54 protein-coding genes and 2 pseudogenes (1 of these 56 running past the window's edge) are annotated in these 57,671 nt (G+C 26.5%); 5 read left to right on the forward strand and 51 right to left on the reverse strand.

Annotated features, from left to right (window positions below; all coding sequences use genetic code 11):
• The 22 genes and pseudogenes from EJJ37_RS02295 to EJJ37_RS02400 form a co-directional block, all read right to left on the reverse strand.
• Window positions 1-178, reverse strand: a pseudogene (locus tag EJJ37_RS02295) (phosphoglucosamine mutase); the annotation flags it as partial.
• Between the two features lie 33 nt (window positions 179-211).
• The gene (locus EJJ37_RS02300; RefSeq protein WP_133013985.1) at window positions 212-1,138 is read right to left on the reverse strand and encodes an LCP family protein; all 927 of its coding nucleotides are present in this window, start codon (window positions 1,136-1,138) and stop codon (window positions 212-214) included.
• Window positions 1,139-1,228: 90 nt separating this feature from the next.
• The gene (locus EJJ37_RS02305) at window positions 1,229-2,590 is read right to left on the reverse strand and encodes a GHKL domain-containing protein (RefSeq protein ID WP_133013986.1); all 1,362 of its coding nucleotides are present in this window, start codon (window positions 2,588-2,590) and stop codon (window positions 1,229-1,231) included.
• A 197-nt stretch (window positions 2,591-2,787) separates the two neighbouring features.
• A complete protein-coding gene (locus EJJ37_RS02310) occupies window positions 2,788-3,516 on the reverse strand; it encodes a LytR/AlgR family response regulator transcription factor (protein WP_133013987.1) in 729 nt (242 codons plus the stop codon).
• Window positions 3,517-3,911: 395 nt separating this feature from the next.
• The gene (locus EJJ37_RS02315) at window positions 3,912-4,640 is read right to left on the reverse strand and encodes an EAL domain-containing protein (RefSeq protein WP_133013988.1); all 729 of its coding nucleotides are present in this window, start codon (window positions 4,638-4,640) and stop codon (window positions 3,912-3,914) included.
• A 21-nt stretch (window positions 4,641-4,661) separates the two neighbouring features.
• Window positions 4,662-5,891, reverse strand: a complete 1,230-nt coding sequence (locus EJJ37_RS02320; RefSeq protein ID WP_133013989.1) for a hypothetical protein — start codon at window positions 5,889-5,891, stop codon at window positions 4,662-4,664.
• Window positions 5,879-7,096 (reverse strand): hypothetical protein, encoded by a 1,218-nt coding sequence (locus EJJ37_RS02325; RefSeq protein ID WP_133013990.1) that lies wholly within the window; start codon window positions 7,094-7,096, stop codon window positions 5,879-5,881. The genes EJJ37_RS02320 and EJJ37_RS02325 overlap by 13 nt, the downstream gene beginning before the upstream one ends.
• 7 nt (window positions 7,097-7,103) lie before the next feature.
• Window positions 7,104-8,537 carry a lipopolysaccharide biosynthesis protein gene (locus tag EJJ37_RS02330; protein ID WP_133013991.1) on the reverse strand — a complete coding sequence of 478 codons (1,434 nt, stop codon included), beginning with the start codon at window positions 8,535-8,537 and terminating at the stop codon, window positions 7,104-7,106.
• Between the two features lie 6 nt (window positions 8,538-8,543).
• The gene (locus EJJ37_RS02335) at window positions 8,544-9,704 is read right to left on the reverse strand and encodes an O-antigen ligase family protein (protein WP_133013992.1); all 1,161 of its coding nucleotides are present in this window, start codon (window positions 9,702-9,704) and stop codon (window positions 8,544-8,546) included.
• Window positions 9,704-10,804 (reverse strand): glycosyltransferase family 4 protein, encoded by a 1,101-nt coding sequence (locus EJJ37_RS02340; RefSeq protein WP_133013993.1) that lies wholly within the window; start codon window positions 10,802-10,804, stop codon window positions 9,704-9,706. The genes EJJ37_RS02335 and EJJ37_RS02340 overlap by 1 nt, the downstream gene beginning before the upstream one ends.
• The gene (locus tag EJJ37_RS02345) at window positions 10,786-11,229 is read right to left on the reverse strand and encodes an acyltransferase (RefSeq protein WP_133013994.1); all 444 of its coding nucleotides are present in this window, start codon (window positions 11,227-11,229) and stop codon (window positions 10,786-10,788) included. Before EJJ37_RS02345 ends, EJJ37_RS02340 begins: the two co-directional genes overlap by 19 nt.
• Window positions 11,230-11,300: 71 nt before the next feature.
• Entirely contained in the window at window positions 11,301-12,017 is a 717-nt protein-coding gene (locus EJJ37_RS02350; RefSeq protein WP_133013995.1) for a CpsD/CapB family tyrosine-protein kinase, read from the reverse strand.
• Window positions 12,018-12,725, reverse strand: coding sequence for a YveK family protein (locus EJJ37_RS02355; RefSeq protein ID WP_133013996.1), 708 nt, complete (start codon window positions 12,723-12,725; stop codon window positions 12,018-12,020).
• A gap of 6 nt (window positions 12,726-12,731) precedes the next feature.
• Entirely contained in the window at window positions 12,732-13,259 is a 528-nt protein-coding gene (locus tag EJJ37_RS02360) for a hypothetical protein (RefSeq protein WP_133013997.1), read from the reverse strand.
• Between the two features lie 17 nt (window positions 13,260-13,276).
• Window positions 13,277-14,374 (reverse strand): glycosyltransferase, encoded by a 1,098-nt coding sequence (locus EJJ37_RS02365; protein ID WP_133013998.1) that lies wholly within the window; start codon window positions 14,372-14,374, stop codon window positions 13,277-13,279.
• 17 nt (window positions 14,375-14,391) lie between these two features.
• Window positions 14,392-15,816, reverse strand: a complete 1,425-nt coding sequence (locus EJJ37_RS02370; protein WP_133013999.1) for a polysaccharide biosynthesis protein — start codon at window positions 15,814-15,816, stop codon at window positions 14,392-14,394.
• Window positions 15,817-15,840: 24 nt separating this feature from the next.
• Window positions 15,841-16,815: an SDR family oxidoreductase gene (locus tag EJJ37_RS02375; RefSeq protein WP_133014000.1), complete on the reverse strand. Its 975-nt coding sequence runs from the start codon at window positions 16,813-16,815 to the stop codon at window positions 15,841-15,843.
• Between the two features lie 2 nt (window positions 16,816-16,817).
• Window positions 16,818-18,143, reverse strand: a complete 1,326-nt coding sequence (locus EJJ37_RS02380; RefSeq protein WP_133014001.1) for a nucleotide sugar dehydrogenase — start codon at window positions 18,141-18,143, stop codon at window positions 16,818-16,820.
• A complete protein-coding gene (locus EJJ37_RS02385; protein ID WP_204596851.1) occupies window positions 18,144-19,307 on the reverse strand; it encodes a glycosyltransferase family 4 protein in 1,164 nt (387 codons plus the stop codon).
• A 2-nt stretch (window positions 19,308-19,309) separates the two neighbouring features.
• Window positions 19,310-20,452 (reverse strand): DegT/DnrJ/EryC1/StrS family aminotransferase, encoded by a 1,143-nt coding sequence (locus EJJ37_RS02390; protein ID WP_133014002.1) that lies wholly within the window; start codon window positions 20,450-20,452, stop codon window positions 19,310-19,312.
• Between the two features lie 70 nt (window positions 20,453-20,522).
• Window positions 20,523-21,155, reverse strand: a complete 633-nt coding sequence (locus tag EJJ37_RS02395) for an acetyltransferase (protein ID WP_133014003.1) — start codon at window positions 21,153-21,155, stop codon at window positions 20,523-20,525.
• Window positions 21,156-21,359: 204 nt separating this feature from the next.
• Window positions 21,360-21,974, reverse strand: a complete 615-nt coding sequence (locus tag EJJ37_RS02400; RefSeq protein WP_166484642.1) for a sugar transferase — start codon at window positions 21,972-21,974, stop codon at window positions 21,360-21,362.
• Window positions 21,975-22,372: 398 nt separating this feature from the next.
• On the opposite strand from EJJ37_RS02400, the gene EJJ37_RS21175 reads away from it, so the two are divergent.
• A complete protein-coding gene (locus EJJ37_RS21175; protein ID WP_420808511.1) occupies window positions 22,373-22,591 on the forward strand; it encodes an HTH domain-containing protein in 219 nt (72 codons plus the stop codon).
• Between the two features lie 388 nt (window positions 22,592-22,979).
• A pseudogene (locus EJJ37_RS21275) lies at window positions 22,980-23,512 on the forward strand (IS3 family transposase); the annotation flags it as partial.
• A 180-nt stretch (window positions 23,513-23,692) separates the two neighbouring features.
• Here the strand turns inward: EJJ37_RS21275 and EJJ37_RS02410 are convergent.
• From EJJ37_RS02410 to EJJ37_RS21285, 10 genes are all read right to left on the reverse strand, one after another.
• Complete coding sequence (locus EJJ37_RS02410) at window positions 23,693-25,846, reverse strand: leucine-rich repeat domain-containing protein (RefSeq protein WP_133014004.1); 2,154 nt, start codon at window positions 25,844-25,846, stop codon at window positions 23,693-23,695.
• Between the two features lie 251 nt (window positions 25,847-26,097).
• Window positions 26,098-27,435: a sensor histidine kinase gene (locus EJJ37_RS02415; protein ID WP_133014005.1), complete on the reverse strand. Its 1,338-nt coding sequence runs from the start codon at window positions 27,433-27,435 to the stop codon at window positions 26,098-26,100.
• 288 nt (window positions 27,436-27,723) lie between these two features.
• A complete protein-coding gene (locus EJJ37_RS02420; protein ID WP_133014006.1) occupies window positions 27,724-32,664 on the reverse strand; it encodes an NPCBM/NEW2 domain-containing protein in 4,941 nt (1,646 codons plus the stop codon).
• A gap of 1,635 nt (window positions 32,665-34,299) precedes the next feature.
• The gene (locus tag EJJ37_RS20965) at window positions 34,300-34,434 is read right to left on the reverse strand and encodes a hypothetical protein (protein ID WP_275547903.1); all 135 of its coding nucleotides are present in this window, start codon (window positions 34,432-34,434) and stop codon (window positions 34,300-34,302) included.
• A 120-nt stretch (window positions 34,435-34,554) separates the two neighbouring features.
• Complete coding sequence (locus EJJ37_RS02425; protein WP_133014007.1) at window positions 34,555-34,767, reverse strand: hypothetical protein; 213 nt, start codon at window positions 34,765-34,767, stop codon at window positions 34,555-34,557.
• Window positions 34,768-36,675: 1,908 nt separating this feature from the next.
• A complete protein-coding gene (locus EJJ37_RS21190) occupies window positions 36,676-36,828 on the reverse strand; it encodes a peptidoglycan-binding domain-containing protein (RefSeq protein WP_420808515.1) in 153 nt (50 codons plus the stop codon).
• A gap of 206 nt (window positions 36,829-37,034) precedes the next feature.
• Window positions 37,035-37,268, reverse strand: a complete 234-nt coding sequence (locus EJJ37_RS21195) for an N-acetylmuramoyl-L-alanine amidase (RefSeq protein WP_420808516.1) — start codon at window positions 37,266-37,268, stop codon at window positions 37,035-37,037.
• On the reverse strand, window positions 37,255-37,407 hold the full coding sequence (locus tag EJJ37_RS20760) for a hypothetical protein (protein ID WP_243124827.1): 153 nt from the start codon (window positions 37,405-37,407) through the stop codon (window positions 37,255-37,257). The genes EJJ37_RS21195 and EJJ37_RS20760 overlap by 14 nt, the downstream gene beginning before the upstream one ends.
• 517 nt (window positions 37,408-37,924) lie before the next feature.
• Window positions 37,925-38,161 carry a transposase gene (locus EJJ37_RS21280; protein WP_133014009.1) on the reverse strand — a complete coding sequence of 79 codons (237 nt, stop codon included), beginning with the start codon at window positions 38,159-38,161 and terminating at the stop codon, window positions 37,925-37,927.
• Window positions 38,162-38,209: 48 nt separating this feature from the next.
• The gene (locus EJJ37_RS21285; RefSeq protein ID WP_133014121.1) at window positions 38,210-38,365 is read right to left on the reverse strand and encodes a transposase zinc-binding domain-containing protein; all 156 of its coding nucleotides are present in this window, start codon (window positions 38,363-38,365) and stop codon (window positions 38,210-38,212) included.
• Between the two features lie 363 nt (window positions 38,366-38,728).
• On the opposite strand from EJJ37_RS21285, the gene EJJ37_RS21110 reads away from it, so the two are divergent.
• Both EJJ37_RS21110 and EJJ37_RS02455 read left to right on the forward strand, forming a co-directional pair.
• Window positions 38,729-38,848: a tyrosine-type recombinase/integrase gene (locus EJJ37_RS21110; RefSeq protein WP_338032243.1), complete on the forward strand. Its 120-nt coding sequence runs from the start codon at window positions 38,729-38,731 to the stop codon at window positions 38,846-38,848.
• A gap of 55 nt (window positions 38,849-38,903) precedes the next feature.
• On the forward strand, window positions 38,904-39,449 hold the full coding sequence (locus EJJ37_RS02455) for a site-specific integrase (protein WP_338032239.1): 546 nt from the start codon (window positions 38,904-38,906) through the stop codon (window positions 39,447-39,449).
• Between the two features lie 67 nt (window positions 39,450-39,516).
• Here the strand turns inward: EJJ37_RS02455 and rlmD are convergent, their stop codons facing one another.
• The 4 genes from rlmD to EJJ37_RS02475 all read right to left on the reverse strand — a co-directional run bounded on the left by rlmD (window position 39,517) and on the right by EJJ37_RS02475 (window position 42,936).
• Entirely contained in the window at window positions 39,517-40,869 is a 1,353-nt protein-coding gene (gene rlmD, locus EJJ37_RS02460) for a 23S rRNA (uracil(1939)-C(5))-methyltransferase RlmD (protein WP_133014010.1), read from the reverse strand.
• 132 nt (window positions 40,870-41,001) lie between these two features.
• The gene (locus tag EJJ37_RS02465) at window positions 41,002-41,397 is read right to left on the reverse strand and encodes a hypothetical protein (RefSeq protein ID WP_133014011.1); all 396 of its coding nucleotides are present in this window, start codon (window positions 41,395-41,397) and stop codon (window positions 41,002-41,004) included.
• A 45-nt stretch (window positions 41,398-41,442) separates the two neighbouring features.
• Entirely contained in the window at window positions 41,443-42,111 is a 669-nt protein-coding gene (locus tag EJJ37_RS02470) for a hypothetical protein (protein ID WP_133014012.1), read from the reverse strand.
• A 126-nt stretch (window positions 42,112-42,237) separates the two neighbouring features.
• Window positions 42,238-42,936 (reverse strand): helix-hairpin-helix domain-containing protein, encoded by a 699-nt coding sequence (locus EJJ37_RS02475; protein WP_133014013.1) that lies wholly within the window; start codon window positions 42,934-42,936, stop codon window positions 42,238-42,240.
• Between the two features lie 137 nt (window positions 42,937-43,073).
• On the opposite strand from EJJ37_RS02475, the gene EJJ37_RS02480 reads away from it, so the two are divergent.
• Window positions 43,074-44,384, forward strand: a complete 1,311-nt coding sequence (locus EJJ37_RS02480; protein WP_133014014.1) for a D-alanyl-D-alanine carboxypeptidase family protein — start codon at window positions 43,074-43,076, stop codon at window positions 44,382-44,384.
• A 60-nt stretch (window positions 44,385-44,444) separates the two neighbouring features.
• On the opposite strand, the gene EJJ37_RS02485 is transcribed toward EJJ37_RS02480, so the two are convergent.
• The 15 genes from EJJ37_RS02485 to rodA form a co-directional block, all read right to left on the reverse strand.
• On the reverse strand, window positions 44,445-45,344 hold the full coding sequence (locus tag EJJ37_RS02485) for an RluA family pseudouridine synthase (protein WP_133014015.1): 900 nt from the start codon (window positions 45,342-45,344) through the stop codon (window positions 44,445-44,447).
• A 161-nt stretch (window positions 45,345-45,505) separates the two neighbouring features.
• Window positions 45,506-46,861, reverse strand: a complete 1,356-nt coding sequence (locus EJJ37_RS02490; protein ID WP_133014016.1) for an LCP family protein — start codon at window positions 46,859-46,861, stop codon at window positions 45,506-45,508.
• A 53-nt stretch (window positions 46,862-46,914) separates the two neighbouring features.
• Entirely contained in the window at window positions 46,915-47,490 is a 576-nt protein-coding gene (gene yqeK, locus EJJ37_RS02495) for a bis(5'-nucleosyl)-tetraphosphatase (symmetrical) YqeK (protein ID WP_133014017.1), read from the reverse strand.
• A gap of 1 nt (window position 47,491) precedes the next feature.
• Window positions 47,492-48,100 carry a nicotinate-nucleotide adenylyltransferase gene (gene nadD / locus EJJ37_RS02500; RefSeq protein ID WP_133014018.1) on the reverse strand — a complete coding sequence of 203 codons (609 nt, stop codon included), beginning with the start codon at window positions 48,098-48,100 and terminating at the stop codon, window positions 47,492-47,494.
• Window positions 48,101-48,102: 2 nt separating this feature from the next.
• Window positions 48,103-48,408, reverse strand: coding sequence for a ribosome assembly RNA-binding protein YhbY (yhbY, locus tag EJJ37_RS02505; RefSeq protein WP_133014019.1), 306 nt, complete (start codon window positions 48,406-48,408; stop codon window positions 48,103-48,105).
• A 14-nt stretch (window positions 48,409-48,422) separates the two neighbouring features.
• Window positions 48,423-49,709: a GTPase ObgE gene (gene obgE, locus EJJ37_RS02510; protein ID WP_133014020.1), complete on the reverse strand. Its 1,287-nt coding sequence runs from the start codon at window positions 49,707-49,709 to the stop codon at window positions 48,423-48,425.
• Between the two features lie 157 nt (window positions 49,710-49,866).
• The gene (gene rpmA / locus EJJ37_RS02515) at window positions 49,867-50,166 is read right to left on the reverse strand and encodes a 50S ribosomal protein L27 (RefSeq protein WP_133014122.1); all 300 of its coding nucleotides are present in this window, start codon (window positions 50,164-50,166) and stop codon (window positions 49,867-49,869) included.
• Between the two features lie 5 nt (window positions 50,167-50,171).
• Window positions 50,172-50,546, reverse strand: coding sequence for a ribosomal-processing cysteine protease Prp (locus EJJ37_RS02520; RefSeq protein WP_133014021.1), 375 nt, complete (start codon window positions 50,544-50,546; stop codon window positions 50,172-50,174).
• A gap of 9 nt (window positions 50,547-50,555) precedes the next feature.
• Window positions 50,556-50,867, reverse strand: coding sequence for a 50S ribosomal protein L21 (gene rplU / locus EJJ37_RS02525; RefSeq protein WP_133014022.1), 312 nt, complete (start codon window positions 50,865-50,867; stop codon window positions 50,556-50,558).
• A gap of 131 nt (window positions 50,868-50,998) precedes the next feature.
• Complete coding sequence (locus tag EJJ37_RS02530; protein WP_133014023.1) at window positions 50,999-52,441, reverse strand: ribonuclease E/G; 1,443 nt, start codon at window positions 52,439-52,441, stop codon at window positions 50,999-51,001.
• Window positions 52,442-52,453: 12 nt separating this feature from the next.
• The gene (locus EJJ37_RS02535; RefSeq protein ID WP_133014123.1) at window positions 52,454-53,155 is read right to left on the reverse strand and encodes a TIGR03936 family radical SAM-associated protein; all 702 of its coding nucleotides are present in this window, start codon (window positions 53,153-53,155) and stop codon (window positions 52,454-52,456) included.
• Window positions 53,139-54,998: a TIGR03960 family B12-binding radical SAM protein gene (locus tag EJJ37_RS02540; protein WP_133014024.1), complete on the reverse strand. Its 1,860-nt coding sequence runs from the start codon at window positions 54,996-54,998 to the stop codon at window positions 53,139-53,141. Before EJJ37_RS02540 ends, EJJ37_RS02535 begins: the two co-directional genes overlap by 17 nt.
• A 177-nt stretch (window positions 54,999-55,175) precedes the next feature.
• The gene (locus EJJ37_RS02545) at window positions 55,176-56,039 is read right to left on the reverse strand and encodes a site-2 protease family protein (RefSeq protein ID WP_133014025.1); all 864 of its coding nucleotides are present in this window, start codon (window positions 56,037-56,039) and stop codon (window positions 55,176-55,178) included.
• A gap of 63 nt (window positions 56,040-56,102) precedes the next feature.
• Window positions 56,103-56,495, reverse strand: coding sequence for a hypothetical protein (locus EJJ37_RS02550; protein WP_133014026.1), 393 nt, complete (start codon window positions 56,493-56,495; stop codon window positions 56,103-56,105).
• A 96-nt stretch (window positions 56,496-56,591) separates the two neighbouring features.
• Window positions 56,592-57,671, reverse strand: the 3' portion of a protein-coding gene (gene rodA / locus EJJ37_RS02555) for a rod shape-determining protein RodA (protein WP_133014027.1). 57 nt of this gene lie beyond the right edge of the window; only the last 1,080 of its 1,137 coding nucleotides appear in the window; its start codon lies beyond the right edge, outside the window; the stop codon is at window positions 56,592-56,594.

A 57,671-nucleotide genomic window follows, 5' to 3' on the forward strand; every position in this document is an offset into this window, starting at 1 on the left:
AAGCTGCTTCTAACATATCTCCTGATATTCTTGTATCTTTAGCAACTAATATTTTAGGTTTATGTGTTCCTTCTGTTAATACAAAAGCACCAGCTCTACCTAAAGCATAAGCTAAATCTGCAGTTAATTCTGTATTAGCGATTCCTCTAACGCCATCTGTTCCGAACATTCTTGTCATACTATTAAATCTCCTTGTTACTTTTAATTATTATTAACTTTCTATATCTTCAAATATATACTCATATAACTGTTTTACAGTTTTCTCCTTATCAAATGTTAAATAGTATATACCTTCTATCATTTTACCCTCGCAATATTCATCTCTAGGAAATCTTCCTTGTTCTAACTCTTTTACTCCTATTTTAAGCACTTCTGACCCTAAATCTATAATATCTGAATATTTTAAACTAGTTTTTAACATTGGTAAAATCTCATTAACTATATTTGTATAATTACTTATATCCATAGTTAATATTTTTTCAAATACTTTATTCAATATAGTCCTTTGTCTATTTGTCCTTACATAATCTCCACCACTTGCATATCTAATTCTCGAGTATGCAAGCGCTTGCTTTCCATTTAAATTATACTCTCCTTCATACGAAATCCCTGGTATATGACTTACCTCTTCATTAGTTATATCAATGGTAACTCCTCCTAATATATCAATTATTCTAGGTAATGTTGTAAAATTAACTGATACAAAATCTGAAATATTTAAATCAAAATTTTCATTTAAAGTTTTAATAGCTAATTGGGGACCTCCAAAAGCATAAGCATGGTTAATTTTATCGTTTCCTCTTCCAGATATATTTACATAAGAATCTCTCATAATTGACGTCAACTTTAACTTCTTATGAATAGTATCTATAGTTGCAATCATAATTGAATCCGATCTACCTGCCTCACCATCTTCAGCATCTACCCCAAACAAAGCAATATTTATAATTTTATCACTATAATTTGATAATTTATCTTCAATTTCTTCTTTTATTCCAATATCATTTTTATCTATTTCAACACTTTCTATCTTATTAAATAAGTGATTTCCATAAAAATAAACTCCTCCAACCAAAGCCAAACAAATACTAATAATCAAACCTAAAATCTTAAGTGTTCTCTTCCCTTTTCCTTTCATAATTATTACATCCTCTCTCATCTTATAAATTTCTATCTAAATATTCACCTTTTATTAAAATTATATACCTTTTATTAAAATTATATATTTTTATAACATTTCATACTCTGATTTTATCTGTAAAGGTATTTTTATTAGAAATTTAAATTCTCTTAAATCTCTATCAAGTTTTATAATAGATAACCCGTTTGCACTATTAACTATATGCTTTATACTTTCAACACCTATACCATGAAGCTTTTTATTTTTTTTAGTAGTAATTAGCCTATCGTTTTTTATATTTATTAAACCATTAAATGAGTTAACCTGATATATAATAAGTTTATTTTCTTTAACATAACTTTTAAACTTTATCCATTTTTTTTCTGACCTATTTTGTTTAACACAGGCTTCAAATGCATTGCTTGATAAATTGTTAAATATATTTAATAATTCTAATTCTGATATATTAAAGTCATTCGGTATATAACAATCCGCTTCAAAATTAATTTCATTAAATTTACACTCTTCATTTAATCGATTAAGTATAATATTTATAAGTGTATGATTTGAGAACAACTTATTATCTTTTATAACATAATGTGATATATCGTTAAATTCAAATATTATTTTTTTTGCTCTATCTATATCTTTTATTTCAATAGCATCTTGAATATTTATTAATATATTTTTAAAGTCATGGTTATATATTCTTAATAAATTTAAATATTCATCAATCTTATTATTTATCTGATTATTATATTCTACATTTAATAATTTAGTTTTATATAATACTTCTTCTTCTTTCCAATTTATTATTCTAAATACGATATAAATACTAAAATATAAACAAATATATATAACTATCTTATTAATCAAAACAATGAATATTACATTATTTATACGACTAATGTAATAGTATACATAGTTAAAATATAGTAAAATATTAGCTAAACTAAATACTATTACCACATTAGCACCTATCTTTTTTCGATTTATCAATATTTTTTTAAAATTATTTTTATAAGAACTTTGATTTGCTAATTTTATCAATATAATTGATGACATAACTTTTGATGATGATAATAAAAATAGAATTGCATCATAATTTTTAATAATATGATAGATATTTTTTCTGTATAATAATGTAATACCTAATGATATAATGTCAATATATATCATACTATATAAAACTTGATATATAAGCAGTATATATATAGTACCAAATGTCTCATCAAAAACTATTTTATAAATAATAATATATGCTAAAATAATTACTATATATATGTAAAAAAAACTAATACGATTCTTCATCATACAAATAAAAATAACAGGTATTATTATAGAAAAAAATAAATTTACTTTTTTTCTATTAAATCTAAAGTTTACTACACCTTCATAGTTTTTTATTATAGTAGCATTATATAAATAAATAGAAAAAAATACCATTATTTCTAAAATAGCTGTCTTCATAATAAAACCACCTCTAAATACTTTAAAAGCAATAATTTTGATAAAACAACTTTAATTAAATTAATAAGTATCATGTTCACTAATCACAAAAAAATAATTCTATAGTTTATTAATAAATATTCAGCTATTACTAAAGTTCAAAATATCATTTTCTTCAACTAATTTCAAATTAATTAATACTCAACTTAACTTAAAATTTATTTTATTATATTATCAAACTCATTTTCTATAAGCTCGCTTCTAAAATTCTCTAAATATTTTCTTCCAATAGGTATAACAATATTTTTTTTTAACCTGCATTCAAATCTATCAAATGTTTGTACATATTTTGAATTAACTACATATGACTTATGGCATCTAATAAAACCATATTCCTTAACCTTTTGATATATTTCCTTAAAAATACAATTTACTTTTTCTACTTCTCCAGATATCTTATGCAATAAAACTTTTTTATTTAAACTCTCCATATAAATAATCGTATCTAAGTTTATAACTTTACTATGAGGTTTAGATAAAACAACTATATTTTTATTAGAAATTTTGTAAACTTGAAAAGCAGCCTTTAAAAATATATTATCAAACCTATAATCAGCCTCATTTTTTAATATGTAATTTAAAGGTTCAACTTTAAATGAATCTAATGCAAATTCTTTGCTAGACGTCAAAAATATTATTACTCCATTATATCCAGACTTTCTAATTATTTCCGCAGTATCAATTCCATTAATATTTTTCATTATTATATCAATAATTATTATGTTAAATTTATTAGGATTTTGTTCTAATTCGAAAATCAAATCTTTCCCACTCCTAAAAATCTCTATTTTATAAGCATAATTATTTTTTTCGGATAATTCACTAATTCTATTTGAGTAATAATTTAAAACATTTATATCATCATCACATAGACAAATATTTAGCATTTTCACATCTCCTAAATATAAATTTTATTATTTTATATCAATTATTTCTATGGATCCACTTAGTATTTCTACAAAATAATATGATTCTATTATTCCTATATTTTTTATAAATTTTCTCAAAAGCAATATATTACTATACGCACTTTTTAAATATATAACTTAAATTATTTATTCAAATTTATTTTTCTATAAATACAATATGATTATCATTAATATTTAATATAATTCAAATATATATTTATCAACATTTTCTTTTAAATTATATCAATTTTCATCTTTAATCGACTTTTACACACCCGAACATCACTTTTAATATAATAAATGACTTGTTAGTAATTATTTACTACGTTTACATAATACTATATGCTATTGTTTTCTAGTAATTTTATATTCATTTAAAATCCTTCTATTTTTATTAATTCACAAAGTTGCATTGGCTTATAGAAATAATATCCTTGTCCAAACTCTATCCCTAAATCTAAAAATTTATCAAAATCTTCTTTTGATTCAATTCCTTCAATCAATAATTTTATATTCCTCTTTCTACAAATATATATAATATATTTCAAATAATCTTGTTTTTTATGAAAATTTTTAACCATACTCTTATCAATCTTAACTAAATCAACATCGTATTTTTTTATCATGTCTATTTGATTAAATCCAGCTCCTAAGTCATCTATAGAAATACTAAACCCCTTATCTTTTAGATAAGAAATATTTTGCCTCATAATTGAAACTTCTTCTATTTTGTAATTTTCAGTTATTTCAATCTCTATTTTATTAATATAACTTTCATAACTTTTAAATTTTTCATCTATAAGTCTAATAAATTTGTGACTACACAATTCCTTTGAAGATATATTGATGGATATATCTATATTACAATCCATACTTTCTAATATTTTCATATCTAAAAGTATTATATTTAGCACATCACTAGTTAACTCTATAATATCATCAATATTCCCTATAGAATTAACAACCTCCTCTGTATTTAGTATTTCTCCTGAATTTATATCTACAAATCTAACTAAAGCTTCCATACCTATGATCTCTAAGGTATTAAAATCAACTTTTGGTTGATATACTAAGTATTTCTCTAAACTTTTCACTTTATCCATTTTATTCACCTCAATAAATGTTTAAAAGTTTATAATATTTATTTTACTTATTTTCTTTAATATTCTATATATGAATAATATTCCTATATATAAATATATAACTCTTAAATTTAAATTAATTTGATATACAATTGAATTTCTATGTATATAAAATATAAAAAATGAAAAACTTATTAATATAATAACTTTTAGTTTATATATATCTATTTTTTCAAATAAAATATTTCCCATAACTCCTATAAATAAATATATCAAAATCATTATATATAGTGCTATTATAGACAAGTTGCTATATACTTCGGCCCATACATTTGATCCCATTCCATATTCAATATCTTCAAACAACTCCTTTTGCATTTGTTCATTAAATGTACTATATTTAGTTTTTTCTATTAATGGTATTAAATTTTTTATAGAAACTAGTGTGTTTTCTTTAATTTTATAATTTTTAGATATTACTTCATTTAATATGCATTGAGTTGTAAAAGGTTCTATTGATACAATACTATCCGTATAGGTTTCTATGTTTGTAATCCTAGCAATAAATTCATCAATATCACCTCTCTGAATAGGTCCAATTAACTTTTTATAGAATACTAGTGGAGCTATTATTAATAATATTATCACTATTATTTTTTTATAATAGATAATCCCTCTATTACATTTTTTTATTAATATATATGTAGTCAGAACTATTACTAAAATTACAAATATAGTTCTATCCCCTAAATATAAATCAAAAATTGCTCCTAATATAGAGAGAAACACTCCCAATTTATTATTTGAAACAATACTAACTCCACCTAGAATTAAAATCATATTGCTCCAAATTTTATATATTCCAATCATATTTGATAAATCTCTTATTTTTCCAATCATGAAACGTCCCTGAATCATATAAAATAAAATACTTATAATACAAAATAGATATATACAAAATTTATCAAATCCTTTATCCATTGGGCTATAATATACCTTTTGTTTAATTTTCACTCTTATGTATTTATCATATAAATAAGTTACTATTAAAATACATAAAAATAATATAATAGCTATATTATATGTTTCGCTATTAATACTAATATATTTAACTACACCTTTTTCCTTTATTGTTACAAATCCACACAAAAACGGTAAAAAATAGAATAACGTTGCAAAAAACATTAAAGATAAAAAATCAAAATATAATCTCTTTTTAATAAATAAGTACATAGAATATATAACTATAATATAAATCACTACTTTTTCCATAAACTTACCCTTTTTCTAGCTATATTAAATACATATGCTGCTAATAAGCATGCTCCAAATACTAATAAAATATTTTTTTGTCTTGTTATCTGGTTTACAACAGATCCCCTATGTAGAAAAAATATCCAATTTGTGGATAATATATATATATATGGCGTATATATACTATTTTTTAATTTTAATATAAGTATGTTTAATATAAATATATTTAAAGAGTATATAAATGACATTATTAAAATTCCTAAGAAGCCATAGTTTGCATATACTTCAGCCCATATATTTTCTGCCATTTTATATCTAGTTATTTTAGGAAATAAATCAGGTTGAAAATTATCATTAAACGTACTTCTATCTTTATCAAAATAACTAGTTATTGTATTTTCTTTGACTTTATAATTTTTTTGAATAACTTCTTCTAAAATAGTTTGTGTTACGAATGGCTCAGATACAATTATTGAATCTACATATGTATCTACATTAACAATTCGTCTATTTAGTTCTGACCAGTCTTTTTTTTGTATAGGCTCTATGATTCTCTCAAAGACTAAGAATGAAGTACATATAAGTAATATAATAATTAAATATTTTTTATATTTATATATATGCTTCTTATCATTATTGTAAATATAAAATAAAACAAAAATCACTATGCATATTAATGAAACTGTTCTATTTGACATATACAAGTCTATGATTATACCTACGGAGGATGTTAAATATGCAATAGTATTTTTATTTATTACAGCAAATAAAAATACTATTGGTATTAAGTATCTTAAAATCTGATAAATTACCCCTATATTTTCTATATATTCTAATTTAGATTTTCCAAATACATCTTCTCCATTTACACTAATAAATAAAATTAAAATAACTATAAGTATAAATGAACATATATTTGTTATTAAAGTTATATCAGTATTTTTAATAGATTTTATTTGTGGTAATATTATTTTTTTATCACTAATTAAAGTAAAAATAAATAAAAACATAATAGTAATTAAAAATACATAATATAATGTATCACTGCATTTAACAAACTCCCTAGTTCTATCATCATATACTCTAGTAGTAAATCCAAACCATCCTGGCATAAAGTAAAATTCACAACATAAAAAAGCTAATGTAAATATATCTAATTTATTTCTGTACACAAAATAATAATAAAATAATACTAAACTGATTATTATAAAAATTATCCTCATAATTAATTTACCTAGAAATAAATCTAGTATCATCCTTTCTAAAATTTCTAATCTTTCTTAATATATATTCAAATTCCCTATTGTAAAATTTAGTAATTAGTGATATAAATAAAATGTATAGTCCTATACCTCCGAAGTCAATAGGTCTATATGAATTATAAATTGTAAAAATTAAGAAAATAATAGTAGAAATATAGAATTTATTTAACCTAAACTTTACAGGGTATAAATTTATTGATATTTTAGTTCTTAAATAAAAATATATGAAGTATGATATAGCTGTCGCTATTGCTGCTCCTTGTAAACTAAATATCTTGACTAATACTATATTTAAAATAATATTAATTAATGCACATATAATACTTATATATGTATGATACTTACTACTTTTCTTAAAATTTATACCTTGAACTGTAGTCTCAGAAATAACAGACATTAAAGGTATAAAAATTAAAAATGGAAGTAAATATACAGCTTGATAATATTCTTGTCCTAAAATTAAATGTATACAATCTTTTAATATAACTATACTACTACATACTATAAACATTAAATATATCACCATATCATTAATTCGCACAAAAAAATCTGTATTTTCAGGATTTTTCTCAAATGCCTCATTTGCTATAGGTGTCCAAAAATTCATAAAGGTAGATTGAATAATATTAACCACTCCAATTAAAGAGAATGCTATCGAGTATATTCCTACCTCTTCATGACCATTGTATGCTTTTATAATAATAGTATCACTCGATTTAAATATCCATATAAAAGCAGCTGAAAATACAAATGGTAGCCCAAATTTTATCTTATCTTTAAATTTATAATCATAATCACATTTATATAAAATAGACTTTTTTATATTATATCTATCTACATACATTAAAAATAATGTAATACATATATTGGTAGATATCATTGTAAATACTAAAGTTTTATAATCATCCTTATATATAAAATAGAATATAAATATTGCTAATATATATATAACTTTACCAACAATTTGACTATATGAATATAATTTACCCTTTTGTTGCATTCTAATTGAACAAAATCCTATCCTCATAAAAACTAATGTTATTATATTAAAAGTTATCATCAACAAAACAGATATTGATTCATAACCTAAGATAAATTTAGATATTTGATTTCTAAATAAGAATATAATTATTAAGAATATACAAAAAGATTTAAAAATATAATTTAGTATATGCTTTAAAAGATTATACTTATTTTCACTTTTTTCATAATAAAATCTCATGTAAACTTGATCCATACCCGCTAATACTATTAATGATGCTACATTACAAAATGTAATAAACAATGATACCTTCCCATATTCATTTGGAGAAAGTATATTTGTTATTATCGGTGTTGTAATTAAACTAACTATTAGTACAAAAATATTACCTATACTATACTCTAAAAACTTTTTTATCATATATATTTACCCTTCCCTTAAATTTCTAAAGTCATAAATTATTATTAAAATTAAACTAACCCATGTTGATGTATACAAGTGCAAGTTATGGTTAAACATACTCATTACTAATAATAACAATGTTAATCTAAAAGTATTAATAAACTTATACTTATATGTTATCCACACAATATACATAATTAAGCTAACTAGTATAAATGCCGGAAAAATTCCTGTTTCCGCTAAAATTAGTACTATAGTATTATGAGGTTTAAGTGGAATCGGCGCACCATACATTACAGAATAATATACAGCTCTGTCTAAACCAACTCCAAATAGTGGATTCTTTAAAAATATTCTAATTCCGCTTACTACTGCCTCTAATCTACCATTAGATCCAGCTCCATCACTTAATGACCATCTATGTAAATATAAACCTGATTTTTCTGACAATAATATTACTGATATTATTGCAATACTTAATATCAAAACTCCTTTTAATAACTCTTTTCTCTTTTTTAATATACTTTTATCAAAAAAAAGTATATTTATTAATGCAAAACTTATCATCCCCGATCTAGATAATGTAAGCAAAATACATACTCCAGTTAAATAATTTATTACGGGCAATATCTTTATATATATACTATCTTTTTGTATATATGACATTATCGATATTAAGTATAAATTTAAAAATAATGCGGTCTGGTTTGCATTACCATAAGTTCCTTTTATTCTAGGTAAAGTACTTGGATTCTTAGCTAATTCTAGAAAAAATTCTTTACCAATAGAAATTACAACTATCAGCCATAGAATAAAAAATACCCACCAAATTTCGTCGTATAAACTTTGATTACATAAATTATACATAATAACAACAATTAATACTCCGCCTATTATTATTGGAACCTCTAATGTAAAATTAAATACAGATAAGTTAGTAGTTATATGTCTATTTCCTATAGTTAAGAATGATATCCAAAATGAAATTATTCCAAATAATATCATTATTGTCTCTTTGCTTAACCTATATAATTTTAGCCTTTTATATAAAGATATATGAAGTGGAAATATAGCCATAGCCACTATTATCATAAATACAAATCTATTTATGATATATCTTCCATATAATCCTCTAAATAATATGTAGTATAATGGTAATCTTGTTAATAATCCTATTATATTCATTACTTTTCTACCTTCTCAATAATATTTAAATACTTGTTTATCATATCTTCTACACTTCTTTCTTTCTTTATATACTTCATAGAATTATTTGATAAATATGATAACTTATCTGCATCATTATATAAACTTACTATTGACTCAATTATATCTTCTATTTTGAAAGAAGTTAGTATTCCAGTTATATTGTTTTCAATTAACTCTATATTTCCATAGTTTTCAGTTGCTATAATAGGTACCCCTTTAGACATAGACTCCAATATACTATTTGATACTCCTTCATATCTTGATGTTGATATCATACACCTAGCTGTATTTATATATTGTTCAACATTTGATGTTTCATCTTTCCATTCAACATTTTTTAGGAAACTATATTTATTTTTTAACTGCTCCCTTTCACTACCATTTCCTACAATTAGTAATGGTATGTTATAACCTTTCTCCTCCAGCTGCCTCCATACTTCTAATAAAATATCTATACCCTTTATATTTTCTATTCTACTAATACATATTATATTTTCATTTTTGTGTATATCTACTTGATTACCTAAAGTAACTGAATTAGTAATATACTTAATTTTATCTATACTTTTTATTCCCAATACGCTTTTTAATTTATTCTCTAACCTATGATTGATCGCTACTACATAATTAATTTTTTTTGATAAAATTTTAAAAAACATACGTTTTATTACACTTTTTTCAATAATTTCAATTTCTCGACCAGATCCTCTAGCTATGACATTAGTTTTATAAATAAGAGAGTATAATACTGCTATAATAGTATTTGATCCATATTGAGATGAGATTATGGCCTTTTGATATGGAGATTTTAATAAATATCTAAGAGACTTAAAAATATATTTATATTTGCTTAATTTCCCCTCTCCAATATATACTGAAAATATTTTTATATTTTTCAAAATGGTTAACTCATCTTTTTTACTTTTCTTATTTCTGGTAATTATAGTAACTTCATAACCTAATTTACTTAATTTATCCGCAATCATATTAAGTTGTTTTTCTGCTCCTCCACAGGTAGAAAAATAATTAGATACTAAAATAGATACACTTTTTTTTTCTAATTTAGAATTAAACACTTTTCTTTATACTCTTCAATAGAACATATATATTTTGCTGGATTCCCAGCATATACTGTATTAGGAGGAACATTTTTAGTTACTACACTACCACATCCTACTATAGAGTTAGGGCCTATACTAATATTTGGTAGAATTATAGAATTTTTTCCTATAAATGAATTATTCATTATGGATACTGTACCTTGTTTTTTTAAGTTAGGCTTCCCCTCTAATTTTCTTATTACTCTAATACCACCATCATGAGTTAAAATATCTGCTCCTGCAATAGTAACATCATCACCAATTTCTACTAAATATCCCTCACTACCAACTCTTAATTTACCAGTTATACTAATGTTTTTACCTAATTTAACACCTTGTCTTTTTAATTTATTTAATTTTATTCTAAGATATACCTTGCTAAGTATCCTTTTTATATTCATAAATATATCTCCTACTCAACATTTTATTATTTCTACAACTTAATCTTAATTTATAAATAATAAAAATCTCATCAATGTCCTCTACTTCTTTTTCCTTTATGACCTTGATAATAATTATTCTGATAATAGTAATAGTAATAAGAATTCGAATTTAACTCAACACCATTAAAAACTACACCTATAATTTTTCCATTTGCTTGGTTTATTTTTTTACATACACTATAAACACTTCTCTTTTTTGTTTTTCTATATCTGGCTACTAAAAGAACTCCATCTATATCTTCTAATATTCCTATTGCATCTGATACTATATTAATTGGAGCTGAATCTATTATTATATACTCATAGTCTTCTCTTAATTTATTTATCATATATTTAAACTCTCTAGATGAAATTAGTTCAGATGCTGTAGGTACCTTCTTCCCCGTAGTAATCACAGATAAATTTTCACTAATTATATGCTTTACTTTTTCTATTTCACACTCACCAACTAATATATCTGTTAGCCCAGATATATTAGAGATGTTAAATTTTTTATGTTGAGATGGCTTTCTTATATCAATATCGATTAACATTACTTTTTTTTCTAAATCACTTAATTTATTCGCTAAGTTAAAACTTGTTGTACTCTTTCCATCTCCTTGCTCTGCACTAGTTACAAGAATAACTTTACTATCTTTATCTCCAGTAAAAGAATATTGTATATTAGTTCTCAATAATCTATAAGATTCATTAAATGATTCATAGTCTCTATTTACCTTGTCCTTCTTTTTAAAAATATTTTTCATTTATTCTCCCTTTTCTATATCAATTTTTGGAACAACACTTAAAATTGGTTTGGCTACCAATGATTCTAATTCTTCTTCTGTTAATATATAATCATTCCATCGTTCTACTACTAACGCAACTCCTGTAGATATAACAACTGCAAATAAAACTGCAATTATAGATGGTATTCTCTCTTCACTGTTTATTGCTACCAAAGGCTTTTGTGGTGCTTCAATTACATCCACATTAGAATTTGGAACTAAATAATTAACTTTATCTATAAATTTAGAATTAAGTAGCTCTAAAACCATTTTAGCATTATTAGGATTTGTATCATTATATGTTATTTGTAATATTTGAGTATCTTCTAATGCAGATACTTTTAAGTTTTTTTGTATTGTTTCTACACTAACATCTACTTTATCTTTAACAGCAGAATTTATCATATCTGGTGTCTTATATATATATTCATAGGATTTAACTAGACTTTGGTAAAGTAAAACATCTGAATTTTGATATGATTTCCCTTCACTTTTAGCCTCTTCTTTCCCTATAAATATCGTAGTTTTAGATTGGTACATTAGTTCTCTACTAGCAAATTTATTAACTCCAAATACACAAGACATTACAATACAAATCAGGATCAATATCATTTTCCATCTTTTTCTTATACAATAAATTATTTCTATCTTATCAATAAATTTATCAACTACTACTTCTTTTTCCATATCATATTATTCATCCTCATAAAATTTATCTTTTTCTGTATATAAATTTACAGTAATATCTTCATCATCTATAATCACTTCTGACCCAAACTTATCACAACTTTCTGGAACTGATTCAATTAACCCATATATATCAAAATCTTCTGGATTAAACTTCTCTAAATTATATGATTTTATAGATTTTCCAATCCCTCCTACAAAAAAACTATTTTCTCCAGATATAACCTCATTCGAATATTCTTTTCCATTTTCTTTTACATATTTCTCAATCTTTCTTTCTATTACCTCTTTTATATCTGCTTTATCATTATCTACTTTACTATTATCTGCTTTATCATTATCTACTTTACTATTATCTGCTTTATCATTATCTACTTTACTATTATCTGCTTTATCATTATCTACCACTGAACTTACTACTTCCTTTATATTGGCTTTTTCTATAACATTTTTTTTCAATAAAACAGTGCCTATAATAATTATAGCTATAAATCCTATCATAACTATAAGCATCTTACTTTTTTTCACCTCCATAAATTATGCCTCCTCTCTTAATATAGCTTACAAAACTCTTCTGATACTCTCTGTATAGAAAAATTTTCTTCAATGCGTAACTTTGCTCTTTCGCTATAATACTTTCTTTCTTTTTCATCTAAATTAAGTGCATACATAATTGCCTCACTTAATTTTAATGGATTATCTCTTTCAACTAATACTCCACAATCATTTAATATATATTCATTATCACCAACATCTGTGGCTATACAAAATAATTTGCTCAACATTGCTTCCCCTAAAGCATTGGAAAATCCCTCTATATCTGAATGTAGTACAAATACATCTCCCATAGATAAAACTTTAGGTATGTCACCTCTTGGACCTATTATCCTTATATATTTCTCAATCCCATAATAAGATATTAAATTTAATAGCTCTTCATTTTCTAATAAACCTGCTCCAACTAAAATACAAATAAAATCCTCTCTTTTTGTACTTAATATAGCAATTGCTTTTATTAAATTGGGATAGTTTTTTGCCTTATTCCATCTTCCTATACTAATCAAAACCTTCTTATTTTGATTTATACATAGACTTTGTTTCAGTTTGGCTCCATCATCTAAGTTGTTTTCAAAATACGTTATATCAAATCCATTTGGTATAACTTTTAGGTTCTTATATCCTATACTTTCATGATAGACCTTAGATACATTAGAACAACATACAACTTCATCTACATACCTAGATAATATTGCATTTATTCTTGCAATTATTATTGTACTTCTTCTGTCTTTACCCTTTTCTAATACTCCATGTCGTATACCCCATATTATTTTTTTCTTTAAAAATATTTTTGCAATTACAAATCCAAATAAATCAGCATGATACATCCAAGATTGAATAACTTCAGCAGATTTACAAATTTGTTTCGCTTTCTTTATTGATTTAATGGCATATTTTAGATTATTTATATTTAAAGCTATAACCTCTATATTTTTCTCTTCTAGCCTTTTTCCAATAATACCTTTATCTCTCAAAGATATCACAGTTATATCATATAAATTAGAATCCATATTAGTTACTAATTTATATAACATATTTTCTGCTCCTCCATTCCCTAATCCTGTTATAATATGTACTACTTTTTTCATAAATAGTTACTCTCATCTTATCCGCAATTTGACCATTTATATGTCTTTATGATATATGCTAATTCCTGTTTTAAATCGTAATCATACTTATATTCTTTACATATTTTCGATAAAGACTCTATACATTGATTTATATATGACATATCTACATATTCACAAGATTCTATAAATATTTTATTATGGGTAGTATATCTAACTTTATCTTTATTTAATATTAATTCTTCATATAATTTTTCCCCTGGTCTCAAACCTATTTCTTCTATATATATATCTATATGTGGTTTTAAACCATACTCTTGAATCATTTTTTCAGCTAAATTTTTTATCTTAATTGGCTCTCCCATATCTAAAATAAATACTTCTCCGCCATTTGCCATCGCTGCAGCATGTAAAACTAAGTTAACTGCTTCTGGAATTAACATAAAATATCTAGTAATATCTTTATGGGTTAGCGTAACTGGCCCTCCAGATTCTATTTGTTTTTTAAATATAGGAATTACTGAACCATTGCTACCTAAAACATTACCAAATCTGACAGCACTGAAATCTGTATTTGATTCATTATTAAAAGCTGTAATTATCATTTCACAAAATCTTTTACTAGCTCCCATTATATTTGTCGGATTAACTGCTTTATCTGTTGAAATTAATATAAACTTTTCTACATTAAATTCATTTGATAAGCTTGCTACATTCAAAGTTCCAAAAATATTGTTCTTGATCGCTTCAGCTGGAGACTTTTCCATTAATGGTACATGCTTATAGGCAGCTGCATGAAACACTATATCAGGATTATATAAGTTAAATATTCTCTTTAATCTTGACCTATCTAATACTGACATTATTATCACTTCTACTTCATTAATTTTATCCTTAAATTTATTATTAAGTTCATTCTTTAATTCATATGTGCTGTTTTCATACATATCTAATATGATTAATTTTTTAGGTTTCATCTCCATAACTTGTCTACATATTTCCGAACCAATGCTTCCTCCTCCACCAGTTACTAAAATAGTTTTATTGTTTACTATTTCTTCTATCTTTTCACTTTTTTTATCAAAAACAGGTCTATTTAGCAATTTGGATAAGTCAATATCTTTTTTACCATACATCTTAGCTGTATTTTTTAAAATTATATCAACTGTTGGCATAATCTTCACTGCTACCTTTTTTTCTTTACAAACTTGTATTATATCGAATTTTTTATCATCTGATAGATTCGATATCGCTACCAATACTAAATCTACACTTATATTCTTTAATATTGATTTTATATTATTTATTCCACCTATAACTTTTACCCCATTTATATAAGCATTTTCAAGTTGTACACTATCATCTATAATTCCAACTATTTCATAATAATTATTTTCTTTAAATTCATTTATAATAAAGTTTCCATAGCTTCCTGCTCCTATTAATAAAACTTTTCTAACCATTTTACACCTCCATCAGTTTGAAATTTATAAATTTGCTTTATACCAATCTATAGTTAACTTAATACCATCTTCAAAACTATACTTAGGATCATAGTTTAAATACTTTTTAGAGTTACTTATATTAGCATTAGAATGCTTTATATCGCCTTTCCTTTCATCTCCATATATAGGTGTAATATCTTTTTTTAGAGTTTCTGCTAAGGTTTTATGCATCTCATTTAATGATATTTGACCTCCAAATGCTATATTAAAAGATTTTCCTGAAGCCTCTTTTGGTGCTAAGCACGCTCTTAAATTTGCCTGTACTGCATTATCTATATACGTAAAATCTCTTGAATGAGATCCATCGCCATTTATAGTTGGTCTTTCATTATTTATTAATAATTTTATAAATTTAGGTATAACAGCTGAGTAATATGAGTCTGGATCTTGTCTTTTCCCAAAAACATTAAAGTATCTCATTCCTATTGTTTCTAAGCCATATAAATCAAAAAAGTTCTGAGCATATAGTTCATTAGTCTTTTTAGTTATAGCATAAGGAGATAATAATTTTCCTTCTCTTCCCTCAACTTTTGGTAATGTTGGTTCATCTCCATATATAGATGATGATGATGCATATACAAATTTTTTGCATTTATTATCTCTTGCTGCAACTAACATATTTAATGTTCCTTTTATATTTATCTCTTCATAAATTATAGGCATCTCTATTGATCTAGGTACTGATCCCCATGCTGCTTGATGTAATACATAATCAATTCCTCTACAAGCCTCCTGACAAGTTTCTAAATTTCTTATATCGCCTTCTATTAACTCAAATTTATCATTTTCTAAGAAAGCCTCTATATTTTCCCTTTTACCAATAGAAAAATTATCTAAAACCCTAACGAAATATCCCATATCCAAAATAGTTTCAACCAAATTAGAGCCTATAAAACCAGCTCCACCTGTCACTAAAAATTTACTTCCCTTTTCAAATTTCATCATTAAATTCTCCATAATTATAATCTCCAGTATAAAAAATTATTCTTTTCTACTATTCTTCTATCATACATTCCCTTTATATCAAATAAAATTACGCCTTCATTATGTGAATTTATACACATATACTTTAAGTCATCTAACTTTAAATTTTCATATTCTTTGTGTGCTACTGAAACTACTACTGCATCTAAGCCAATTAAATCTTCTTCTTTACTTAATTGTATTCCATACTCTAGCATTACTTCTTCTCTATTAGCTAAAGGATCTGAAACTATAACGTCTATTTCATACTCTTTCAACTCATTTATTATATCTATAACTTTAGAATTTCTTACATCCGGACAGTTCTCTTTAAATGTTATCCCTAAAATTCCAACCTTACTTCCTTTAACCTGTTTATTAGCTTTTATAAGATACTTAACTATATTTTCAGCAATATATTTTCCCATATTATCATTTATTCGTCTTCCAGATAAAATTACTTCTGATCGATAACCTAACTCCTCTGCCTTATATGTTAGGTAATATGGATCCACCCCTATACAATGTCCTCCAACCAATCCAGGTTCAAATTTCAAGAAATTCCATTTAGTTCCAGCAGCTTGTAAAACTTCCTTTGTATCAATTCCCATCTTATTAAATATAATCGATAATTCATTTACAAAGGCAATATTTATATCTCTTTGAGAATTTTCTATTACCTTTGACGCTTCTGCTACCTTTATACTAGATGCTCTATAAACACCTGCCTCTATTACTAATTCATATGTTTTAGCTATAATATCTAATGTTTCTTCATCCATACCTGATACAACTTTTACTATAGTCTCTAATCTATGTTTCTTATCTCCCGGATTTATTCTCTCTGGAGAATATCCTACCTTAAAGTCTCTTCCACACTTTAGTCCTGATACTTTTTCCAATATAGGAACACAAATATCTTCTGTTACACCTGGATATACAGTAGATTCATATACAACAATCGATCCTTTTTTTAAATTCCTAGCCAATATTTCACTAGCCCCTATCATAGGTCTTAAATCAGGAGTTTTATCATCCTTTGTAGGAGTTGGTACAGCTACTATATGAAACTTTGCCTCTTTTAACCTTTCCTCATTATAAGTTATTTCAGCTGTTGTATTTTTTAAGGCATCATTACCAACCTCATTAGTTACATCAATTCCTTTGTTATAAAACTCTACTTTTTCCTTATTTAAATCGAATCCTATTACATTTACATTTTTAGCAAAAGATATTGCTAATGGCATACCTACATATCCTAATCCAATTACAGATATTTTTTCATTTTTATTTTTTATATCTTCGAATAACGTTTTATACATTTATGACAATCCTTTCTCTTCTAATAAGTTTTTGAATACATTTATTTGCTTTTCCACAACAACTTCTTCATTATATAAACATAAAGCCCGTTCTCTAGACTTCTGTTTCATACTTTCTAGTAACTTCTTATCATTTGATAAAATATCTATTTTTTTAGCTATCTCATTTGGTGATTTTAAATTAACTAGAAATCCTGTATTACCATCTAATACTTCTTCTCTTGATCCTCGAATATTTGTAGCTATAACTGCACACTCCATAGCCATAGCTTCTATAATAGATCTTGGCATACCTTCTCTATATGAAGGAAGACAAAATATATCTGTTATACTCAAAATTTCTTCAACATTTGATATCCTACCAACAAATTTTATATTTTCATTATTTTCATATTTATCTATTTCATAGTTAATATGTATATCTCTATCACCTTGAAATTTATCTCCAACTATAATAAACTTCACTTTATTTTTTATATACTCATATGATTTTAATAAATCCAAGATGCCCTTTTCTTCAACTAGTCTTCCTACAAATGTAACTACTATATCCTCTTTAGATATATTTAACTTCTCATATAATTCCTGCTTAATATGTTGATTTATATTACTAGGATTAAATCTCACACTAACGTCTACACCATTGCCAATAGCCATCATTTGATTCTGTTTTTTAAATTTACAATCATTAGCAATTTCAAGATCTTCCATACTCTGTGTAAATATATAGTCAGTAAAATTTCTTCCCATAAACTTCTCAATATTTAAAAATAAACTATATTTTAAATTAGACATATTTTCATGAAAGTAAAATCCGTGAGCTGTATAAATTATAATCGGAACTTTTGCTAACTTTGCTGCAATCCTACCTAATACTGCTGCTACAGGAGTGTGTACATGAACTATTTCTGGTTTTTCTTTTTTAAAAAACTTATACATTTCATATATAGACCTTATATTACTTGTTATTTTTATTTTTCTATCTATATTTATATTTTTTAATTTCACACCAGTATCAAAAATATTTTTTTCTAATTTACCTTTTGAACATATACCTATCACTTCATAATTATCTTTGACTAATCTTTCATTTAATCTCTTTAATAATTTATCCATAGTCTCATCAATGGCAGAAACTTGTACTACTTTTATACATTTTTTCATATTTAAAACCTATCGATGGCTTCTTTAATTATTTTTACTACACGCTGGATATCTTTATTTTCCATTTTAGTATCAGAAGGTAAACATATACCTCTTTCATATAAATCTTGTGCGACACTTTTACTAGCTTCAACTGTTATAAAGTCATATTTTTCAAATACAGGTTGTAGATGCATTGGTTTCCACACATGCCTTGATTCTATATTGTTTTTTTCCAATAATGTTATTATATCTATAGGTCTTATATTGCTTTCTTTGTTTAGTAAAGCTACAGATAACCAATAATTAGGCTCACCATTTTTAGATATATTCATCATTTCTAACTCTTTTATATCTTTAAGTGCTCCTTTATAGCTCTCAAATATTAACTTCTTTTTCCCTATTCTTTTATCTAGTACTTTCATTTGTCCTATACCTATTCCTGCAATCACATTACTAAGTCTATAATTAAAACCTACTACTTCATGTTCATAGTATCTTTTATTTTCCCTTGCTTGTGTAGATAAAAACAATGCTCGATTTGTATATTCCCCATTATTTGAAACAAGCATTCCTCCACCAGAAGTAGTAATTATTTTATTTCCGTTAAATGAAAATATAGCTATATCTCCAAATGATCCTGTTTGTTTCCCTTTATATATAGCCCCTAATGATTCTGCTGCATCTTCTATTATAGGAGTATTGTATTTTTCACATATACTTGTTAATTTTTCATAATCTGCACTTTGGCCATATAGATTAACTATAATAACCGCTTTTGGTAATTTTCCTATTTTTTCGTACTTTTTAAAAGCTTTCTCTAAAGCAAGTGGACACATATTCCAAGTAGAATATTCCGAGTCTATAAATACAGGGGTTGCATCCTGATATATTACTGGATTTACTGTTGCTGCAAATGTCAGTGATTGACAAAATACTATATCTCCTTTACTTACTCCTAAACACTTTAAAGCTAAATGTATAGCTGCAGTTCCACTAGAGACAGCTGTTGAATTAGTTACTCCAACATAGTCACACACTACTTTCTCAAAAAGTTCTACATTAGGCCCTAATGGAGCTATCCAGTTGCTTTTGAAAGCTTCGTGTACATACTTTAACTCTTCGCCTCCCATATGAGGACTTGATAAATATATCCTTTTATTCATTTTCCACTCTCGCTTATATATTTTTAAATCTTACTACATTAAGCAATTCAGTCATATATAGTGTAAACAGTTACATATTTTGTTTATTCATTATAGATCTTGCAGGACAACCTACTACTATATTATTTATTTCTACACTACTTATAACAGTACTTCCTGCACCTATAATTGAATTTTTATTTATAACTTTACAAGGTATTATTACTGAATTTGCTCCAATATGGACATTATCATGTACTATGTTGCCTCCACAAATAACACTACCAGGAGATACATGACAATAATTCCCTATAATGCAATCATGTTCAACTATGGATCTAGTATTTATTATCACATGACTACCGATTTTAGAATCTGCATTTATGATACTTCCATCTAAAACAACGCTACCAAATCCTATCGTACTACTAGGACTAATTGATGCGTTTTTATGTATAATAGTTGCATATTTTAGATTTGGAAAGCTATTGCTTATACACTTTCGTATATTGTTATCTCCTATAGCTATAACAAACCATGTATTTTCATTATCATATACCCCTACATTCCTTATTTTATCTAAAACATTATAACCTCTATATCCTTTACCATATTTATCATCGTCTAAATATCCTTTAATTCTAAATTCATCTATCTGTTCTATAGCATCTACTATTACTTTTGAATGACCCCCACAACCAATAATAATGATATCTTTTTTCATATATCACTACTACCACCTTTCAACATATAAAGAATAACTCTAAATATTATTTGTTAATTTTTCAATTTCCTTTTATCTTATCTTTTTTAACATTAAAATAACTATGTATAAAATAGTTATGATAATTACAAATAAGAAATACTTGTTTAAATAGTTAGAAAGCACTTCAATTTTATATTTCCATTTCATACTAATTCTATAAGTTTATTTCCACAGATTGCCTTCAAATTTTTCCATACTCACTGATTTTCCATCTGTTATTCCTTCTCTTTTTAAAGTAATCAATATAGTATCTTTTAATATACAAATATCTTTTAAAAAACTTACACTGTCTACATATTCTACATCTAGTTTAAATCTTTCTTCCCATGTCAATAAATTTCTACCTTTTACTTGAGCCAACCCAGTTATTCCTGGGTAAACTTCATGTCTTCTGAATTCTTCATCAGAATATAAATCAATGTACTCAACTAATAAAGGTCTAGGACCTACCAAACTCATATCACCTTTTAATACATTTATTAACTCTGGTAATTCATCTAAGCTTGTACTTCTTAAAAACTTCCCTAATTTTGTAATTCTTTTTGAATCATCTAATAAAACTCCAAATTCATCAATTTCATTAGTCATACTTCTAAATTTAATCATATTGAATACTTTACCATTTTTTCCAACTCTTTCTTGAACGAAAAATACAGGGCATCCTATAAATAAATATATAGATATAGCTATTACTAATAATATTGGAAATAAAAATATTAATCCTAATATTGATATGGTTATATCTATTATTCGTTTAAAAATATTTCTATAAATCATCAACCCTCCTCTCTGAAAATAAACAATAGTTTATTTTATTAAGTATATAATTATTTTTTTATATTTTATTCTTATAATTATATTATACTTTTGTTGCTATAACTTTTTCATATTTACAAATTATTTAATTAATCCCCCTTTCTATATTATTTATACTATATTTAATCTTATATCGATATTTTTCTTACTTAACTGCACTTTTATATGCACAAACAACAACTATACTTCTATAGCTGTAATATATATTTTTATATATTCTTCAAAAACATAAGAGTTCTTATCTATTGAACATTTTATTTAATCCTACCAACGATATTATGTCTCATAATATTTCAGAATAAAGTTTTAAAATATAAATTAAGATAATCTACATCTAGGCATACAACTATTAGAATCAATTGCCCAAAGAATCACTTTTTACTATATTTAAAATAAGATTCCCAAAGAATGAAATAGATAAATTATCAAAGAATAAATATATTCTTAAAGTAAGTGATAAAGCAATAACATATACTAATGAATTTAAGATGCATTTTATAGCTGAATACAGTAAAGGAAAGACTTCAAGAATTATTTTTGAAGAAGCTGGATTTGATGTTGATATTCTTGGAATATGAAGTATAGATTGCCCAGAGGCTAGATGGAGAACAGTATATAAAGATAGTGGGGTATTAGGCTTAGACGATACTAGAAGAAATAACGGTGGGCATCAGCGTAAAATCACTAAAGATGAAATAATAACAAAACAAATTGCTGAAATTGAGCATTTAAAGGCCGAGGTCGAATTGCTAAAAAGATTAGAGCTACACGAAGGGTAGGTAAAAAATATAAATTAGTAGCAGCACAATCATTTATCTTAATATAATCTATACTTAAGAAACTATCTTTAAATAATTTAATTAGAAGGCTGTGTAATGTATCAGGAGTTTCACATTCTGATTATTATAATTATTTGAATTCTAAAAATAATCGTAAAAAACGCGAAAAACAAGATGAGGTAATTAAAGAAAACCTAATCCATATAAACGTATAGCGAAGCCTACAAAGGAGCCATACTGTAGTTCCAAACTTACTTAACAGGAATTTTAAACAAGATATATAAGGTAAAGTATTACTTACTATATTACATATTTGCTATATTCAAATTATAATATGGTCTATTTGTCAACCATAAAAGATACATCAACAAATGTGAAATATTAGCCTATAATTTATCAGATAGAATAACTTTAGATCTTGCTACAAATACAATACATAAATTAATAACAAATCCTAATATAAAACTTGCTAAAGATGCTTTTATTCATTCCGATCAAGGTAGCCACTATACAACTCCGACATTTCAAAAACTTTTGAAATCTAAAAAACTTCCACAATCTATGTCCAGATGCGGAAATTGTTAGGATAATGCATCACAAGAATCATTTTTTAGATATACCAAAGATGAAATTAACTATAAATCATGCTCGAGCTTAGAAGAATTGCAATTAATTATAGATGATTACATTAATTATTATAACAATGAGCGTTTTCAATAGAACTTAAAAAAGCTGACTCCTGTTAAATACAGAAATCAGCTTTTATCTTCTTAACTCTCTTTTTTAAAATATCCTTGACATAGTTACCACTTTAAAATCATCTAAAAAAAACACTATTTCTTTAAACTGTAATTTACAAAGAACATAATTTAATATCTTATATCTTTTTTTGTAATTTTATTACTTTTTTGTTACTATAGCTTTTCCATCTTTAGAACTCATTTCAAATATTTCATTACTATCTTTATCAGTTATTGATACATCAGCTTGACTTGAATCTAGTTTTATATTCATAGAATTACCTAGATATTCCACTTTTAACTCTAATGATATTTCTTCACCTTGATTTAAATTCACTTCTTTTAATTTACTTACTGATAAATTAGTTTTAAAACCATTATTATTTCCATTATTATTTATCTTTGTAGCTAATTGCTCAAATACAACTTCATCTTCTTTTTTACCTACTATAGTATATTTTACATTTGAGTCTATCTTATCCATTCCTGTTATAAATACATCTCCAGTTACTGAAAATTGTCTTATCCCTGTAGCTTTATCCGTTGTAACTTTTACACTAGATAAATTACTTGAACTATCAGATAACTTTTCAATTGTTAAATTCACTGTACCTTCAGCTCCTACTGACAATTTATATACTTTATCATTATTCATACCTGTTTTAAACTCTTGTACTGTTCCATTCGTTAATACATCACTAGTTTGAATATTTGAACCTACAAGTCTTAATTCGAATGATTTTGCATTTTCTAATTCATCATATGGTATTGTAACTTTGTACTTACCTTCTCTGTACATACCTCTAACTTCTACATTTTTATTAGTTCCATCTTCTTTTACATATTCTCCATTAGAATCCTTTAATAACATTGATACTTTAGCATTATTAAAACCATCAGAACTTCCATTATTTGTAAGTGTTCCCTCTACTACCATTCCCGTTGAATTCCAATATATATTAGATACTCCTTGATTAAATAAATCACTATTTATATCATTCTTATTCAATTGCACAACATTGTCAGTATTTTTAGATACTGATACAGCTATACACTTATTATCAGATATATTAAATGAACTTGTTAAATAATCAGCACCAGATTTAAGTTCTATATACGTAGGCTTTTGCCCTTTCACAACTCTTTTTACATATAACTTTGTATCTACCCCTGTATCTAATTTAGCTAACTCACTAAACTCTATACTTGTTTTTATTTGAGAGTAATCTCCATTTAAAACTGTTGATTTAACTTCAAATTTTGGAGTTTCTGATTCATCACTTGCAGTTGTAATATAATAAGTTGCCGCTTCATTAGGATTAGCACCCTCTAACTTGGTAAATAATCTCAGTCCTAAACCTGCTGTAGACAACATTATTCCACCCTTTTCCTCATTTAATTCTGCTTTTAATTGTTCTTTTTCACCTTCTACAATGTTATGTATTACAGTTCCATAGAAATCAAAACCGTCATTTTTATTAAAAGAATACTCTACTTTGTCAGAGTTACCTATATTATTAAATATCACTTTTCCATTTTCGTAAGAATATGAATTGCTTGACTCAGGCGCTATAAGATTTCCATATCTATCCTTTACTATATTCTCAACTTCTAATGATTCAGTACCCTCATTCTTACATAAATCCACTCCCTCTATAGTTTGCCTATCTACAAGAATTATTCCTCCTTTTATTCCATTCAATGGACTTACATCACTTATTTTATTACGGCTTAGAAACAATCTAGTTACTTCTGTATATCCAGCCAATGGACTTATATCACTTATGTTATTACCCTCTAAAAATAATTCATTTACTTTTAATCCAGATAATGGAGTTAAGTCACTTATATTATTATCTCTCACCATTATATACTGTAAATTTGTTGCATATTCTAATCCAACTAATGATTCTATACCATAGTTGTTAGCCTGAAACCTAACAACTGATTGCATATCTGATAAAGTTAATTCCCTTTCCCTATCAACATATCCTAATGCTTTATTTAAACTTCTTCGTAAATTAATATCTGGCACATTCACTATCGCTCTACCATCTACTACTTTTTCACTATCTTCAGTTTTATAATTCTCTGTTACTTTTTCTTTATTTTCTAACTCTTGTTTTTCATCTTTAGAATTCCCTACCTCAGACTTATTTGTATCTTCGGCTTCTACTTCTTGATTATTTTGTACTTGTTCATTCCCCACATTTGTTTTTTCAATTTCATCTGCAAATGTAATCCTCGCAGGAAGTAATGTTTGTGCTGATATTATCCCTGCCAAAACAAATGTGCTTACCTTCTTCTTGTTCATAAACTAACATCCTCTCCCATATATTAATATTTTTAAATAGTATAGTTCTTTCCCTATAAATATAATATATTTCATCAAAAATATTTTTTTTTTTTCTAAACACCACTCTTAAATTACTAAACATCAGTTTTTTTATATTTATGTAACAATATTTTCTTATTCTAACTGCTATTTTTTATATTTTACTGTATAATAAATGTCCTATTTACACAATCTATATTACTTAATATATTCGTAATAAAATATTTATTTTAGCTAAATAACGGTATTTTTATTAAAAAAATAAATTCTTTTTTATCATTATCTACTTTTATAATTATTAACCCCTCTGCCTTATTTACTATATACTTTATACTTTCAACACCTATTCCATGCTCTATTTTATTTTCTTTAGTAGTAATTAATTGATCATTTTTCATTTTTATTTCACCATTAAAAGAATTAGTCTGGTATATAATAAAGTTATCATCTTTTACATAACTCTTGAAATTTATCCACTTATCCTCATAACCATTTTGCTTAATACATGCCTCAAATGCATTACTTGCCAAATTACTAAATATTTTGACTAAATCTATTTCTTTAACTCCTAAATTTTCTGGAATATAACAATCTGAATCAAAGTAAATATTATTAGAAGTACTTGCTTTATATAATCTATTAAGCTCTGCATTAATTAGTGAATTATTAGAAAATCGTTTATTTTCTTTTATTACTTCCTGTATTTGTCCACTAAATTCATATATTATTTCTTTAGCTTTATCTATATCCCCTATTTGAATAGAGTCGTTAATGCTATTTAATATTTTTCTAAAATCATGATTATACATTCTCAATAAATTTATATATTCATCTTCTTTTTTATTTATATCACTGTTGTATTTTAATTTTGATAAATTAGTCTTATAAAATATTTCTCTGTCCATCCCTCTTATTGACTTTACTTTTGTTAAAATATTAGAATAAAGACAAAAATATATGCACACTCTGTTAATTAGCATCATATATACTTTAATATCTTTATATCCATAATAATAATAGGAATAATTAGCCCCTAATAAAATAATATTTAACATTGTCACTGTCAATCTATTCATTATAAATATTTTCCTATATAATAATAATTCTTTCATACGATTTTTGAAATTTTTATTATCAAATATTACAACAATAATCAACATTATTATCCTTGTTAAAATAATAATAATTAAATACATCTCATAATCACCAATTATTTGATATATTTGTTTTTTTAATATTAATGCAGTTAATCCAAGTATAATATCTTTATTTATAACATTTTGAAAAATTTGATATGTAGCTAAAATATATATACATCCTAATGTCTCATCTAAAGCAAGAATTAAAATAATAAAATACAGCAAAAAATTAATTGCATTTGCAGTTGGTAAAAAAATTTTTTGCTTTACAAAAAAAATAGTTAGAATTGATGCAAAAAACGAAAAAACTAAACTTATCTTTTTTCCATATAGTCTAAACTCAACTATCCCCTTATAAGATTTTATTAAGTAAAAATTATGTAAATAAACTGATAAAAATGATATTACTTCCAATGTATTTATTTCCATTTATATAATCTCACTTTCAAACTTAACTTATTTCTCTATTTATTACTTATATAAAACTATAAATAAGTATATAGATAGTATATACTTTTATTATAAAATTTAAGCAAACTATTTTGCAAAATTCTAAATACTCTCTGTATAATCAGTTAACTATTTTAAATAAGATTATAATATAGATATGAAAAAGAGCTAGTATCATAGCACTACTAGCTCTTTTTGTTTTTATCCTACTATTAATGATATATTACAATAAATACCGTATATCTTTTTTCTTAGCCTAATTGTCAATTATCTTTTTACTAGTACGGCTTTTCCGTCTTTAGAAATCATTTCAAATGTTTCATTACTTGATAAATCAGTAATTGAAACTAATTCTTGAACTGAATTTAAATCTAACTCTATAACATCGCCTAAATAATCTACCCTTAAAGTAAATAATACTTCATCATTTTGGTTTAAGTTTGCATCTAGTAATGTTTTTAACGCTATATTTGCCTTAAATCCATTATAGCTACCTTTAGAGTCTTTTACTCTAGTTATAAGTTGTTCAAATATAATATCATTGTCTTTTTTAGCAATTAAAGTATATCTGATGCTTGACTTTATATTATCTACATCATCACCAAATAAACTTCCTCTTAGCGAGAATTGTTGTATACCAGTGCTTGTATCAGTTGTAACTCTTATACTTGTTAATTCATTTGATAACTGATCCACTTCAGATATTGTTAAATTTATTGCTCCATTAGAATCCTCAGATAAAATATATTCTTTTTTATTGTGTATAGTTGATTTAAATTCTGTTAAATCACCTTTAGTAAGTATATTATCATTTTGTACATTTAAACCAATTAATCTTAATTCAAATGTTTTTACATTATTTAATAAATTATACGGTATTGTTACCTCATATTTATCATTTATATATATTCCTCTAATTTCTATATTTTTTCCTGCCTCTTGAATATAATTACCTGAAGAATCTTTAAGTAATACAGACACTTTAGAATTTTCAAATTCAGTTGAATTACCATTTAATGTAGGCCTTCCCTCTATTATCATTCCAGATGAATTCCAAGATATATTAGATAATCCTTGTTTAAATAAATCATCACTTAACGTAGATTTATTTAAATTTACTATATTATTATCTCCAGTTATAGAAATAGATATTTTACTATCAGAAATATTGAAAGCATTTGTTAAGTCAACATCGCCTACTGTTAATTCTGCATATGTAGGTTCTTGACCTTTCTTAACTCTTTTTAAATATAACTTAGTATTTACGTCTTCTTCTAATTTAGAAAGTTCGCTAAATTCTATACTTGTTTTTATTTGTGAATAGTCTTTATTTACTATAGTAGATTTTACTTCAAATTTAGGAGCCTCTTTACTATTACTAGCAGTAGTTATATAGTATGTTGCGGCTTCTTTTGGATCTACATTTTCTATTGAAGTGAAAAATCTTAATCCTAAACCTAATGTTGATAACATTATTCCACCTTTTGATTTATCTAATCTTGCTACTAATGAATTTGTTACTGGTTTTGAATTATCTATAGTTAACTTAGGATTAGCTATTATCCCATGGTCACAAGTATTTCCATTACCACCATTGTGAATTTCTATAACTAATTTGTTTACGCCTCTAACATCTACATTAACATATTCCATATTATCTGCATGCTTTAAAACTTTTGTAGTAGCTAATGTTTTACCATCTCCTATTATTTTAAATGTTATGCTAGAATAATCTTGCTCTTCTATAAGCATATCAACGCCAAGTAAAGCTTCAAATCTTTCATAGTTTTTATTTGATAAGTCATAAGTTATTTTACCATTTGCATGTATTCCAAATCCATTTTCAAAGTTCTTTATATCTCCATTTACTCTACCTTTTATATTAGAGTTTCTTCTTGGTTGTCCATATTCAGTTTCTACTGCTTCCCACTCTTCATCTGATAAATAATCCCTCTTACTAACTACTTCAACTTTTAAATACTTCTCTGCTCCTACTCCATTATCATTAGCTATATACTTAACTTGATATATACCTTCTTTATTAGTGTCTACATTATGCTCAACTTTAACTTCAGATGTTATATCATTTCCATCACGGTTTAACACCTTTATATATTCCATAGGCTCAAATTCTTCTTTTAATTCTAAAGTTAACTTATTTTGTTGAATGCTTATACTTGGTGCAAATGAATTTATCTCAAAATAATTACCTGTTCCTAAATTAATATCATAAGGTATTACTTTATATTCTGAACTTTTAGATTGATCAATATTATTATCTATGAAAGTATTTGTTGAGGTAAATCCTATTACCTTACCATCTTTTAATATTTCATATCCTAATAAATCTGACTTAACATCATTATCTATATTAAATGTTAACTTAATTCCATTTTCTAATCTACTAAGCGAAACATCTAAGTTAACATCTTTAGTGAATCCATTCCCTTTATAATTAATTTTATTATCGTTTAGGTACCATAGCTTTTTATCTGGCTTTGGATACTTTGATACTTCTGCTTTAATTTCTTCACTAGCATGTATTCCATGTCTTTCAAAAAATTCATATAAATCTAACTTTAATATATCTGAAGATACTTTCACCCAAGATTCTGTTATTTGTTGTTTTCCGCTTAAATTAAAATTGTTAGCTCTATATGTTTGTTCAAATTTTTGATAGAAAGTATTGTCATAAAGGTGTAATTGCCATAATGGTGATAATTGAGCTAAACTATCTTCCCCACTCTCTTCTTCCCATAAATTATTGCTATAATCTTCTTTTGAAACTTTAGAATATATTTTTCTCTCCCAAACATCATCGGTTGTAATTCTAGTTACATCTCCCTCTGTTGTCGGCATATATATCGGAACAATATTATTAGTTAATTCAACCATAGTTCTTCCAGCTGTATCCATATTATGTCCTATTTCATGCATTAATCCCCAACCTCTATCAGCATTTAATATAGCACTTTGACTTGATGGTCTAACTCCTACAACCCCACCTCCGGCATTCATAAATGTTCCACCAGTTATATTTTTAGTCATAAATATCATTCTTGAATTAAATCTTGAATTTAATTCTGTTGAATTATCAAATCCCCAAAACTCATAAACATCATCCATTATTTTTTCCATACGATTTGCCGTAAAACTTGGCATCTTATTATTTTCTCTATACCACTCTAATGCATATGTTGCCTTTACAGTTACTAATGTTTGATTTGTACTTACATCAAATACATCTACTGTATTTTCTGGATTTGAGTTTACCTTATTAACATATTCCTCTAACTCTTTCATTAACTCTTCATCATTAGACTTACCATCCACGTATACAGGATATCTTTTTGCACCTTCTATTCTTACTCTAGGAGATACACTTTGCTGATCACTTTCGTAGTTAGTTAAATATAAAGCCCCTCCAAATATAGTATCTGGTGCTACATCATCGCTCTCATTATCATATTCTGGTATGACTATTTTATTCTTCCCTTTTACTAGATTAAATATTATTGAGCTACCATGTCTATTTATTGATTGCTTATATTCTAATTTTGGAGTTGGCTCCCCATCTTTTACATCTACATATACTTCTAAAATATCACCTGGTCTTGCTGTTAAACCAGTTACTTGCCAATCTTTAAATCCCCATATTTTTCTTTTATTAGCTTCTTGTATTGAGTTACCTCTACGCTCCAATTCAATAGGATTATTTAAGTTTGCTCCATTATTAATTATATCCTTTGCAAGTTTTATATCTTCCATAAATAATTCTTTTAAAGGATGTGATTGAACTTCACTTTCTAATGCTGATAATTCACTCATAGTTTTAAAGTTCTCTGATAATTCATTCATTAATCCATTAGTAAATAATGAATCTATTTTATTCCTTACCTTATCTTCTTTATATAAAGCAAATTCTGCTGCACAAGCCCAATTTTCATATCCTTTTTTAAATACAAATTTCAATCTCTTAAACTCAGTTGGATTAAATTTTATTTCAATAGAATCTTGAGTTACATCAGAATTTCCACAAGTTACTAACTTAAAATTATCTCCTTTTGATGTTTTTGACGCATATATATCAAATGCTTCTGCAAATCCTCTATTACTACCTCTCGGTGCAGTATAAACTAATCTATTTAGTGTTGTTAACTCTTTCAACTCTATTACTACTTCATTAGTAAAGTCTGATGTGTTTTGTCTTCCTGAATGCCATTTTGTATTTATATCACCATCAATAGCTTTATCAATAGTTAAATCTGAATAATGTCCTCCATTATTAGTTATTGTCTTTATTCCATCTACTGGTAATTTATAAATATTATCATAATTTTCTAAAGTTTCTCCATTAATATTAAATATAGATACCTTTGCATCAGTATAATTAACTTCACCACCATTTAAAATTTGCCTTGCATCTTCTATAATTTGTTTATAATCTTCATATAATGGGTGATTTTTTACTACTTCTTCTAAAGCATTTATCTTATCAAGACTATTAAATTCTTCGCTAAGTTGATTCATAGATTCATCTGTGAATAGTCTATTTACTTTATCCCCCAAATTATCTTCTTTATAAAACATAAATTCAGATGCTGATGCCCAGTTTTGATTAGCTTGTTTAAATATAAATTTAATTCTCTTAAACTCAGTTGAATTAAATTTAATTTCAACTATATCTGAAGTAGGACCTGTATATTCTCCAGTAGTTACTAATTTAAAATCATCTTCATCATCTGTAAGAGAAGTATATATTTCTACTTCCTGAGCAAATCCTTTACCCCTAGCTCCATCTTGTCTTGCTACATATACAATTCTATTTAAATTTGTTATTTCATTCAATGTAAAAACAACCTCATTAGTAAACTCCGAACTATTTGGCCTTCCAGTTTCCCAATGAGTACTTAGATTACCATCTATCGCCTTATCAATAGTAGAACTTCCATATTTGCCTCCATTATTAGCTATAGATAGTATATTTAAATTATCCATTTTGAAAACTTCATTATAAGCATCCAATTTATCATTATTATATAAATCAAATTTGCTTATAGCAGCTTTTCTAATCTGTTCCTTATTATTAGTATTTTCTAATGTTAAGGTATTAGTTGATATTTCATCTGCTAAAACGCTTAATGTTGTAGCGGAAAAATTCGAAATTATTATTGCCATTGTTGCGGCTGCAATTTTTTTCTTATACATATTTTCTTTTTTACTCCTATAAAGTTATATTTTTCAATAAAATATCATAATATCTTCCCTAATATCTTATATAATAATCAACAACACTTTTTTATTGATAAATAACATCTTTTATTATGTATCTTAAAGTTTTTCATTCCATTTTCTATGTCGTTTATCACAATATTCTTGTTTATATAGAAATTTATGATATATATTTATGTGTTAAGTTCTTACATTCTTTTATCGACAATTTAACTAAAAACAAAAGGGCTAAATACTCATTGAGATGGGTATCTAGCCTTTTTAATTATAAAAAGTATTAGATCCTGCAATATACCATCTAATTTTGGATTTGAAAAACCTTGCTTATTATATTCGGTTTAAAGTCTTGCTACCCAATTATCTGCATTAGATACTGGAGGTTGTACTAGTTTGCTTACTTCTTCTTTTTCTACCTCTATTCTTAACTCCTAATTCTTCTAATGCATCTACAATTCTTTGAGCTATCTCGTGTATATAATATACACATACTTCACTACCTAAAGCACCATTTTAATAATGCTGATACTCCTGTACATAATTCTCTATGTCCACCTCTAACTGCTATCTTTTTAATTTCCATAATTAATTCCTTCTTTCTTAATACATTTTTATAAATTAAAAGAGAGGTTATTTGTCTCTCTATATAATTTCACACCATTTTTAGTGTCGTTTGTCTTAATAATAAATTTCTTATAAAAATAAATGATATAAAAATATTGATAATTTACTTTTATTCAAGTTAAGTTAAAATTTAATACTTCCTATTATTACATTTAGCGTTAAAAATAATAAGGACAGAATCATATTTATAGGATTCTGTCCTTATTATTTTTACAAAAAAAAGAAATACTATAAGTTTATTGATAATTTTTATACTATTTTTAGTGTCGTTTATATTTAAAATATATTTTTTATAAAAAAATCATATAGTATTATATAAGAATAAATTATATATAAATTATCGTTCGTGTATATTTATTTATTCATACAATAAATGTGCAATAATTTTCTATTATTGCATTTAATCCTAGGTCAATTTTCAAAAACAATAAGAACAGAATTCATATTTTTATGAATTCTGTTCTTATCATTTTTATATATAAACAATAAAATTATTCTGATTTATTTAATTGCTTATATGTTTGATGGAATTTTAAATAAAAAAAGAGTACAGCATTACTTATCATAAGAAAGTATGATGTACTCAAGTAAATTTGTTTTCTTATTACATAATTAATGTCATGCAATAAAATTTATAACTTTTGCCGAAATTCACTTTTACATAATTTTACCAATTCGTAAAACTAAGTTAAATAAATAGGACATAGCATTAAAACCTTCAATTAGAATATACATTAAAATATTAAAAACAAGTAATAAAAACTCTAAACAACACTTTAAATGTAGCAAACAGCAATATTATAGGGTAAAAGGGAAGTAAATTTAATTTCCTAAAGTATAAAAAGAATTACTTCAGCTCCTAATTCTTCCATGAATATATTTAATATCTCTTCATAAAATATTACTGTGAGTTATTCACCCAACATAAGGGAATAAGTTGATTGCTACGGGTTTTAATTAACAACTTATTCTCTTTTATTTTTACATAAACTACTCTTTATCCTCATACTCTCTTTGGTATTCAAAGAATTGATCCTCTGCTCTTTTTATTACTATTGAAATTATTGATAAAATTACAGTAACTACTATAAGAATAGTTACCAATATAGTAAAAATTATTTCCAAGTTATCACCTCTCACAATTCTTTAGTTTAATCTATTTTTTATATAGCATACCCATAATCATTTTTTATACTATAGTTAACTCATCTAACATCTACAATATTATTAATAGGTTTAAATCCTTTATTTTGCTCTATTTAAATTATCTCTTATAAGTTCTTTACCTGCATTAGGTTTTAAATATTCTTGAACATATTTATAACATAAAATATTATATTTTTCAGTTATATTAAACTCATCATCTCTATTTTCTCCCTGAACAACCTCTTTATTATCAATTGTAATCAACCCTCCCCAGGTAAGAACAACAACATTCATCTCATATATCTGCCACATTTACTCCTAATGTTTTGGGTAGTATTGGACTTTCATCGTCAAGTTGTTGCCATACTGGACTAACAATAATAAAAGAACCACAAGATTATCTTGCAGTTCTTATTATATAATTTAAAATATATAAATTCGTAACTTAAAAGAAACTAAACTATGTTTTAAATTATATTAATTTATTTTACTATAAGATTACTTCTATACAATGTAGGGAAAATGTAAGCAATTTTATACTTGCCTACATTTTCTTTACCCATCCTTTTGTATGTACATATCTTATAATTCATATATAAATTTATACACACCTTTTTTATTTTATTCTCACTAAGTATTTATTCGTTATATATTCAATTAACTTTTACAAATTGCTAACTTAAAGTTTATTTTTAATATTATAATAATATAAAATACAACATATCATATTATATTCCATAAATTTTAAATTCAATAATTATAATATAATATTATGATATAAAAAAACAAATATATTATTACATAATATTACATAAATACTATAATTATTATGATAAAATATCAATACGCTTAATAGCTAAATTTTAAAAATGGTGATTAAAAAAATGAATAAAAACTAAAAAAAATTATTTTTAGTGCTGCTAACAACTACTACAGTTACTGTTACTACAAATCTACATACTAGTGCATCGGTAAATATTAATACTGAATATAAACTATCCTCTAAATGATTTGGATTCAAAAATGAAAGAAGCTAAATTTCCTGAAGAATTAATAGAATATTTTAGTGAAGACGTAAAAATAAAGATACAAATAGTCAAATAGAAATGGATAAAGAAAATTCAGATAAATTTACAGAGTTCCTAAAAGATGAAAATCAAGTAAAAAAAGTAATAGAAGATAAAAATGAAGCGATGTGAACAAATTTCAGCGTTAATGGGATAAGCAGATTAAGCGATGGCATAGATCTATATACATTAAGTAACTGAAGTCATAATTTGACTGCTTTAAGAAACACTTGATATATCTATCTCTAATGATGTAAGCTTTATTTTATGTTATACCTGGACATGGGACTATTCTCCAGCTATAACTTTAACCGATAAATTAAGTATAAATGGTACCTTAGGATTTAGTGCTTCAGGTCCAACTATTTCATTATAAAATTCATATGTATATACTGACTCAGGTGATAGATGAGTTGTATTTTCTTATAAATAAAAAATATATAAAGGAGTAATATGAATAATCCTATATTAAACTTAATCAAGTCTATTGAATTCGGGTTTATATTTGGAATTATAAGCATATACCTAATAGGAATATTTTTCCCGAGTGGAGAAGGAACAGAAATTTTTATTGATTTATTAAAAGATAAAAATATCCAAGTTAAAACCATTTGGAAAGATAATAATATTAAATTTATAACTTAAAAAGAAATCACCATCGTCTACATTTGGTGATTTCTTTTTTTATATTTATTCTATGTTTTTCATTCCATTTTTTATGCTGTTTGTCATAATATTCTTGTTTATATAGAAATTTATGATATATATTTATGTGTTAAGTTCATTTGTTATTTTATCAACAATTTAACTAAAAATAAAAAGGAAGTCCCCCCTATTATTTGTGACTTCCTTTTTGTTTTAAAATCATTTTGATACTTTTAAATCTTGGTATGATAAAAGCACCATGAGTAATCCTGGTGCTTATTTACTTTCTGTTTTATTTATTTGCTCAATTTGTATAGCTTGTACTTCTATTTATATATATTTTCGACAAAGTATATCAAAAATCAACAAAGCAAAAAAGGCTAAGTATCTAAAAATAAATACTTATTCATTTTTGTAATTTTTTATCCAATCTTGTGATTTATCTATATATTAAACAGTTCCATGTATTTTTACTAACAATTCCATCTGGTGTTAATCCATTATCTTTTTAGAATTTTACTACTGCATTATAAGTATCTGTTCCAAAAACTCCATCTGCTCCATACTTCCCTAAATCATATCCTAAACTTATTAATTTTTGTTGTAATAGCTTAGTTATGTTTCCTTTTGAGCCCTTCTTTAAAGTTAGACACCCACTAATGTATTAGGGCCTGAATAACCGTCTACTTTTTGATTACTAAGCCCTTGCTTGTTACACTCTGTTTGTAAATCCCACACTCATTTATTTATATTACTTACAACTGCAGTGTTATCATTATTTGTAGTTGTTTGTATTTCATTTTCTATATGTCCTGTTAATGCGTCAACAATAGCTTTTGCAACATCTTTATATCCTACTTTAAATACTTATCTGCGTCGTCTGTATCTACAAAGCACACTTCTATAAGCATACTTCTTGTCTTTTGTTTTTCTTATTACATAAAGCCCTGTTCCTTCTTTAACTCCCCTATTAGGAATACCTAATGCACTTGATATATTAGCGCAAACATCTAAAGCATACTGATATTGTCTACCCTTATATGTGTAAACTTCACCCCCTCTTCCTCCTCCTGCATTAAAATGAATACTAATAAACCATATTTTCTCTTTCTTTTAATAATCTTCTTACTTTATTTCCTACAAATCTCGTGTGTTCTCCTTCTCTTATTCTTCCTACAGCTCCTGAACCATCTCTGCTTATTGTATTTCCATCATCTACTCCACAAGTTGTTTTTTTCATAATTAAAACCTTCTTTCTTTTAAGTATTTTTTATAAAATAAAAAGAGAGTCAATTATCTCTCTTAATAATTTTTATTCTATTTTTAGAGTCGTTTATCATAATAAAGTATTTATTATAAAAATAAATGTTATATAATAATTGTTCATGTATAAATCATATTAAGTCATTACTCGTGTATATTTTATTTATTCATGAACAGAATAAAGATGTAATAGCCCCTATTATTACATTCAATGCTATTTTTTTAGCAATTTAACATAATAAGGTCAGGATCATTTTTATATGATTTTGGCCTTATTATTTTATAAATAAAAAAAGTGGCTTTCGCCACACTCCCTTCGGGAATTAATTTTTGAATATTCTGATAAGCATAGGTTCGTATAGTCCTATGCTTATTTATTGTTTGTATTCTTTTCCATATACACCTGTATAATTTTTAGGTTTCATTATTCCTCCAACTACGTTGTCCTCGGAATTATTCTACCACTAAGTATTCCTTTTGTAATCGCATATATTTCAATAGCTTCTTCTAATTTCTCTTCTGCCTAGTATATTTAATAATACCTTCTGCCACCTTTTTCTTAGTGCCTCAAATACAAAATGTCTTATATGTCTCCATTCTATGGTTTTTCCTTTGCCACATTCAGTAACCATCATATGAACATGAGGATTCCATTTTAAATCTCTCCCAAAAGTATGTATTACTGTAACTATACCTGGTGTAAACTGTTGGCTTTTATTTAAACTATGCATCCAACTCGTAACAGCTTTAGCTGCGCATTTCGGAAGTATTTTTAACCTTTATCTATTCATACAAAAAAACTTTCTTAATTCCTCTGAGATTGTAAATACAATATGTATATGCTTAACATTTATTAAATTACCAAGCATATTGTCTATCCAATTATCTGTATAAACTTTACCACAAGAAGTACAGAATCTACCTCTAATTATAATTTACTAATTTACCACAAAAAATAGCAGAAGGCTAGATTTCATCTAACTTTCAGCCATTGAAATATTAAAAATATGTAACAAAAACTCTAAACAACACTTTAAATACATTTACCGGCAATGTTATGGAAAAAAAGAGAAATAAATATAATTTCTCTAAAGAATTTTTCCTTATCCCCAAGATAAAAATCTTTCTATTTCTGCTCTTCTAACTTTTAACCTTCCAAATTAGTGCTTTTAAAAATCCTTTCTCTATTAATCAATTAGCACTTTTTTATGATGTTCCTGTTGAGATGACTTAGCTTTAATAGAAAAAGATTGTATTAAAATGAATATTTAGATCTTTGGTTTAATAATTATGTTTTAATCAACTGTAAATATGGAACCTCAGACTATTATAGCAGAATAATAAATACTCATTTAAAACCTTATTTTAAATCTATGAAATTAAAAAGAAATATCAGACTTAAAGATTATATCATATAATGATTTTAATAAAATATTAGAGCGTTTTCCTTTTTGAAGTAGCTTTTATATCCCATTGCAAATTGCTTTTCATACTGGAATGAGAGGTAGAGAAATTACAGCTTTAAAATGGAAAAATGTAGACTTAGAAAATAAAATAATTTCTGTAAAACATACTTTAGTTTCAAAAGGAAGAGCTATATTTGAACTTGGAACACCTAAAACTAAATCCTCTTATAGAAAAATAGATATAGGTGATACTTTAGTTTCAATATTAAAAAGACATAAACTATATCAAAAAGAAAATAAATTAAAATACGGTTCTTACTACACAAATAGCAACTTTGTTTGTACTAAAGAAAATGGTGAGCTTGTAACTACTGATAGTTTAAAATATTTATCAAGAGTTGTTAATTATGATTTAAAAATATCTTTTAATTTTCATTCACTTAGACATACACATGCAACAATGTTAATAGAAAACGGAGCTAATATTAAAACTATCCAAAAAAGATTAGGACATTCTAAGTTATCAACAACAATGGATACTTATGCACATGTAACAGATAAAATGAAAACAGAAGTTGTGAATATATTAGAAAATATTATTGCCGACATTTGATTATTTACGTTGGCAAATTGTCGGCAATAACATATTTAGATTATATTATATTAGCTAAACCCTATTATTATTTAACTAACCTTACTACAGTTTCAGCATGTGGAGTATTTGGGAACATGTCTTTAACTGTGCTCTTATCAACTTTATATCCATGAGCTAATAATACATCTAAGTTTTCAACCATTGTCTTTGGATTACATGAAACATAAATTATTTCAGGTGCATTAAATCTAATTACATAATCTAAAGCCTTTGGAGAAACACCACTTCTTGGTGGATCTAAGATGATTATATCTGGCTTATCCTTAACCTTCTTAATAGTTTCAGCAACATCACCAGCTATAAACTCACAGTTATTTAATCCGTTAAGCTTAGCATTTTCTTTTGCTGCTTCAACAGCTTCTTCAATAAGTTCAAGTCCAACAACCTTCTTGGCATTAGGTGCAGCTATTTGACCAATTGTACCAGTTCCACAATAAAGATCAAATACAACTTTATTTTCACCATCTCCCATAAAATCTCTAACTACACTGTAAAGAGATTCTGCTCCCTTAGAGTTAGTTTGGAAGAATGAGAATGGTGATATTTTAAATTTAAGACCAAGTAAAGTTTCAACTATGTAATCTCTTCCAAATAATACATTTACCTTTTCAGGTACAACTGCATCAGATAAAGAATTATTTTCAGTATGTAATATAGATACTAATTTACCTTTATAGTTTTGAGCTTTAAGTAATTCAGTATATTCTGTTAAGTCAAAATCTATTTGAGTTGTAGTTACTAAGTTAACCATAAGTTCACCAGTATTAGTAGCTTTTCTGATAACTAAATGTCTTAAATAACCTTCTCTTTTCATTACTCTATAATAAGGTAATCCTGTTTTTCTAAAGTAATCTACAGTTGTTTTAAGAACAGTTCTAAAATCTTCATCAACTATCATACAGTTATCAACTGTTAATACACCAAAAGACTTTCCTTTCATGTGCATTCCTAAAGTAAGTTCTCCACCTTTTTCTAAATCTCCAAAAGTGAATTCCATTTTATTTCTATATTCCCAGCAATTTTCACTACCTTTTACTCCAAGGTACATTCCCATAGGTAGGTCCTTTTCTTCAAAAAGATCGCAAATTTCATCACTTAATAATTCTAATTGCTTTTCATAAGTTAAATTTTGAGAGCTACATCCTCCACATACTCCAAAATGAGGACATGGTGCTTCTATTTCATATCCAGCTTTTTCAATTACCTCTACAAGCTTAGCTTCAGCATATCCTTCTCTATTTTTCTTAACTGTAGCTTTTACTGTTTGCCCAGGGAAAGCACCTTTCACATAAATATTCTTTCCTTCACACTCTGAAATTCCTGTTGAAGGAAATTTTATATTGTTTATTTTTAATGTTAATTGACTTCCTCTTTTCATCTTACGCTCCAATCTAAAAATTAATTATTTATTATAAAAAAATCATAAATTTTAACTTCTAACTATTAGTATTATACATTAAAACAAAAATAAAAACACCTCTATAAATTATTATAAAGGTGCTTTATAAAGTTATCTAAATATGAATTTTTTTCCTAAAGTTTTTCCGTGTAAAACTTCTTGTAAAATTGGATAATATAGTATGTTACTTATTACATAAATAATCATAAATACTTCTTCTCTTAAAGCTACTCTATATCCAAAAACTTTTAAAGCTAAATCAAATATTCCAAACACTACCAATGCTAAAGCTATAACAAATATTTGATCTAATATTCCACTTAAAATAACTTTTGTATAGTGAAGAAACTTACCATCAGCCTTTATTTCTTCATCCCTTATAAATTCTCTAGCTTCTGCAGCTTTCTCTTCAGCTAAATATACCTTTGCTTCCTCTAAAACCTCTGGCGATACGGAATTATCATTATTTTCAGCTGAATTAACCTTTTCTTTATTGTTATCTACCATCTCTACCTCCATAGAATTTATATTTATATAATTAAAGCTTATTATTTACTTAAAGTTATATACTCTACTTTCTAATTTATAAAGTAAAAAGTCTTCTGTAATTGTTATTGTTTCTTTTAAACCATCAACATTATTTGTTATAGTTTCTATACCCTCATCTGTACCATTTTTAATTGCATCATATATTTGTTTATCTAACTCAGTATAATCTCTGTCATAATCACCAGTAAATGCTTGTGAAAAAGCTGATAATGATAAATTTTCAAAATCAAATTTTCCTGTTTCTAATATAGTCTTTTTATCTAACTTATATCCTAATTTCATTTCTAATTTTCCATTAGCTAAATCTGAACCATATTGTTTGAAACCAAAGTATAAACTTTCTAATCTCTCTGCATCCGGAATATCAAAATATACATAAGTATCATTAACTGATTCACCATTCTCTTCTTTTATTTCATCTTCTGTAATATCATAATCTAATGAATATCCTTTAGCTGTTGATTCTACACTTGCTAATGACTTTTCATATAATTCTTTAACTTCTTCTCTAGTATAATCTTCTGACCATTTTCCTGGAAGTATATCTACATTTTCAACTGCTGTCTTTTGATTATCTTCTGCTGTCTTTCCCTCACCGTTGTTACTTGAGCATCCTACTACACTAATAGCTAACATTGCAACTAATGCTAAAGATATTGCCTTCTTCTTCATGTTCTTACCCCCTACACTATTATTTAACTTAATAATATGTTTTCCTAAATCTTATTAATTATAACATTAATCCCCTGTGTTTTTAAAGCATTTGAAAACATATTTATGTAAAATTCACATTATAATCTACAACTTAATGCTATCCTTTATTTTTTCAAAGGTCTTTTCTCCTATTCCATCAACATTTTTTAATTCCTCAATAGATTTAAATCCATTATTTTTTTCTCTATATAAGATTATAGACTTAGCTTTTACTTCTCCTATACCTGGAATTTCTTTAAGTTTACTTATATCTGAATCATTTATACTTATTTTTCCATCATCATTATCTTCATTTATTTCACTGTAATCTACTTCTTCCTCTATGTTAACATCATTTATATTTCTAATTATTATTAACTCATGATTGCTAATTTCCTTGGCTCTATTTATATTTGAAATATCTGCTTCCTTTGTTAATCCCCCTGCCATTTCAATTAAATCTTTAATTATACTTCCTTCATTTAAAGTATAAACATCTGGATTCATTACTTCTCCCTTAATTTCAACTACGATTGTATTATTAGAATTTGTTTTTAAATTGCTATTCTCAGTACTACTCTCAATAAATACCTCATTATTATCTTCCTGAGTTTCTTTTAAATAATCAGTATTGTTATTCTCTTTTTCAATACTAATATTATCTTCATCTATAAAAATATTTTGCATATATTCATCTTTAAAAACATTATTTCTATTTTTTCCGTATGTTAATAGTGACACACTTACTGTTATAAATAGAACTATTATTATTCCTATTACCTTTTTATTTTTTAAATTATCCATTATCTCCCTCCTCATACTCCTTATAATTATTGACATAAATTACATTTTTAAACTTTTACAGTGAATTTATCTATGGAATTCTTCTTATTTTTTTGGTAAACTTATAAGATATAAGATGTAACTTAAGGGAGAGATTTATGAAAAAATTATTATGCAAAACGTTTGCTTTGGTGTTTTTACTTACAAGCGTGTTAACCAACCTTACAACAATAAGCTCTTTTGCACTACCTAATTTATATTCTGAAGCTATTTATCTTATGGATACAACTACAGGAAAAGTACTTTATGAAAAAAACGCTAATGTTCAATATATGCCTGCTTCAACTACTAAAGTAATGACAGCAATACTTGCATTAGAAAACTGTCAATTAGATGAACAGGTAACTATAGGAGAAAATCCACCATTAGTAGATGGCTCTGCAATCGGACTTGCTCAAGGCGAAGTTTATACAATAGAGGAATTACTTTTAGGATTGCTTCTGGAATCTGGAAACGATTGTGCTGAAGCTATTGCTGAACACATAGCTGGTTCCAATGAGGAATTCGCAAAATTAATGAATAAAAAGGCTAAAGAACTTGGTGCAACTAATACTAATTTTAAAAATCCAAGTGGATTAACTGAAGAAGGTCATTTAACTACAGCTCATGATTTAGCTTTAATAATGGCATATGCATCTCAAAATGAAGATTTTGTTAGAATAGCTAGAACTCCATCTCACTTTTATGAAACCCATCCATTTTCAGATGGTAGTGAAAAGTGGGCAATTAATAAAAATCCTCTACTTAAAGAAGATTCAAACTATAAATATCAATATGCCTATTGTGGTAAAACAGGTTATACTATAGCTGCAAATCACTCATATACAGCTGTAGCAAAAAAAGATAATCAAACTATAGTTGGTGCTTTCTTAAATGCAACTGATAAAGATGGATTATATACAAGCGTAGGTCAATTATTTGATTGGGGATTTGAGAACTTTAAAACTAAAAAAGTAGTTTCTAAAGGTGATAAATTAGATGATTATTCTCTAGATAATTCTACATCTATCCCTTTATTATCAACTGAAGACTTTTATTATACTTTTAATCTAAGTGAAGGTGAAAATATAACTAATCCTAACATATCCGTGGAATATGATAATAAAGATTTGACAACTACCTCAATTAAAGAAGGCGATATTTTATTTGATGCTTCTCTTTTAATTAATGGTAATAAAGTCTCTGATATTAAATTAGCTAGTGGTGTAGATAGAGAATATACAACTGAAGTTATGGTAAAGAACACCATAAAAAAAATTACTTCAAGTAAATATTTTATTTTAGGAATAATTGCTATTGTTATTATAATTATATTATTTTTAATACTAATATCAGTAATACGTAATAAAAGACGTAGAAAAAAATTTTTAGCAAGACGTTCTTATATAAGAAATAAACATAATTTTTAATTAAGAATTATGAGTTAGAAATAATCTACTTTTAGTAAGGTTATCTCTAACTCTTTTATTTTAACCTCTTAACTTTTCTAGTAGTTCTTTTATGTCATTTGGTAATTCAGCTCTTAATTCAAGTGGTTTTTTAGTTCTTGGTGACTTGAAATTTAATCCATATGCATGAAGTGCCTGCCTTGGTATAATCTCAGAATCCGATTCATCTCCATATAAAGTATCTCCATAAATCGGATGTCCTAATGAAGATAAATGTACCCTAATTTGATGAGTTCTACCAGTTTCAAGTAAACATTCAACTAAATCTGCATCCTTTAATCTTTCGATAACCTTATAGTGAGTAATACTTCTTTGGCCTCTCTCATCTACAACTCTTTTCATATTTCCTTCAAGTTCTGGTCTATATATTGGTTTATCTATTGTTCCTTCCATTTCTTCCATATGACCATGAACTAAAGCTAGATATCTTTTGTCTATTTCATTTTGTTGCATATTATTAGATAATTCCATATGAGCATATTGATTCTTAGCTATTATTATTAATCCTGATGTATCCATATCAAGTCTACTAACAAGCCTTACTATACAGTCTTGATTAGTCTCTTTAAAATAATATAATAATGCATTTGCTAACGTTCCTGATTGATATCTTTTAGTTGGGTGAACAACCATATTCGGTCTTTTGTTTACAACTATAATTTCACTATCCTCATAAACTATATCTATATCTATTTTTTCTGGCTCAATATTTTGACTTTCTTTTTTCTTTAAACTAATTGATATATTATCATTTTCTTTTAAAACATAATTCATTCTTACAGGAGTGTTATTTACTAGTATTCTTTTATCCATAGCAGCTCCTCTTATAAACCTTGAAGATAATTTCATCTCTTCTTTTAGATATTCTCTTATCTTTCTACCTTCAAAGCCTTTTTCTACGCTTTTTTCTAAAGTGCTCATACTTTACCTCCCTTAAATAATTAAGAGTTAAGAATTAAGAATTAAGAATTATTGCTTAAACTGCTCTTTGCAGTTTATCACACTTCATTTTTAAAGTCATTTTCATACTTTAAATTTAAACTCTTAACTCTACATTCTTAACTCTAAACTAAAAATGTATTTTATTCAAACTCTAAATAATCTTCACCAATTATTATTACTGCATCATACTTTTCATATTCTGAATCTTTATTCTTTGAAAGATTTTTAATTCCTGTATCATCGCTTAATAACTTCTTTAAATCTTTATTATTTGATAATATACTTGATTCTTTACTTTTATCAAAATTTCCAACACTTATATTAGCATATCCCAATTTCTCTAGTTCTGTTTTTAAATTGCCCGCTAAACCATTTACTCTAGTTGCATTTAAAACCATAATAGAAGAATTCTTTTTTGCTTCACTATTATCTGCCTCACTAGTAATCTTTAATGATTCTATTAAGCTTTGATTATATGAAGGATCTGCAACTAAAAAATCTTGTCCATATATTTTTTCGTTATATCCTTGTAATGTCTTCATAGATATTCCTGAATTGCTTATCATCTTCAATCCATACTTTATCATATCTGTACCTGACATATTAGTTACTACATTTTCTTTTATAGACTTTAAAATATCTGGAACCTGAGTAATTATCATAGGATTAGTACATTTCTCAATTAATGCAGATATAAACTTTTGTTGATTTTTAATTCTTCCTAAATCTCCATCTGCAAGACCTGTACCATCATTATTCTTTCTCCATCTAAAGAACTCTTCTGCTTTTTGTCCATCTAATAATACTGTTTCGCCTTTATTAAAATGTATATGCAAATCTTGAGCATCATCATCATAATACATATCTCTATCTATATACATCTCTACTCCACCAATAGCATCAATTAAATTTCTAAATGCAGCATAATCAATCTCTACAAGATAATTAACTGTTATATCTAATAAATCTTCAACTTGTTCTATAACTTCTTCTTCTCCGCCTAAAGCATAAGCAGCATTTATTTTCCAATAAGGAATGTAATTTCCATTACCATCATGTGCATTTTCAACCTCAATTAAAGTATCTCTTGGAATTGAAACTACTTTTATATTATCAGTACGTGGATTATAATTTAACAACATCATGGTATCAGTTCTTCTAGCAGAAGTATTTGAAGTATTCTCTGCATCTCCTATATCCATACCTAATAATAATATATTCACAGTTTCATTTGCTTTAGGCTTAACTCCTGCCATCATATCATTATTATTTAAAGATGCAATAAAAGAAAACAAGTATACTCCACATAGTACTGTTAATATTACTATTGTTAAAAATGCAGCTGTAATTGCTCTTTTTATAACTGTAGATCTTTTTTCTTTTCTTCTTAATTTATTTCTTATCTCTAACTCTTCTCTTGGGCTTAATTCTCTGCCTCTCTTTTTATTAGAGACTCTTCTACTATTATTTCCTCTGTTATCCTTTTTACTTGACATTGTCCCGTCCCTCACCTTATATATACTAATAAAAAATTAATTACTATTAAAATCTATTTAGTCTTCATATTATATACTAAATAATTTCTTGCTTTAACAGAGTTTATATCTACTGCACAACCTTTTGTTAATAAATATATAGTTGTATGAGTTAATGCCTTTAACATAGCTAAGTCTAAATCTTTATAAGCTAATTCTCTAATCTCATCTACACCATCAAATTTTCTAGAAGGTTCTATTAAATCTGCAAGGTATATTATTTTTTCAAGATTAGTCATATTTTCCTTACCTGTAGTATGCCATCTCATAGCATTTAAAATTTCTTCATCTTCTATTTCAAAAACTTTTCTAGCTATTATCGGTGCAATTATAGAGTGCCATAATTCTTGTGTATTTTTTTCATCAATTGATAAAAAAATATTCTCATCTTCTATTACTTTTTTCAACTCTTCATCACTCATATTTTTTGCAACATCGTGACAAAGTGCTGCTATTTCAGCTTTATTTTTATCTTCTCCATAAATTTCTGCAAGCTTAATAGCTGTATTAACAACACCTAAAGTATGCCCATACCTAGATGGCTTTAAATTATTTTTTAAATACTCTCTTATTTCCTCTAATCCCCACATTTTAATGCTCCCTATATAAATTATTCTGTTCTATATACTCCATGACCTTATTAGGCATAAAGAAATCTACTCTTTTTCCCCTTATTATTCTTTCTCTAATCATAGAAGAAGAAATGTCCAAATTACTTATATCTAATAAAATTACATTTGAATTATATTTATCTTGTAACTTTTTCTTTTGTCTTTCAAGGGTTTCTTTAGTGTACTCCCCTCTATTGAAAGCTACAAATGTACAATTACTTAATACTAACTCTGGATTTTTCCACTTTTCTATATCCATTAAAGAATCAGCTCCAGCAATGAAGAAGACTTCAATATCTTCTTCATCACCTTTTAAATATTTTAAAGTTTCATAAGTATAACTATATCCTTGCTTCTGTATTTCATAATCACTAATTTCAAAGCCTGAATAATCTTTTATAGCCATCTTAACCATATCATATCTATAGTTAGAATCTATTACTGGACTTTCTTTTTTATGTGGTGGATTTCCTGCAACCATAAATATAACTTTATCTAAATTTAAAGTTTCTTTAGCTTCATATGCAATATATAAATGTGCTAAATGTATGGGGTTAAATGTTCCACCCATCATACCATATCGTTTCATAGTTACTTATTTTTTCCTTGAGGTAATTCTATTTTAGGTTTCTTTTCAGATCTCTTATATAGTACAATCTTGCTTCCTATAGCTTGAACTCCTTCACATCCTATAGCTTTGCATATTTCATCAGAAACCTCTCTAGCAGCTAATCCACTATTTTCTAAAACCTTTATTTTTATAAGTTCTCTAGCTTCTAAAGCTTCTTCTAATTGTCTTAAAAATGTTTCTTCAACACCATTTTTACCTATTTGGAATATTGGCGTAATTGTATTTGCAAGCCCTCTTAAATAAGCTCTTTGTTTTCCTGTTATCATGTACCTTACTCCTCCTATAATATGTACTCGAATTCGAAGTCATTTAATCTAACCATGTCTCCGTCTTGTACTCCCATCTCTCTAATTTGTTGTAATACTCCCTTATTATTAAGTACCTTATGGAAGTATCTTAATGAGTCTGCATCATGAATGTTTACAGATGCAAGTAATCTATCAACAAATGATCCTGTAACAACATATGTGTTGTACTCTTCGCCTTCTTCAACGTTGATTTCATATGTAAATCTCTTTTCTTCTTCAACGTATCTTTCTTCTTCTGGTATTTCTAAATCCATTAATGGAATTTCTGTTAACATCTTACCAGCTTCCTTAATAACTTCATCAACACCAGCTTTAGTTGCTGCTGACATCTTAAATACTTTATCAAATCCTAATTCATTAACTTTCTTCTTAAAGTCTTCAAATACTTCTTCATCATAAAGCATATCAGCCTTATTAGCTACAACAATTTGTGGTCTATCCCAAAGCTTTACAGAATATTTCTTAAGTTCTTCATTTATCTTAACAAAGTCTTCGAAAGCATCTCTACCTTCAACACCTGATATATCAACAACATGTATTAATAATCTTGTTCTTTCTATATGTCTTAAGAAATCAAGTCCTAATCCTACACCTTCAGCTGCCCCTTCAATTATTCCAGGAATATCAGCCATAACAAATGAATTAATTCCTTCAGCTTTAACAACTCCTAAATTTGGCTTTAAAGTTGTAAAGTGATAATTTGCTATTTTAGGCTTAGCTGCCGTAACAGTTGATAATAAAGTTGACTTTCCTACATTAGGGAATCCAACTAATCCAACGTCTGCAAGTAATTTTAATTCAAGCATTAAAGTTCTTTCTTCTGCTGGCATACCTGGCTCTGCAAAGTGTGGTGCCTGTCTTGTTGGTGTACAGAACTTGCAGTTTCCTTTACCACCTTTACCACCTCTTGCAATAACATATGTGTCATCCTTATGAGAAAGGTCAGCAATAACTTTATTACTTTCAAAATCTCTAATAATAGTTCCCATTGGAACTCTTATGTATAAATCTTCTCCATCTTTACCATAGCATTTAGAACCTGAACCATTTCCTCCAGATTCAGCTATAAACTTTTTCTTATATTTGAAGTCTAAAAGTGTTGTTAATCCAGTATCTACTGTAAATATAACACTACCACCTTTTCCTCCATCTCCTCCATCTGGACCTCCTAGTGGAACATATTTTTCTCTTCTAAATGTAACAGCACCATTTCCACCGGCACCTGATCTAACTAATATCTTGGCTCTATCTATAAACATAGTTACTATCCTCCTTGTAACTTTCTAATGTTAAACATAAGAATCCTATTTTTTATTATTCCATAACATATATATTTTATAATAGTATATATAAAATATATATTTATTACAAGAATAAAAGCACCCTTACGGGTGCTTTTACCTATATAAAATATAATTATTCAGCTATTTCTTCAACGCTTACTGGGTAAACAGAAACTTTTTTCTTGTCTCTTCCCATTCTTTCGAATTTTACGATTCCGTCTTCCTTAGCAAATAAAGTGTCATCTCCACCCTTACCTACGTTTAGACCTGGGTGAATCTTAGTTCCTCTTTGTCTGTAAAGGATGTTTCCAGCTAAAACGAATTCTCCGTCTGCAGCCTTAGCACCTAATCTCTTAGATTCAGAATCTCTACCATTCTTTGAACTACCTACCCCTTTCTTGTGGGCAAATAATTGAAGGTTCATCATTAACATACTCATTACACCTCCTCGAATTTTATTTTTATATATTTATTCCGTCTATTTTTACCAAAACTAGCTTCCAGGGACATCATTAAACTTTCTAAACTTTTTTCAAAGGTTAAAAGTAATACTTGCCCTTTCTCAATATCTTCTTCCTTAAGATCATTTAAGTTTAATGATAAAAATCCATCATTTATTTCATACTTTATTGGAAGTTTTAGTACTTCCTGCATGCCTATTACAACACTTTGAGATAATACTGAAACACTATTACATATCATATCATATGCATCACCTGTAGTGCTTTCAATTTCTTCTCTTGATAAAGCATGACCTTCTATCTTAAATCCGAGAGATATATGTTTTCGCTTAAATATAATAACCTTAATCATAACTTAAAATTAAGCTTCGATTTTTTCGATTACTAATTTAGTGTAAGGTTGTCTGTGACCAGTCTTCTTTCTGTAGTCCTTCTTTGGCTTATACTTGAAAACTGTGATTTTCTTAGCTTTTCCTTGAGCTGCTACCTTAGCAACAACTTTAGCTCCAGCAACTACTGGTGCACCAACTGTTAAAGTTTCTCCGTTAGAAACAGCTAAAACCTCTGTTAATTCTACTGTTGATTCAACTTCAGCGTTTAATTTTTCAACGTATATTACGTCTCCTTCTTGAACTCTGTATTGTTTTCCTCCAGTTAATACTACTGCGTACATTAAAACACCTCCTCTTAAACGGTCTCGCCAATGTAGGTACAAAGATTTAACTTTGTTTTTATTAAAACCCGTTATGTGCGGTTTACATATGACATTCTATCATATAAAAATACATTTTGTAAAGAAGTTTATTACACTTTTTCAATTGTTTTTATCTTGTACTTTTGGTAATTTTCTTTTTGATTAGAGAATATAAGAGGTTCAACCCTATACCCCTCTATATCCTCAACGAAATTTAAATAAATTTCTTTATCTAATCCATCAATATTTTTCAAAAATTTAAATAGATCTCCCTTTATATCCTCTTCATAATTTTTATCTATCTCAACATAAAAATCATTTATAGAGTTCTCATTTGAACACTTTATAATTTCATTTCTAATAAGAGTTTCAATGTAAGATAATCTTAAAAGAAATCCATTACTTTTACATTTTCGGCAAGGCTCTTCTAAATACTCATAAATAGATTTACCTTTTCTTTTTCTACTTATTTGAATTAAATCAAGCTCTGTAAAAGGAAAAACCCTAACATTTCCCTTATCTACTTCTAATGCTTTTTTAAGTTCCTTAAGTACAGGTATTTTTTGTTTTTCATCTCTCATATCAATGAAATCAACAACTATAATTCCACTTAAATTTCTTAATCTAATTTGTCTTCCTACTTCTTTTGCAGCCTCTAAATTAGTTTGCATTATAGTTTTATTAAAATCTCTACCTTTTGTATTTTTTCCACTATTAACATCTATTACATACATAGCTTCTGTTTTATCTATTACAATATATCCACCACAAGGTATATTAACCTTTTTATGTCTTAATTTAATTATTTCTTTTTCTATTCCACTATAATCAAATAAAGTTCTTGTACCCTCATAAAGTTTAAATTCAACATTGCTATGATTGTTAACTAAACCCTTTACTATTTCTAAAAATTCTTCATCATCTACAACAATTTTAGTTTTTCTATTATCAAGCTCTTCTAAAAACCTTGTAATTAAGCTATTTGATTTAATCTTACCTATATTTTTAGAATATTTAAGTTTTCTTTCCATATCATCTTTTTTATTTAAAAGATAATTTAGTTCTTCATTCAACTCTTCATTTGTTGCAGATTCAGCATCTGTTCTAAATACAATCCCAATTCCTCTAATTGGATTTATAAGAGTAGTTAATCTTCTTCTTTGCTCTACATCACAAATTCGTTTTGATAAAGTTATTCCTTCATCTCCTAATGTTAAAACAATAAACTTACCTAGTATAGTAACTTTATTGCTAACTTTAGCCCCTTTGTTTCCTAAAGGCTCCTTTAAGACTTCTACTAATAACTCCTGACCTTTTTTTATTCCAACTCTTTTTAGTTCTTCACTATAATACATATAAGCTTCTTTTTCTAAGCCTATATCTAAAAACACAGAGTTAATTCCAGGAATTATATTCTTAACTCTAGCTTTATACACTTCTCCAATTTGTGGATTAATGGAGTCCTCTTCTACAAGGCACTCCATTAATTCATCCTGTTCTTTTACTGCAATTCTAATCAAACTTTCCCTTTTTTCAATGAAAATTTCTCTCATATCAAAACTACCTTAAATCCCCTTATATAAAGGAACATATTTATTATTTTTTAATATATACATTTCTTCTCTTTTTATATTTACAAAAGAATCTACATTAACTTCTGATATTTTACCTTTTAAATACGTTACTAAAAGATCTGCAGAAAGATTTTCTCTACTACCTGTTGCTATTAATGTATTTAAAACTAGTTCATTATCTTTTATCCAATACTTAAACTCTTTAACAAAAGGTTTTATATCAGTAAGTTTTTCACCTTTTTTAGTTTTCTTAACTATTTCCCATTTAGATTCATTTAAAGTCTTCATCATTTCTTCTTCAACTTTAGAAGTTCCATTAAGTTTTACTTTAATTATATATCTTGCACCATCTAAAAGCGCCATAGCTTGTGGCAATCTCTTAACATTCTCTACTATTTCAACAGGTGTTGCATGTAAAAATTTAATTGTTGGAGGAGCACTAGCATTTAATTTTTCTATAACTTCTCCTACTCCAAGAGATTCTGTTAAAACTAAATCTAAATATTCACCATCAGAATAAACTCCAACTGAAAGTGGTTGTGCTATTGATAAAGACATATGTGGATTAAAACCTTTTGAATATTCAACTGGTAATCCTGATCTTTTTATTATTCTTTGAATAGTTCTCATTAAATCTAAATGCCCAATAAATTTAATGTTCTCGCCTTTAGTAAATTTAATTACGTATCGCACCTTCAAAACACTTCCCTTCTTTAAAGTTTACGTTTATTCCACATCCTGTACAACCTTCTAAACAATTCTTAGTAAGCTCAGCTTTTTTCGCCTTCTCATTTTCTCTTTCAAGATATTTTCTATTAACTCCTATATCTATGAAATCCCATGGAAGTATTTCTTCATAACTTCTATCTCTATATACATAGAAATCTGGATCTAAATTACATTCAGCCATAGCTTCGTTCCATATATCCATATTGAAGTATTCTGACCATCCATCAAATTTAGCACCCTTTTCAAATGCCTTTATTAAAACATCACAAGTTCTTCTATCACCTCTTGCAAATACAGCTTCCATAAATGAAGTTTCTTGCTCATGATAGTTATAAACTATACTTCTTGATTTTATAGCTCCTCTAACAGCTTTAATTCTTTCATCAACTATTTCTGGTCTAGCCATTGGAGCCCATTGGAATGGAGTAAATGGCTTTGGAACTAATATAGATGTACTTACTGTAATTTTTAATCCTTTATTTCTAACATTCTTTGGAATTCCAAAGTAAACATCAGCCATTTTTTCTGCTAATTCACCAATTCCTGCTGCATCTTCTGTTGTTTCATAAGGTAATCCTAATATGAAGTATAATTTAATAGTACTCCATCCTGATTCAAAAGCGCTCTTAGCAGCTTCTAAAATTCTTTCTTCAGTTAACCCTTTATTTATTATGTCTCTCATTCTTTGAGAACCAGCTTCTGGAGCAAAAGTTAACCCAGTTTTTCTAACCTTTTGAATCTCTTTAATTAAATCTACTGAAAAAGCATCGACTCTTATTGATGGAAGGGCTATACCTACCTTATCTCCTTCATGTTCTAAAATTAAACTTGATATTAAATTTTGTATATTAGAGTAGTCACAAATACTTAAAGAAGCTAATGATACCTCATTATATCCAGTAGCCTTAAGAGCTTTCCTAGCTTGTTCTAATAAAGTATTTGTAGTTTTTTCTCTAACAGGTCTATAAATCATTCCTGCTTGACAGAATCTACAACCATTAGTACATCCTCTAGCTGTTTCTAAAACAACTCTATCATGAACTATTTCAGTATAAGGAACTATCATTTCATCTGGAAATGCTACTGAATCAAAATCATTAACTATTCTCTTTTTGATCTTAGCCGGAACATCTTCGTATTTAGGCTTAAACTCTTTTATAGTTCCATCTTCGTTGTATGTAACATCATAGAGACTTGGAACATAAATTCCACCTATCTTTGATATTTCTCTTAAGAATTCCTTTTTATTAACTTTTCCATTAGCTTTATGTCTCGCATAAACCTCTAAAACATCGTTCATCATTTCTTCACCTTCACCAATTTCGAAGAAATCTACGATATCATATAAAGGTTCTGGATTATATGCACAAGGACCTCCAGCCATAATTATTGGTTCATCCTCGCCTCTTTCACTTGCTCTTATAGTTATTCCTGACATATCAAGCATATTTAATATATTTGTATAACTCATTTCATATTGAAGAGTAAATCCTAACATATCAAATTTATCTAATGAAGTTTTAGTTTCTAAAGAAAATAACTTTATATTATTTTCTCTCATTAACCCTTCCATATCTGGCCATGGTGTAAATACTCTTTCACAATATGTATCTTTTCTTTCATTTATAGTATGATATAAAATTCTTGTTCCTAAGTGAGACATACCAACTTCATATACATCTGGAAAACAAAATGCAAATCTTATATTAACATCCTCTGGATTTTTTATAACTTGATTTAATTCTCCACCTACATATCTAGATGGCTTTTCTACCTTACATAAAATATCATCAGTTATTTTATTCATAAGTACCCTCCTTTAATTTAGTGAAAAGTTACAAGTGACAAGTTATAAGTTTAGGAAAAAATTATATTTTAGAAACTCCCATTGGAGTTTCATCCTTAACTTCCCACTTGTCACTTGCCACTTGCCACTTGTCATTGTCTATCTGATATTCTAGCATATTAATCATAAAAAAGTAAACTAATTCAAAGCCTCGTTTCTCATATCAAAATATTCCTCTAATGTAATATTTCCATAAAGTTTTAAAGCTTCTATTAGTTCATCTTCATGCATTATAAATAAAAGCCTTAAATCATCATCTAGCACATAAAAAGAATTAAATCTATTTTTATCTATTATTGCCATAACATTAGCTAAACCTAATTTGTAGTATACTGATATACTCTTATTTTCAATATATTTATTTCTTAATAGCTTGTTTCTTTTCACAAATATATTTCCCATTAATATATACATTGCTGATTTTTTTTCGCTTTTAGTTATTAAATAAATCATTATAGCTGCAACAATCAAACTAACATTTAGGCTTTTACTATATATAAATACAATTAAAGCAATAGTAATGAGCCCTATTGCAATCATATAACTTATTTTAGAAATTATATCGTTAGCCTTTTTATACAATATTTTTTCTGATAATATAATTTCTAATATTCTAGAACCATCTAAAGGATATGCTGGAAGAATATTAAAACACATTAAACTTAAATTAATATTAATTATTTTATCTATAATGCTATTATTAATTATTAAACCAACAAGAAAAAATATACATACAATGGCTAGATTCATACATGGCCCTGCTAAATATATTTGAATTTTTTCCTTCCTAGATAATTCATCAATATTTATAAACTCAGCATTTGTACCATATATATGAATTTTAAAATTATTGAATTTACAGCCATTTCTTTTAGCTATAATTATATGAGATATTTCATGAAGAAATATACTTATAAATGCTAAAATAATTGATTTATTTAAACTAAGAAGTATAAAAAATAATATAATTTCAGCTAAAACACTTTTTTTCCATCTATCCATTTATAGCTCCTTTATAGGTTTACATTCTATTAATAACCACCTTCCTATTAGGATTTTTTATTTTTAAAAATCAGCTTTTCCTCCATTTAAGCTTGTTTTTATGTAATTATTTATCTTATTTAATATCTCTGAAATATTAAAGGATTCAATATTCTCATTCTCAATACTATAGGTTGTATCATTAATTACTGCTTTTACATTTTTATAAGAATCCTGTTCACTTGGAGAATATTTCAAATAAAAAGCTGCCATAAACATAAATATAACAACAACTAATTGATAAATAAAAACATTAACCATACTTGAAAAAAACTCTTTATTCCCTCTCTTTTGAATTTCATTTCCATACACTTCGTCAAATGAACTTCTTCTATAAACTGGAGAGGTATTTCTTCTAGAATTCTTACTTTGTAATTCTTGATAGTATCTTTTGTATTGATAATTATAATTACTCATTCTTTCCTCCTAAAAAATTGCTTATTAGATTATATTTTCATAATTAAAAAAATATGCAATATATTGCATTTACAATATATTGCATATTTAACTCATTTAAAAATTCAATTTTTTTCGTCTCATTCCTATGTTAAGAACTAATCCTAAAGAAAGAATAGTTGTGGCCAAAGAACTTCCACCATAGCTAACTAATGGTAATGTTATACCTGTAATAGGCATTAATCCTATAGTCATTCCAATATTTTGCCATATTGCAAACAAGAAATACGCAATCATTCCCGTTGTTAATATAGTTCCAAATAAGTCCTTTGCTGTCCGTGCTATATTAATCATTCTTGATATAAGTAATCCATATAAGGCTAGCAAACAAATAGCTCCAAAAGTACCCCATTGCTGACATATTTGACTAAAAATGAAGTCTGTTTGTATCTCTGGAACATATTGCGATGCATATCCACCTGTTCCATCATTGGCTAATGAATCAAGAGTTCCAAAGAATCCTCCTGAACCAATTGCTATAAGAGACTGTCTTAAGTGGTAGCCTGACCCTGATGTATCCGTTTCAGGATTTCTGAAGGATGTTATTCTTCTCTTTTGATAATCTTGTATCAACCCTGAATTCCACACCAATACAATACCTACTATTAACGCTCCTAATCCACCTAAAATTATTCTTTTATCTAATCCACCTATAAAGAAAACACCTAAAACCATGAAGAACAATACCATTGTCATTCCCATATCTGGTTGAATTACTATCAGCCCTACTGGTATTATTGCATAAAAAGCTAGTACAAGGAAGTTTTTTAAATTGTTTATTTCTCCATCCATATCTTCTAACTTTTTACCCATCATCATGACAGTTGCGATCTTTGCTAATTCAGCTGGCTGAAATGATAAAGGTCCTAACCTTATCCATCCTTGAGCACCATTAATAGTTGAACCTATTATTAAAACTAAAACTAACAATGCAATTGATGTCCAATAAAAGATCGGTGTAAATGCTTTAATTATTGAATAATCTATTGCCAATACAAAATACAATAATATTATTGCTCCAACAAAAAATAGTGATTGTTTTAATGGGAATATCATTCCACCAGTAGATACTTTTTTAGCAAGATATATATTAAGTATACCGAACATTGTTATCAATAATATAGATATAAACATTAA

The organism is Clostridium cuniculi (genome assembly GCF_004353185.1).
GTDB lineage: Bacteria > Bacillota > Clostridia > Clostridiales > Clostridiaceae > Clostridium > Clostridium cuniculi.

What these genes read in the sequence shown, in the direction of transcription:
- EJJ37_RS02520 (WP_133014021.1), bottom strand. Translation starts at nt 50,546, where the DNA reads ATGATTAAGGTTATTATATTTAAGCGAAAACATATATCTCTCGGATTT.
- EJJ37_RS02485 (WP_133014015.1), bottom strand. Translation starts at nt 45,344, where the DNA reads ATGAGCACTTTAGAAAAAAGCGTAGAAAAAGGCTTTGAAGGTAGAAAG.
- EJJ37_RS02465 (WP_133014011.1), bottom strand. Translation starts at nt 41,397, where the DNA reads ATGGTAGATAACAATAAAGAAAAGGTTAATTCAGCTGAAAATAATGAT.
- EJJ37_RS02325 (WP_133013990.1), bottom strand. Translation starts at nt 7,096, where the DNA reads ATGAGGATAATTTTTATAATAATCAGTTTAGTATTATTTTATTATTAT.
- EJJ37_RS02305 (WP_133013986.1), bottom strand. Translation starts at nt 2,590, where the DNA reads ATGAAGACAGCTATTTTAGAAATAATGGTATTTTTTTCTATTTATTTA.
- EJJ37_RS02395 (WP_133014003.1), bottom strand. Translation starts at nt 21,155, where the DNA reads ATGAAAAAAGATATCATTATTATTGGTTGTGGGGGTCATTCAAAAGTA.
- EJJ37_RS02400 (WP_166484642.1), bottom strand. Translation starts at nt 21,974, where the DNA reads ATGATTTATAGAAATATTTTTAAACGAATAATAGATATAACCATATCA.
- EJJ37_RS02480 (WP_133014014.1), top strand. Translation starts at nt 43,074, where the DNA reads ATGAAAAAATTATTATGCAAAACGTTTGCTTTGGTGTTTTTACTTACA.
- EJJ37_RS02300 (WP_133013985.1), bottom strand. Translation starts at nt 1,138, where the DNA reads ATGAAAGGAAAAGGGAAGAGAACACTTAAGATTTTAGGTTTGATTATT.
- EJJ37_RS02375 (WP_133014000.1), bottom strand. Translation starts at nt 16,815, where the DNA reads ATGGAGAATTTAATGATGAAATTTGAAAAGGGAAGTAAATTTTTAGTG.
- EJJ37_RS02360 (WP_133013997.1), bottom strand. Translation starts at nt 13,259, where the DNA reads ATGGAGGTGAAAAAAAGTAAGATGCTTATAGTTATGATAGGATTTATA.
- EJJ37_RS02530 (WP_133014023.1), bottom strand. Translation starts at nt 52,441, where the DNA reads ATGAGAGAAATTTTCATTGAAAAAAGGGAAAGTTTGATTAGAATTGCA.
- nadD (WP_133014018.1), bottom strand. Translation starts at nt 48,100, where the DNA reads ATGAAACGATATGGTATGATGGGTGGAACATTTAACCCCATACATTTA.
- EJJ37_RS02420 (WP_133014006.1), bottom strand. Translation starts at nt 32,664, where the DNA reads ATGTATAAGAAAAAAATTGCAGCCGCAACAATGGCAATAATAATTTCG.
- rplU (WP_133014022.1), bottom strand. Translation starts at nt 50,867, where the DNA reads ATGTACGCAGTAGTATTAACTGGAGGAAAACAATACAGAGTTCAAGAA.
- EJJ37_RS02425 (WP_133014007.1), bottom strand. Translation starts at nt 34,767, where the DNA reads ATGTGGCAGATATATGAGATGAATGTTGTTGTTCTTACCTGGGGAGGG.
- EJJ37_RS02550 (WP_133014026.1), bottom strand. Translation starts at nt 56,495, where the DNA reads ATGAGTAATTATAATTATCAATACAAAAGATACTATCAAGAATTACAA.
- EJJ37_RS02315 (WP_133013988.1), bottom strand. Translation starts at nt 4,640, where the DNA reads ATGGATAAAGTGAAAAGTTTAGAGAAATACTTAGTATATCAACCAAAA.
- EJJ37_RS02310 (WP_133013987.1), bottom strand. Translation starts at nt 3,516, where the DNA reads ATGCTAAATATTTGTCTATGTGATGATGATATAAATGTTTTAAATTAT.
- EJJ37_RS02390 (WP_133014002.1), bottom strand. Translation starts at nt 20,452, where the DNA reads ATGAATAAAAGGATATATTTATCAAGTCCTCATATGGGAGGCGAAGAG.
- rpmA (WP_133014122.1), bottom strand. Translation starts at nt 50,166, where the DNA reads ATGTTAATGATGAACCTTCAATTATTTGCCCACAAGAAAGGGGTAGGT.
- yhbY (WP_133014019.1), bottom strand. Translation starts at nt 48,408, where the DNA reads ATGATAACAGGAAAACAAAGAGCTTATTTAAGAGGGCTTGCAAATACA.
- EJJ37_RS02320 (WP_133013989.1), bottom strand. Translation starts at nt 5,891, where the DNA reads ATGGAAAAAGTAGTGATTTATATTATAGTTATATATTCTATGTACTTA.
- EJJ37_RS02350 (WP_133013995.1), bottom strand. Translation starts at nt 12,017, where the DNA reads ATGAAAAATATTTTTAAAAAGAAGGACAAGGTAAATAGAGACTATGAA.
- EJJ37_RS20760 (WP_243124827.1), bottom strand. Translation starts at nt 37,407, where the DNA reads ATGAAAAAAACAACTTGTGGAGTAGATGATGGAAATACAATAAGCAGA.
- rlmD (WP_133014010.1), bottom strand. Translation starts at nt 40,869, where the DNA reads ATGAAAAGAGGAAGTCAATTAACATTAAAAATAAACAATATAAAATTT.
- EJJ37_RS02380 (WP_133014001.1), bottom strand. Translation starts at nt 18,143, where the DNA reads ATGTATAAAACGTTATTCGAAGATATAAAAAATAAAAATGAAAAAATA.
- EJJ37_RS02335 (WP_133013992.1), bottom strand. Translation starts at nt 9,704, where the DNA reads ATGAATATAATAGGATTATTAACAAGATTACCATTATACTACATATTA.
- EJJ37_RS02475 (WP_133014013.1), bottom strand. Translation starts at nt 42,936, where the DNA reads ATGGATAATTTAAAAAATAAAAAGGTAATAGGAATAATAATAGTTCTA.
- EJJ37_RS02330 (WP_133013991.1), bottom strand. Translation starts at nt 8,537, where the DNA reads ATGATAAAAAAGTTTTTAGAGTATAGTATAGGTAATATTTTTGTACTA.
- EJJ37_RS02355 (WP_133013996.1), bottom strand. Translation starts at nt 12,725, where the DNA reads ATGGAAAAAGAAGTAGTAGTTGATAAATTTATTGATAAGATAGAAATA.
- EJJ37_RS02470 (WP_133014012.1), bottom strand. Translation starts at nt 42,111, where the DNA reads ATGAAGAAGAAGGCAATATCTTTAGCATTAGTTGCAATGTTAGCTATT.
- EJJ37_RS02385 (WP_204596851.1), bottom strand. Translation starts at nt 19,307, where the DNA reads ATGAAAAAATGTATAAAAGTAGTACAAGTTTCTGCCATTGATGAGACT.
- EJJ37_RS02410 (WP_133014004.1), bottom strand. Translation starts at nt 25,846, where the DNA reads ATGAACAAGAAGAAGGTAAGCACATTTGTTTTGGCAGGGATAATATCA.
- EJJ37_RS02540 (WP_133014024.1), bottom strand. Translation starts at nt 54,998, where the DNA reads ATGAATAAAATAACTGATGATATTTTATGTAAGGTAGAAAAGCCATCT.
- EJJ37_RS21280 (WP_133014009.1), bottom strand. Translation starts at nt 38,161, where the DNA reads ATGCATAGTTTAAATAAAAGCCAACAGTTTACACCAGGTATAGTTACA.
- yqeK (WP_133014017.1), bottom strand. Translation starts at nt 47,490, where the DNA reads ATGTGGGGATTAGAGGAAATAAGAGAGTATTTAAAAAATAATTTAAAG.
- EJJ37_RS02370 (WP_133013999.1), bottom strand. Translation starts at nt 15,816, where the DNA reads ATGGTTAGAAAAGTTTTATTAATAGGAGCAGGAAGCTATGGAAACTTT.
- EJJ37_RS02365 (WP_133013998.1), bottom strand. Translation starts at nt 14,374, where the DNA reads ATGAAAAAAGTAGTACATATTATAACAGGATTAGGGAATGGAGGAGCA.
- EJJ37_RS02345 (WP_133013994.1), bottom strand. Translation starts at nt 11,229, where the DNA reads ATGAATATAAAAAGGATACTTAGCAAGGTATATCTTAGAATAAAATTA.
- EJJ37_RS02415 (WP_133014005.1), bottom strand. Translation starts at nt 27,435, where the DNA reads ATGGAAATAAATACATTGGAAGTAATATCATTTTTATCAGTTTATTTA.
- obgE (WP_133014020.1), bottom strand. Translation starts at nt 49,709, where the DNA reads ATGTTTATAGATAGAGCCAAGATATTAGTTAGATCAGGTGCCGGTGGA.
- EJJ37_RS02545 (WP_133014025.1), bottom strand. Translation starts at nt 56,039, where the DNA reads ATGGATAGATGGAAAAAAAGTGTTTTAGCTGAAATTATATTATTTTTT.
- EJJ37_RS02490 (WP_133014016.1), bottom strand. Translation starts at nt 46,861, where the DNA reads ATGTCAAGTAAAAAGGATAACAGAGGAAATAATAGTAGAAGAGTCTCT.